56 protein-coding genes and 2 pseudogenes (1 of these 58 only partly in view) are annotated in these 55890 nt (G+C 57.5%); 17 read left to right on the top strand and 41 right to left on the bottom strand.

Going from position 1 to position 55890, the window contains the following annotated elements; all coding sequences use genetic code 11:
- Together GHO42_RS11105 and GHO42_RS11100 are read left to right on the top strand one after the other, a co-directional pair.
- A protein-coding gene (locus GHO42_RS11105; RefSeq protein ID WP_153327799.1) for a LysE family translocator crosses the window boundary here: on the top strand, positions 1-373 show its 3' portion. It extends 266 nt beyond the left edge of the window; the window shows 373 of its 639 coding nt (coding positions 267-639); the start codon falls outside the window, past its left edge; its stop codon occupies positions 371-373.
- Between the two features lie 12 nt (positions 374-385).
- Complete coding sequence (locus tag GHO42_RS11100) at positions 386-898, top strand: GNAT family N-acetyltransferase (RefSeq protein ID WP_133144830.1); 513 nt, start codon at positions 386-388, stop codon at positions 896-898.
- A gap of 52 nt (positions 899-950) precedes the next feature.
- Here the strand turns inward: GHO42_RS11100 and metR are convergent, their stop codons facing one another.
- Positions 951-1868, bottom strand: a complete 918-nt coding sequence (gene metR / locus GHO42_RS11095; RefSeq protein WP_095001423.1) for a transcriptional regulator MetR — start codon at positions 1866-1868, stop codon at positions 951-953.
- 107 nt (positions 1869-1975) lie between these two features.
- On the opposite strand from metR, the gene metE reads away from it, so the two are divergent.
- Complete coding sequence (gene metE / locus GHO42_RS11090) at positions 1976-4288, top strand: 5-methyltetrahydropteroyltriglutamate--homocysteine S-methyltransferase (protein WP_095001422.1); 2313 nt, start codon at positions 1976-1978, stop codon at positions 4286-4288.
- A 42-nt stretch (positions 4289-4330) separates the two neighbouring features.
- On the opposite strand, the gene GHO42_RS11085 is transcribed toward metE, so the two are convergent.
- The 6 genes from GHO42_RS11085 to GHO42_RS11060 are packed head-to-tail and all read right to left on the bottom strand — an operon-like array spanning position 4331 to position 11564.
- Positions 4331-5722: a sigma-54 dependent transcriptional regulator gene (locus tag GHO42_RS11085; RefSeq protein ID WP_095019471.1), complete on the bottom strand. Its 1392-nt coding sequence runs from the start codon at positions 5720-5722 to the stop codon at positions 4331-4333.
- On the bottom strand, positions 5719-7479 hold the full coding sequence (locus GHO42_RS11080) for an ATP-binding protein (RefSeq protein ID WP_095001420.1): 1761 nt from the start codon (positions 7477-7479) through the stop codon (positions 5719-5721). Before GHO42_RS11080 ends, GHO42_RS11085 begins: the two co-directional genes overlap by 4 nt.
- A complete protein-coding gene (locus tag GHO42_RS11075) occupies positions 7479-8603 on the bottom strand; it encodes a GNAT family N-acetyltransferase (protein ID WP_095026430.1) in 1125 nt (374 codons plus the stop codon). Before GHO42_RS11075 ends, GHO42_RS11080 begins: the two co-directional genes overlap by 1 nt.
- Before the next feature lie 15 nt (positions 8604-8618).
- A complete protein-coding gene (locus GHO42_RS11070; RefSeq protein ID WP_095001418.1) occupies positions 8619-9485 on the bottom strand; it encodes a carboxylesterase in 867 nt (288 codons plus the stop codon).
- Positions 9482-10876: an aspartate aminotransferase family protein gene (locus GHO42_RS11065; RefSeq protein WP_095001417.1), complete on the bottom strand. Its 1395-nt coding sequence runs from the start codon at positions 10874-10876 to the stop codon at positions 9482-9484. Before GHO42_RS11065 ends, GHO42_RS11070 begins: the two co-directional genes overlap by 4 nt.
- Positions 10869-11564: an MtnX-like HAD-IB family phosphatase gene (locus tag GHO42_RS11060; RefSeq protein WP_095024195.1), complete on the bottom strand. Its 696-nt coding sequence runs from the start codon at positions 11562-11564 to the stop codon at positions 10869-10871. The genes GHO42_RS11065 and GHO42_RS11060 overlap by 8 nt, the downstream gene beginning before the upstream one ends.
- Positions 11565-11792: 228 nt before the next feature.
- Here GHO42_RS11060 and GHO42_RS11055 point away from each other — a divergent pair, with 228 nt between their 5' ends.
- Positions 11793-12557 (top strand): MipA/OmpV family protein, encoded by a 765-nt coding sequence (locus GHO42_RS11055; RefSeq protein WP_095019468.1) that lies wholly within the window; start codon positions 11793-11795, stop codon positions 12555-12557.
- A 62-nt stretch (positions 12558-12619) separates the two neighbouring features.
- Here GHO42_RS11055 and GHO42_RS11050 read toward each other — a convergent pair whose 3' ends face one another.
- The 14 genes from GHO42_RS11050 to GHO42_RS10985 all read right to left on the bottom strand — a co-directional run bounded on the left by GHO42_RS11050 (position 12620) and on the right by GHO42_RS10985 (position 27016).
- Positions 12620-13039: a transporter gene (locus GHO42_RS11050; RefSeq protein ID WP_095001414.1), complete on the bottom strand. Its 420-nt coding sequence runs from the start codon at positions 13037-13039 to the stop codon at positions 12620-12622.
- Between the two features lie 11 nt (positions 13040-13050).
- Positions 13051-13425 (bottom strand): EamA family transporter, encoded by a 375-nt coding sequence (locus tag GHO42_RS11045; protein WP_095001413.1) that lies wholly within the window; start codon positions 13423-13425, stop codon positions 13051-13053.
- Positions 13416-14342 carry an arginase gene (locus GHO42_RS11040; RefSeq protein ID WP_133144831.1) on the bottom strand — a complete coding sequence of 309 codons (927 nt, stop codon included), beginning with the start codon at positions 14340-14342 and terminating at the stop codon, positions 13416-13418. The genes GHO42_RS11045 and GHO42_RS11040 overlap by 10 nt, the downstream gene beginning before the upstream one ends.
- Positions 14343-14521: 179 nt before the next feature.
- A complete protein-coding gene (locus GHO42_RS11035; RefSeq protein WP_169844883.1) occupies positions 14522-14848 on the bottom strand; it encodes a GlpM family protein in 327 nt (108 codons plus the stop codon).
- Positions 14849-14856: 8 nt separating this feature from the next.
- On the bottom strand, positions 14857-16182 hold the full coding sequence (locus GHO42_RS11030; protein WP_095001411.1) for a sigma-54 dependent transcriptional regulator: 1326 nt from the start codon (positions 16180-16182) through the stop codon (positions 14857-14859).
- Positions 16179-18083: an ATP-binding protein gene (locus GHO42_RS11025; protein WP_095020398.1), complete on the bottom strand. Its 1905-nt coding sequence runs from the start codon at positions 18081-18083 to the stop codon at positions 16179-16181. Before GHO42_RS11025 ends, GHO42_RS11030 begins: the two co-directional genes overlap by 4 nt.
- A gap of 168 nt (positions 18084-18251) precedes the next feature.
- Positions 18252-18986 carry an amino acid ABC transporter ATP-binding protein gene (locus GHO42_RS11020; RefSeq protein ID WP_016779681.1) on the bottom strand — a complete coding sequence of 245 codons (735 nt, stop codon included), beginning with the start codon at positions 18984-18986 and terminating at the stop codon, positions 18252-18254.
- Positions 18983-19657, bottom strand: coding sequence for an amino acid ABC transporter permease (locus tag GHO42_RS11015; RefSeq protein ID WP_019823564.1), 675 nt, complete (start codon positions 19655-19657; stop codon positions 18983-18985). The genes GHO42_RS11020 and GHO42_RS11015 overlap by 4 nt, the downstream gene beginning before the upstream one ends.
- Positions 19657-20403 carry an amino acid ABC transporter permease gene (locus GHO42_RS11010; protein ID WP_016779683.1) on the bottom strand — a complete coding sequence of 249 codons (747 nt, stop codon included), beginning with the start codon at positions 20401-20403 and terminating at the stop codon, positions 19657-19659. Before GHO42_RS11010 ends, GHO42_RS11015 begins: the two co-directional genes overlap by 1 nt.
- 202 nt (positions 20404-20605) lie before the next feature.
- Positions 20606-21535, bottom strand: coding sequence for a glutamate/aspartate ABC transporter substrate-binding protein (locus GHO42_RS11005; protein ID WP_095001409.1), 930 nt, complete (start codon positions 21533-21535; stop codon positions 20606-20608).
- Positions 21536-21864: 329 nt separating this feature from the next.
- Positions 21865-23403, bottom strand: a complete 1539-nt coding sequence (gene glpD, locus GHO42_RS11000; RefSeq protein ID WP_095001408.1) for a glycerol-3-phosphate dehydrogenase — start codon at positions 23401-23403, stop codon at positions 21865-21867.
- Between the two features lie 286 nt (positions 23404-23689).
- The gene (locus GHO42_RS10995) at positions 23690-24445 is read right to left on the bottom strand and encodes a DeoR family transcriptional regulator (RefSeq protein ID WP_019823558.1); all 756 of its coding nucleotides are present in this window, start codon (positions 24443-24445) and stop codon (positions 23690-23692) included.
- Between the two features lie 124 nt (positions 24446-24569).
- Positions 24570-26075: a glycerol kinase GlpK gene (gene glpK / locus GHO42_RS10990; protein WP_095001407.1), complete on the bottom strand. Its 1506-nt coding sequence runs from the start codon at positions 26073-26075 to the stop codon at positions 24570-24572.
- Between the two features lie 89 nt (positions 26076-26164).
- Positions 26165-27016 carry an MIP/aquaporin family protein gene (locus GHO42_RS10985; RefSeq protein WP_095001406.1) on the bottom strand — a complete coding sequence of 284 codons (852 nt, stop codon included), beginning with the start codon at positions 27014-27016 and terminating at the stop codon, positions 26165-26167.
- 370 nt (positions 27017-27386) lie between these two features.
- On the opposite strand from GHO42_RS10985, the gene ybaK reads away from it, so the two are divergent.
- Positions 27387-27857 carry a Cys-tRNA(Pro) deacylase gene (gene ybaK / locus GHO42_RS10980; RefSeq protein ID WP_095001405.1) on the top strand — a complete coding sequence of 157 codons (471 nt, stop codon included), beginning with the start codon at positions 27387-27389 and terminating at the stop codon, positions 27855-27857.
- A gap of 16 nt (positions 27858-27873) precedes the next feature.
- On the opposite strand, the gene GHO42_RS10975 is transcribed toward ybaK, so the two are convergent.
- Together GHO42_RS10975 and argF are read right to left on the bottom strand one after the other, a co-directional pair.
- A complete protein-coding gene (locus tag GHO42_RS10975; protein ID WP_095001404.1) occupies positions 27874-28983 on the bottom strand; it encodes an ABC transporter ATP-binding protein in 1110 nt (369 codons plus the stop codon).
- Entirely contained in the window at positions 28980-29900 is a 921-nt protein-coding gene (argF, locus tag GHO42_RS10970) for an ornithine carbamoyltransferase (protein WP_095001403.1), read from the bottom strand. Before argF ends, GHO42_RS10975 begins: the two co-directional genes overlap by 4 nt.
- Positions 29901-30411: 511 nt before the next feature.
- Between argF and grxD the strand changes: the two genes are divergently transcribed.
- Positions 30412-30753: a Grx4 family monothiol glutaredoxin gene (grxD, locus tag GHO42_RS10965; protein ID WP_016779691.1), complete on the top strand. Its 342-nt coding sequence runs from the start codon at positions 30412-30414 to the stop codon at positions 30751-30753.
- Positions 30754-30844: 91 nt separating this feature from the next.
- Here grxD and bfr read toward each other — a convergent pair whose 3' ends face one another.
- Positions 30845-31315: a bacterioferritin gene (bfr, locus tag GHO42_RS10960; RefSeq protein ID WP_016779692.1), complete on the bottom strand. Its 471-nt coding sequence runs from the start codon at positions 31313-31315 to the stop codon at positions 30845-30847.
- Between the two features lie 198 nt (positions 31316-31513).
- Positions 31514-31732, bottom strand: coding sequence for a bacterioferritin-associated ferredoxin (locus tag GHO42_RS10955; protein WP_016779693.1), 219 nt, complete (start codon positions 31730-31732; stop codon positions 31514-31516).
- Between the two features lie 278 nt (positions 31733-32010).
- Here GHO42_RS10955 and GHO42_RS10950 point away from each other — a divergent pair, with 278 nt between their 5' ends.
- The gene (locus GHO42_RS10950) at positions 32011-32613 is read left to right on the top strand and encodes a peroxiredoxin (protein WP_095001402.1); all 603 of its coding nucleotides are present in this window, start codon (positions 32011-32013) and stop codon (positions 32611-32613) included.
- Between the two features lie 77 nt (positions 32614-32690).
- On the opposite strand, the gene rnt is transcribed toward GHO42_RS10950, so the two are convergent.
- A complete protein-coding gene (rnt, locus tag GHO42_RS10945; RefSeq protein ID WP_016779695.1) occupies positions 32691-33365 on the bottom strand; it encodes a ribonuclease T in 675 nt (224 codons plus the stop codon).
- Positions 33362-34408, bottom strand: coding sequence for a dihydroorotase (gene pyrC / locus GHO42_RS10940; RefSeq protein ID WP_095001401.1), 1047 nt, complete (start codon positions 34406-34408; stop codon positions 33362-33364). Before pyrC ends, rnt begins: the two co-directional genes overlap by 4 nt.
- 155 nt (positions 34409-34563) lie before the next feature.
- Between pyrC and GHO42_RS10935 the strand changes: the two genes are divergently transcribed.
- Positions 34564-35469: an OmpA family protein gene (locus GHO42_RS10935; protein WP_095024200.1), complete on the top strand. Its 906-nt coding sequence runs from the start codon at positions 34564-34566 to the stop codon at positions 35467-35469.
- 127 nt (positions 35470-35596) lie between these two features.
- Positions 35597-36814, top strand: a complete 1218-nt coding sequence (locus GHO42_RS10930; protein ID WP_016779698.1) for an argininosuccinate synthase — start codon at positions 35597-35599, stop codon at positions 36812-36814.
- Here GHO42_RS10930 and GHO42_RS10925 read toward each other — a convergent pair.
- Positions 36733-37662 carry a hypothetical protein gene (locus GHO42_RS10925; RefSeq protein WP_153327793.1) on the bottom strand — a complete coding sequence of 310 codons (930 nt, stop codon included), beginning with the start codon at positions 37660-37662 and terminating at the stop codon, positions 36733-36735. The two genes, GHO42_RS10930 and GHO42_RS10925, sit on opposite strands and share 82 nt — an antisense overlap.
- A 993-nt stretch (positions 37663-38655) precedes the next feature.
- Between GHO42_RS10925 and GHO42_RS10920 the strand changes: the two are divergent.
- Positions 38656-38829, top strand: a pseudogene (locus GHO42_RS10920) (response regulator transcription factor); the annotation flags it as partial.
- A gap of 123 nt (positions 38830-38952) precedes the next feature.
- On the opposite strand, the gene GHO42_RS10915 reads toward GHO42_RS10920, so the two are convergent.
- Entirely contained in the window at positions 38953-39933 is a 981-nt protein-coding gene (locus tag GHO42_RS10915) for an IS5 family transposase (protein WP_153327791.1), read from the bottom strand.
- Positions 39934-39995: 62 nt separating this feature from the next.
- Between GHO42_RS10915 and GHO42_RS10910 the strand changes: the two are divergent.
- Positions 39996-40454 (top strand): annotated as a pseudogene (locus tag GHO42_RS10910) (LuxR C-terminal-related transcriptional regulator); the annotation flags it as partial.
- An 85-nt stretch (positions 40455-40539) separates the two neighbouring features.
- Here the strand turns inward: GHO42_RS10910 and GHO42_RS10905 are convergent.
- The 4 genes from GHO42_RS10905 to metG form a co-directional block, all read right to left on the bottom strand.
- Positions 40540-40722, bottom strand: a complete 183-nt coding sequence (locus GHO42_RS10905; RefSeq protein WP_016779702.1) for a PA3496 family putative envelope integrity protein — start codon at positions 40720-40722, stop codon at positions 40540-40542.
- A 106-nt stretch (positions 40723-40828) separates the two neighbouring features.
- Entirely contained in the window at positions 40829-41467 is a 639-nt protein-coding gene (gene nth, locus GHO42_RS10900; RefSeq protein WP_095002960.1) for an endonuclease III, read from the bottom strand.
- Positions 41468-41525: 58 nt separating this feature from the next.
- Entirely contained in the window at positions 41526-42518 is a 993-nt protein-coding gene (gene rsxB, locus GHO42_RS10895) for an electron transport complex subunit RsxB (protein ID WP_095019462.1), read from the bottom strand.
- 204 nt (positions 42519-42722) lie between these two features.
- Positions 42723-44774: a methionine--tRNA ligase gene (gene metG, locus GHO42_RS10890; RefSeq protein ID WP_133144834.1), complete on the bottom strand. Its 2052-nt coding sequence runs from the start codon at positions 44772-44774 to the stop codon at positions 42723-42725.
- A gap of 181 nt (positions 44775-44955) precedes the next feature.
- Between metG and apbC the strand changes: the two genes are divergently transcribed.
- Positions 44956-46050 (top strand): iron-sulfur cluster carrier protein ApbC, encoded by a 1095-nt coding sequence (gene apbC / locus GHO42_RS10885; RefSeq protein ID WP_095002963.1) that lies wholly within the window; start codon positions 44956-44958, stop codon positions 46048-46050.
- Between the two features lie 198 nt (positions 46051-46248).
- Here the strand turns inward: apbC and GHO42_RS10880 are convergent, their stop codons facing one another.
- Entirely contained in the window at positions 46249-46458 is a 210-nt protein-coding gene (locus GHO42_RS10880; protein ID WP_002554837.1) for a cold-shock protein, read from the bottom strand.
- A gap of 352 nt (positions 46459-46810) precedes the next feature.
- Here GHO42_RS10880 and dcd point away from each other — a divergent pair, with 352 nt between their 5' ends.
- Together dcd and GHO42_RS10870 are read left to right on the top strand one after the other, a co-directional pair.
- The gene (dcd, locus tag GHO42_RS10875) at positions 46811-47377 is read left to right on the top strand and encodes a dCTP deaminase (protein ID WP_016779707.1); all 567 of its coding nucleotides are present in this window, start codon (positions 46811-46813) and stop codon (positions 47375-47377) included.
- A gap of 93 nt (positions 47378-47470) precedes the next feature.
- Positions 47471-47677 carry a hypothetical protein gene (locus GHO42_RS10870; protein WP_095002964.1) on the top strand — a complete coding sequence of 69 codons (207 nt, stop codon included), beginning with the start codon at positions 47471-47473 and terminating at the stop codon, positions 47675-47677.
- Between the two features lie 12 nt (positions 47678-47689).
- Here the strand turns inward: GHO42_RS10870 and GHO42_RS10865 are convergent, their stop codons facing one another.
- From GHO42_RS10865 to GHO42_RS10835, 7 genes are all read right to left on the bottom strand, one after another.
- Positions 47690-48811 carry a succinylglutamate desuccinylase/aspartoacylase family protein gene (locus GHO42_RS10865; RefSeq protein WP_095019460.1) on the bottom strand — a complete coding sequence of 374 codons (1122 nt, stop codon included), beginning with the start codon at positions 48809-48811 and terminating at the stop codon, positions 47690-47692.
- A 165-nt stretch (positions 48812-48976) separates the two neighbouring features.
- Positions 48977-51439 (bottom strand): penicillin acylase family protein, encoded by a 2463-nt coding sequence (locus GHO42_RS10860; protein WP_153327789.1) that lies wholly within the window; start codon positions 51437-51439, stop codon positions 48977-48979.
- 80 nt (positions 51440-51519) lie between these two features.
- On the bottom strand, positions 51520-52161 hold the full coding sequence (locus tag GHO42_RS10855; RefSeq protein WP_095002967.1) for a glutathione binding-like protein: 642 nt from the start codon (positions 52159-52161) through the stop codon (positions 51520-51522).
- A 202-nt stretch (positions 52162-52363) separates the two neighbouring features.
- A complete protein-coding gene (locus tag GHO42_RS10850; protein ID WP_086795965.1) occupies positions 52364-52573 on the bottom strand; it encodes an SEC-C metal-binding domain-containing protein in 210 nt (69 codons plus the stop codon).
- Between the two features lie 7 nt (positions 52574-52580).
- Positions 52581-53066, bottom strand: coding sequence for an LEA type 2 family protein (locus GHO42_RS10845; protein WP_095002968.1), 486 nt, complete (start codon positions 53064-53066; stop codon positions 52581-52583).
- 22 nt (positions 53067-53088) lie between these two features.
- Positions 53089-53565, bottom strand: a complete 477-nt coding sequence (locus GHO42_RS10840; RefSeq protein WP_153327787.1) for a YchJ family protein — start codon at positions 53563-53565, stop codon at positions 53089-53091.
- A gap of 4 nt (positions 53566-53569) precedes the next feature.
- Positions 53570-54067, bottom strand: a complete 498-nt coding sequence (locus GHO42_RS10835; protein ID WP_095019457.1) for a DUF6231 family protein — start codon at positions 54065-54067, stop codon at positions 53570-53572.
- A 157-nt stretch (positions 54068-54224) separates the two neighbouring features.
- Between GHO42_RS10835 and GHO42_RS10830 the strand changes: the two genes are divergently transcribed.
- The 3 genes from GHO42_RS10830 to GHO42_RS10820 all read left to right on the top strand — a co-directional run.
- Positions 54225-54917 carry an OmpA family protein gene (locus GHO42_RS10830; RefSeq protein WP_153327785.1) on the top strand — a complete coding sequence of 231 codons (693 nt, stop codon included), beginning with the start codon at positions 54225-54227 and terminating at the stop codon, positions 54915-54917.
- 126 nt (positions 54918-55043) lie between these two features.
- Positions 55044-55322, top strand: coding sequence for a DUF1145 domain-containing protein (locus GHO42_RS10825; RefSeq protein ID WP_095002972.1), 279 nt, complete (start codon positions 55044-55046; stop codon positions 55320-55322).
- The coding region (locus GHO42_RS10820) for a collagen-like protein (RefSeq protein WP_153384152.1) at positions 55315-55890 on the top strand (576 nt) is incomplete at its 3' end. The genes GHO42_RS10825 and GHO42_RS10820, both read left to right, overlap by 8 nt.

Here is a 55890-nt window from a genome sequence, read left to right as displayed (position 1 = left end):
GCAAGCTGTACGCCCGGGTGCCAGCTCACCGTTCGAAGCCCGGGACCTGGCGCCGGATGCCATGCCGAAGCTACTGACGATGGGCTTTATGACCAGCGTACTCAACCCCAAGGTGGCGGTGTTCTATTTGTCGGTTTTCCCGCAATTCATCAACCCGGAACACGATTCGATGTTCACTCAGAGTATTGTATTGGGCCTGACTCAAATCAGCGTCAGCTTCACGGTTAACCTGCTGATCGCGCTGTTTGCCAGCGGTATTGCCGTGTGGTTTGTACGCAACCCGCTATGGCTGGCCGTGCAGCGCTATGTGATGGGCGGTGTGCTGGCCGCACTGGCGGTGAGGCTGATGCTGGAACAACGTAAAACCGTATGACCTGGACCCGTAATGGCTATAGAACTGCTTGAACCCGCAAACGCCAAGGCTTATCGCAAACTGATGCTTGAGGCTTATGCGCAGCACCCCGAGGCTTTTGTATCCTCCATAACCCAACGTGAGAAGTTACCGCTGAGCTGGTGGGAAGCAAAACTGGACGATGAACTGAGCGCCCTGTTCGGTGCATTTGTCGATTCCCGACTGGTGGGCATTGTCGGCCTGGCATTCGAACCCTGGGAAGATGCCCGGCACAAGACCACGTTGTTTGGTTTGTATGTGTCGCAGGCTTTTCGTGGGCAAGGGCTGGGGGAGCATCTGGTGCAGGCGGTGGTTTCACTGGCTGAGCAAGAGCCCGAAACCAAGGTGATCGAACTGACGGTCAGCGCTAACAGCGATGCTGCACTGGCGTTGTACCAGCGCTGCGGTTTTGCACAGTCGGGGCTGGAAGACTGCGCAATTCGGGTGGGGGAGGCCTATTACGACCGGGTGCATATGCGCCGGTTGGTCAATATAGAAGAGAACTGACCGGGCTCTGGGTGGGAGCGGGCAAGCCCGCTCCCACACTGCCTTGCCGTTGTCAGCGAACCGCACTCACGCCATCCAGCGTCGAAAATGACGTGTCCTTGGCTGTCAGCAAAAAGTCGCGCATATAAGGTGCATCCAGCATGTCGGCGCGAATCGCGGCGTAGAGTGTCGCAAACAGGCCTTTCTCGCCCAGGCGTTTGGCCTTCACATAACCCCGTGAGCTGTATTCATGCAGCGCCCAGTGCGGCATCCCGCAGACTCCCCGGCCGCTGGCTACCAGCTGCATCATCATCACTGTCAGCTCCGAGGTGCGAACCTGCGCAGGTTCTACATCGGCCGGCTCCAGGAAGCGGGTAAAGATGTCGAGGCGATCGCGCTCCACCGGGTAAGTGATCAGAATTTCGCTGCTCAAATCCTCAGGCACGATAAATGGCTTGCTGGCCAATGGATGCTGATTGGCCACTGCTAGCATGGCTTCATAGGTAAATAGCGGCACATAGGTCAGCCCGGCGATTTCCTGCGGGTCGGACGTGACCACCAGATCCAGATCGCCCCGGGCCAGTGCCGGCAAGGGTGCGAAGGCAAAACCGGATGCCAGATCCAGCTCGACCTCGGGCCAGGCATCGCGGAACTGGTCAATGGTCGGCATCAACCACTGGAAGCAGCTGTGGCATTCAATCGCCATATGCAGACGACCGGCCGTTCCGCCAACCAGACGTGCGATATCGCGTTCGGCACCGCGCAGCAGGGGCAGCATGGCATCGGCCAGTTGCAGCAGGCGCAAGCCGCCGCTGGTGAAGCGAACCGGTTTGGTTTTGCGCACAAAGAGGGGCATGCCCATGCGCTCTTCAAGCTCTTTGAACTGGTGGGATAAAGCGGACTGGGTCAGGTGCAGGCGTTCGGCTGCTTCGACCAGACTGTCTGACTCGCGCAACGCGTGCAGGGTTTTGAGGTGACGAATTTCCAGCACAGTGGCTCCATGAGTAACTTTGATGATCAACACGAAAACGTTGAGTTTGTCTCATGTTGTAGCGGGTGTCGATAATAGTGCCATTACTTACACGAAGGAATGTTGTTATGGCCCTGGCACACAATCTTGGTTTCCCCCGCATCGGCGCAGACCGCGAGCTGAAAAAAGCACTCGAAGCCTATTGGAAGGGTGATATTGACCAGGCCGCGCTGAAAGACGTTGGCCGCCAATTGCGTGCCACCCACTGGCAGTTGCAAAAAGACGCAGGCATCGATTTGTTGCCGGTCGGTGACTTTGCCTGGTACGACCAGGTGCTGACCCACTCATTGACGTTCGGCGTGATCCCCCCGCGTTTTTCCAGCACCCTGGACGAGCAGCGCCAGCCAACCCTGGATACCCTGTTTGGCATGGCTCGCGGTGCCAGTCAGAGCTGCTGCGGTGCTGAGCACGGCAAAGGCCAGTATGCCCAGGAACTGACCAAATGGTTCGATACCAACTACCACTATCTGGTACCGGAATTCAGTCAGGACCAGCGCTTTGATCTGAGCTGGAACGAGCTGTTTGAAGAAACGGCAGAAGCACAGGCGCTGGGCCACAAGGTCAAACCCGTGATCATTGGCCCGTTGACCTACTTGTGGCTGGGCAAGGCCAAAGGCAACGAATTCAACAAGCTCGACCTGCTGGAAAACCTGCTGCCGGTTTACGCTCAAATCCTGTCCCGCCTGGCTGAGCAGGGCGTGGAATGGGTACAGATCGACGAGCCGATCCTGTCGCTCGACCTGCCACAGGAATGGAAAAACGCCTTTGAACGCGCGTATCACATTCTTCAATACTCGCCACTCAAGAAGCTGGTTGCCACCTACTTCAGCGGCCTGGAAGACAATCTCGGCCTGGCGGTTGGCCTGCCGGTGGATGGCCTGCACGTGGATCTGGTGCGTGCTCCCGACCAGTTGCATGCCATTCTGGACCGCCTGCCGACTTACAAAGTGTTGTCCCTGGGCCTGGTCAATGGCCGCAACGTGTGGCGCTGCGATCTGGAAAACGCCCTGGCGCAACTGCAGGAAGCCGAAGAGCGTTTTGGCGATAACCTGTGGGTAGCCGGTTCCTGCTCGCTGTTGCACAGCCCCGTGGATCTGGACCGCGAAACCAAACTGGATGCCGAGCTGAAAAGCTGGTTAGCCTTCGCCAAGCAAAAGTGCGCTGAAATTGCAGTGCTGCGTGATGCGCTGAATATCCCGCAAGACCCCAAGGTACAAGAAGCCCTGGCCCAAAGTCGCGCCGTACAACAAAGCCGGGCCAGCTCGCCACGTATTCACAAGGCCGCCGTACAAGCCCGTATTGCAGCGATCACCGACGCCGACAGCCAGCGCCAGTCACCCTTTGCTGCACGGATCGAAGTGCAGCGTGCCCGCTTGAATCTGCCGGCATTCCCGACCACCACCATCGGCTCGTTCCCGCAGACTGCTTCGATTCGTCTGGCGCGTCAGTCTTACAAACAAGGCAAGTTGTCGACCAGCGAATACACCGACGCGATGCACAGCGAAATCCGCAACGCTGTACTGGTCCAGGAACGTTTGGGTCTGGACGTACTGGTACACGGCGAGGCCGAGCGCAATGACATGGTCGAGTATTTCGCCGAGCAACTGGACGGCTATGTGTTCACCCAATACGGCTGGGTACAGAGCTACGGTTCACGTTGCGTAAAACCGGCCATCATCTTCGGCGACCTGAGCCGCCCGCAGGCCATGACCGTTGAGTGGATCAAATACGCTCAGGGCCTGACCGACAAGGTGATGAAAGGCATGCTGACAGGCCCGGTGACCATGCTGATGTGGTCCTTCCCCCGCGAAGACGTATCGCGCAAAGTACAGGCGCAACAACTGGCTCTGGCGATCCGCGATGAAGTGGTGGATCTGGAACAGGCAGGGATCAAAATCGTGCAGATCGACGAAGCCGCGTTCCGTGAAGGTTTGCCGTTGCGCCGTGCACAGTGGCAGGAATACCTGGACTGGGCGGTGGAAGCCTTCCGTCTGTGTGCCTCGGGTGTGGGGGATGAAACCCAGATCCACACCCATATGTGCTACAGCGAGTTCAATGATGTGATCAAGTCGATTGCCGCGATGGACGCGGACGTGATCACCATCGAAACCTCGCGCTCGGACATGGAACTGCTTGATGCATTTGAAGCGTTCGACTATCCGAACGACATCGGCCCGGGTGTGTATGACATCCACTCGCCACGGGTGCCGGAAACGGCTGAGATGATCAAGTTACTGAGCAAGGCAGCGCAGCGTATTCCCGCTGAGCGGCTATGGGTCAACCCCGACTGCGGCCTTAAAACCCGGGCCTGGGCCGAGACTGAAGCGGCACTGATCAACATGGTCGCGGCAGCACGGCAACTACGCTTGCAAGCCGCTTGAGATCAATAGCCCCTCTCCCTCCGGGTGAGGGGCTTTGAGGTGTTACCTGACAATTTTATCGACATGAATATCCAGCTTTTTCAGGCGGTACCAGAAACTGCGCTCGGATATGCCGATTAACTGCGCCGCCGCAGCCTGTACGCCATTGGCCTGTTGCAGGGCACTTAGAATGTAGGCTTTTTCGACTTCGGCCAACGCGGCTTCCAGGTCGGGGGGCACGCTCGGTCCGGGGGCAAGCAAGGCACTGCTCTGGCCGGGTTGGGCACTGAACAGGTAGGGCGGCAGGTCACTGTCCTGGATAGTGCTGCTATTGGCCACAATGGTGGCGCGCTCCACGCAGTTTTGCAGTTCGCGAATATTGCCCGGCCAACTGTACTGGGCCATCGCCTGCAAGGCGCTGGGGCTGAAACCGGTGATGCGTTTGCCTGCGGTAGCACCCAGGTTATGGGCAAAGTGCCGCGCCAGCGAGGCGATGTCTTCAACGCGTTCGCGCAACGCGGGCAGCGGAATCGGGAAGACGTTCAGGCGGTAATACAAGTCTTCGCGAAACTCCTTGTCGGCTACGGCTTGCAGCAGGTTTTTGTTGGTCGCGGCGATGACCCGCACATCCACCTTGCGCTCTCGCGGATCCCCCACGGGCTCGATCACCCGTTCTTGCAGCGCCCGCAGGATTTTTGCCTGCAAGGCCAGGGGCATATCGCCCACTTCATCGAGAAACAGGGTGCCCTTGTCGGCCTGCATAAAGCGCCCGACCCTGTCTGCTACGGCGCCGGTAAACGCGCCTTTGCGGTGGCCGAACATCTCGCTTTCAAGCAGCCCCTCAGGAATCGCCGCACAGTTGACCGCGACAAAGGGTTTGTCGGCGCGGCTGCCGTGTTTGTGGATGGCGCGGGCGACCATCTCTTTGCCGGTACCGCTTTCGCCAGTCAGCAGGATCGTGGCGTTGCTCTCGCGTACCGAGTCGATGGCCTGCAGCACCCGGCGAAAGCTTGGGCTGTCGCCAATCAGGCTGTCGATGTGCTGGTGCTCGTCCAGCTCGGCGCGCATGCGCGCGTTGTCGCGCAAAATGTCGCGAAACTGCAGGGCTTTGCTGACCGTAATATCCAGCTCGTCGATATCAAAGGGCTTGGCGATGTAATCGTAGGCGCCGTTACGTATGGACTGTACGGCGTTTTTTACCGTGCTGTAGGCAGTCATTACAATCACTGGCAGGTTCGGGTAACGCTGTTTGATCTCGGCCAGTAACTGCGGGCCGTCCATGCCGGGCATGCGCCAGTCGCTGATCACCAGGTCGATATCTTCCTGCTCCAGAACTTCAAGTGCCTGCAGGCCGTTGCTGGCAGTGAAGACCTGAATCCGGTTCTGGCTCAGTGCCGAGCTGAGCAAGTCGCAGAGTTTGGGCTCATCGTCGACCACCAGCACGTTATGACTCATGTTTCATCCCCTCCGTGGGCCGGAATGTACAGGTTGAAGGTGGCTCCGACGTCTTTCTCGCTGATGCATTCGATGCGTCCGTCGTGGCTGTCCATGATGGAGAACACTTTGGCCAGGCCCAGCCCCGTGCCTGAGGCTTTGGTCGTCACAAAGGGCGTGAAAATACGCTCAAGCATATCGGGTGCGATTCCTTCTCCGGTATCAGCAATGCCTATTACTGTGTAGTCCTCTTCGCGGGAAATACGTACGGTCAGGCATCCGCCCTCAGGCATGGCGTCGATGGCGTTGATGATCAGGTTCAGGCACGCCTGTTTGAGTTGTCCGGCATCGGCGTACAGGGTCGCACCGGGCGCCTGATCGTCGATGTGGGCATCAATAGTGTGGCTTTCCAGCTCCGGTTTGCAGAAACCCAGAATGTCTTCGACCAGAGGCCGCGCCAGCTGCGGCGCACGCACGGGGGCGCTGGGCTTGGCGAATTCGAGAAACTCGGTGATCAGGTCATTGATGCGGGTCACCTCGCTGACCACGTACTCCAGATGGCGCTTGTCGGTTTCACCCAGATCGGCCCGGCGGTGCAACAGTTGGGTCGCGGTTTTGATAATGCCCAGCGGATTGCGGATTTCGTGGGCCAGGCCCATGGCCACCTCGCCCAGGGCATGCAGGCGGTCGCGGCGACGCAATTGGGCTTCGAGATGATGCAGCTCGCCCAGTCGTGCGGTCATATGGTTGAAGGTGCTGCTCAGCTCGGCCAGTTCGTCGTTGCCCGACACCGCCACGCGTTGGTTGTAGTCCCCGGCAGTGACGGCGCGTACCCCTTCGGAGAGGTCGCGCAACGGCCGGGTAAGGCGTTCGGAAACCAGCCAGCCGACGGTCAGCGACAGTACCGAGCCGACCAGGAAGATCAACGCGAACAGGTTGCTCTGGTTGACCAGCCCCACCAGGCTGCTATGGCGCAGCAGGCCACTGTAGATCACCCCTTGCAGCTCACCGGTGTCGTTGAGGATGGGCCAGTACAAGCCGCTGTAGCGGCTGGTGAATTGTTCGCTGGGCTGACGGGTTTCCCGCAGGGTTTGTTCGATGGCGCCGGGCACCATCAGCTGGCGGTCTTCGAAACGCTGGCTGGAGAATATCTCGGCAAAGCCTGCCGTATTGGACAGGTACAAACGCAAGTCGAGGGAGTGCACGTCGGCCACGCTGGTCAGAAAGCTGCTGTCCATATAGGTAGCCACCAGCAGCTGATAGTTCACTCCATCCTGGCTGGTGGCAAAGGTCGAGACTACGGTGCCGGTTGGCACACCGCCGACATTGATAGTTTGCAGTACAGCGTTGGGGCTCAGGCTGATCTGGTCGACAATGGTGTCGCTGGCGGTACTGAAAATCACTTTGTGGTCGCTGTCACGGATCAGCGCGACCACGTCTATGCCCATGGCTTCGGCGATATCGGCAGTCAGCCGGTCATGGCGGATGGCCTTGCTGGAGGACGGCGGGTGGGCGTGTTGGAGAAGCAGCTTGGCGGCGCGGGCGTTGTCCGCGAGGATTTCGCTGATCTCGTCCTTGACGATTTTGGTCGACTCCTGCAGCCAGACCCGTACGTTACTGTCGAAAATCTGCGACAGGGTGGTCGCTGCCAGTTCGGCAGCAATCATGGTCGGGATCACGCTGACCAGCCAGAACGCCAGCACCAGTTTGCGCTGTACGGTCCAGCGCGACACTTTGAAGGGTTGTGGCTGGCGCGGTGTTTTGGGCGTGGTGGGCATTAGTACTCGCTTATCGCAGCCGCCAGTGCCGGGTCGTGGCGGTCAGGGCGAATGAACAGTTTGACCAGTTTGAGTGCGTTATTGATCAGCCAGTTGCGATGCCGGAAAAACAGCGTATTGCTTTGAAAGGTGCAGCCCAGACGAATCTTGCTCGCGTAGCCGGCCTGACCGCATTCGTACAGGGCAATATTGTGACGTATGCAGTAATCGACATTCACCAGCCAACTCCTGAAGTACAGATTGTAGTCACGGGTGAGCTCAAGGTCGTGACCAAAAAACTTGTCGATCAGACGGTGTTCGTCAATCAACACCAGATTGAACGCCACCAGTTGATCGTCGAGCCAGTACAAAACGCACACTGCCCGGTCGCCGAGTTGTTGGAGGATACCGGTGAAATAGGTCGCTGGTAAGCGCTCCAGTTGCAGATCACTGCGCGCCAGGCTGGCCTCGTACAGGCGCATGATTTCAGGCAAGACGTCGTCAATTGCGTTGCGCCATTCCACCCGTGGGCCAGGCGTACGCAGTTTGCGGCGCATGTCTTTGCGGGTGGACTTGCCCAGCGAGCCAAGGTAGCCGTCCACTGATCCAAAGGGCACGGGCAGCGTCGCACTGGGCAAGCCGGGCATGGCCTGAAAGTCCGCCGCCTTGCAACTGTGCGCCCAGTCAGCGTCATGGCTGGGGACGTCCTTGACGGCAATCAGGCCGATACCCAGGCGGGCCGCATCGGTCTGGGCCAGGGTCAGCAACCGGGCGAGCAGGGCAGGGCGCTGCGCCGCCTGTACATGACTGGCCGTTCCCGCACTGCATTGTTCGGTCACCGGTGAGCCGATGGCGTAAAGCTTTAGCTGCACCAACCCCGGGAGTGCGCGATTGAGTTTTTCGGTAAAGCGTTTGCCGATGCCCTGGACCGTGGTGTCGAGGCGATAGCACGTGGTGAACGCAGTCGCTGCGGCAATCAGGGTGGAACCTTCGAACAGCGTCAGGTAACGCCATGCAAAGCCTTCAATCCCGGCTTTTTCGACGGCCATAATGTAATCCCAATCCTCCAGGGCATCTGGAAAACAGTCATTCCAGGCTTCACGGTCGATTGCCTGAATGGATGAAAAGGCTTGGGCTGTAATCATGGGGCGTCCTTGGGCTCAGGCCTGCTTGAGGTACTCGACAGGGACCGGTGCCGTGCGGCTGTTTTTCTTGATAAAGGCGTCACTCAGTTCGATCACGCGGCGGTATTGCAGGTCGACGGTGATCATGTGATAGCAGTTGTCGAGCAGCACCTTGGTCACCGGCCCGCCCAGATGGCGTTCGACGTAATCGGCGTTCCATCGGCTGGTGATATCGTCTTCAATGGAGTGCAGCACCAGGGCTTTGGTGGTGATCGAAGGCATGCGTTTTTTCACCACGGCATTCATCCGGTGCAGTTCACGCACGGTGATCCCTTCCATCGTCAACAACCCGGCATTGCTGCTTTCGCCGGCTTTCATCTGGCGCTCGACAATGGCCCTCAGGCGCTGGTTTTTAATACCGTAGGGCGGCTTTTCCTCAAAGCTGCACAGGTGCACACCAAAGGGGATCTTCATCAGCAGCGGGGTCATAAAGGCCAGCTTGTTGATGCTCCAGCCGTCATAACGCAAGGTCGTGGAGTACATCAACAGCCCGGCGACCTGGCCCGGGTGTTCGGAGGCCAGGTACATCGACATTACCGCACCCATCGACAGCCCGCCGACGAACACCTGCTGGTGGCGCTGGCGGATCCCGGCAAAGGTCTTGCGCACGCCTTCATACCAGTCCAGCCAGCCGGTGGCCTGCAGGTCGCTGTTGTCACCGCAGTGCCCGGCCAGGGTGGGGACGTACACCGTGCACGTCCCGTCTTTTGCCAGCCCCTGGGCAACCCGACGCAACTCCGTCGGGGTGCCGGTAAGGCCGTGGATCAACAAGACCCCGACCTCACCCGTGCCGAGAACGAAACCGGTGTTGCCTTCGCCCAGATCGATCTCTGCCCCATTCACCGTTTCATGGCCCGAGCCAGCAGGCGATCGAGCAGGGCGATGCCCAGGTCGATTTCGGCGTAGCTGATTTCCAGCGACGGCGCCAGGGTGATAACGTTCTTGTAGTAGCCGCCCACGTCGAGAATCAGACCCAGACGTTTGCCGTCGATTTCGATATCCCCCTTCATGCCTTCCTCAACCATGAAGTCGAGAGTGGCCTTGTCCGGGGTAAAACCGTCCGGGCCGCAGATTTCGCAGCGCAGGGCCAGGCCCAGGCCGTCGACGTCACCGATGATCGGGTAGCGTTTTTGCAGATCTTGCAGGCCGTCGAGGAAGTACTTGCCCTTGGCCATGACCATCGCGCCATAGTCGACTTCGCTGGTCATCTTGAACATTTCCAGGCCCACCGCAGTACCCAGCGGGTTGGAGGCGAAGGTGGAGTGGGTCGAGCCCGGCGGGAATACCTTGGGGTTGATCAGCTCTTCACGGGCCCAGATGCCGCCCAGCGGGTTGAGGCCGTTGGTCAGTGCCTTGCCGAACACGATGACGTCGGGTTTGACGTCGAAGTGTTCGATCGACCACAGCTTGCCAGTGCGCCAAAAGCCCATCTGGATTTCGTCAACCACCATGAGAATGCCGTGCTGATCCAGTACGTGCTTGAGCTCGCTGTAGAAGTTCATCGGCGGGATCACATAGCCGCCGGTGCCCTGGATCGGCTCGACGTAGAACGCGGCGTATTCGCTCTGGCCGACTTTCGGGTCCCACACGCCGTTGTATTCGGTCTCGAAAAGACGGGCGAACTGTTGCACGCAGTGGCTGCCGTACTCTTCCTTGGTCATGCCTTTTGGCCCGCGGAAGTGGTACGGGAACGGGATGAAGTTGGCGCGTTCGCCAAAGTGGCCGTAACGGCGACGGTAGCGGTAGCTCGAGGTGATCGATGAGGCGCCCAGGGTGCGGCCGTGGTAACCGCCCTCGAAGGCGAACATCAGGCTTTTGCCGTTGCTGGCGTTACGCACCACCTTCAGCGAGTCTTCGATGGATTGCGAGCCGCCGACGTTGAAGTGCACACGACCGTCGAGGCCGAACTTGTTTTTGGCGTCGACTGCAATGCGCTCCGACAGCTCGATCTTGCCCTTGTGCAGATACTGGCTGGCGATCTGCGGCAGGGTGTCGATCTGTTGCTTGAGGGCGTTGTTCAGGCGCGGGTTGGAATAACCGAAGTTGACTGCCGAGTACCACATTTGCAGGTCGAGGTAGGCCTGGTCTTCGGTGTCCCACACGTAGGAGCCTTCGCAGCGGCTAAAAATGCGCGGTGGTTCGATGTAGTGAACGGTGTCGCCGTACGAGCAGTACTTGGCTTCTTTTTCCAGAAGAATCTGGTCTTCAGGGGTAGCGATTCGAATATCAGACATGATTGAAGAGTTCCTGCTGTTCACGAGAATAGTGGGGCGCGTTGGCGGCATGGCTCGGCAGTTTGGCGAGCAGGGCCGGGAGTTCGGCAAAGGAGTCAAATCGTGCGTACGGGATACCGTTGCGCTCGCAGTGTTCGGCCAGGCTGTCCCTGGCAAAGACGAAATCGGCGCCAGAGGCCACGCACATGTCGGAGCGGCCATCGCCAATCACCAGCACGCGTTTGCCGTCGGGGGCGGATTTGCACTTGCAGTTGCCCGAAGCGGCACGGCAGGCGTCGCTGGAATAAGGGAAGTCGATGCGCCAACTGTTCTGGTCGACCTGACGCAGGCGGTTGGCCAGGATCGGCAACAGGCTTACGTAGTTACGGGCCAGAATGCGGGCGATGGCTTGTTCGATGCCGTCACTGACGACCTCGATGGAGGCGCCAAGACCGATGACGTGGTCGACGAAGTCGGGGAAGTCAGGGTCAATCTCAACGCTGTCGAAATAGGCCAGCAGCTCGGCAGGCGTGGCTTTGACCAGCGACAGCTGGCGGCTCAGGCATTCACGCGAACCGATGTCACCCTGCAACCATTGGTCTTCGATCGCTTCCCAGCTGGGGTCGGCGAAACGTTGAAGAATGTTGTCGATGACGTCGGTACGGGTAATGGTCCCGTCGAAATCACACACGATATGCCATTGCATCATCTGCATTGTCCTGTCGAAAAGGCGCGCTTTTTGCGCTTGCCAGAGGACATAGCATTGACTGTGCCAACTATTGAAAGCCCCGTGGGCTGGGGCTCTGCGCGAGTTTTTGGGTGGCAGTCGGGCTTGAAGCTACAATTTTTGTAGCTTGCTACAAACAACATGAGTGCTTGCGCAGGCCGCGCTAAAAAGGGATTGATGCGCGCATAGAACCTCTATGGAACCCTCGTGATGAAAACTCCGGTCTGTGCTTTTTTGCTGCTCACTTTGTTGGGCGTCAGCGCGGCTGCCCATGCCGCAGACGGCCCCAGTGGGGAAGTGGGCATGGGGATTGGCTATCAGCCGTATGATCCAAGCGCCAGCCGCTACCAGACAGTGCCATTGCCGTATTTTGATGTGGACTGGGGCGATGTCAGCCTCAATACCGATGACGGCCTGACCTGGAGTGCTTTCAAGGCCGACGGCTGGAGCGCAGGGCCCGTGCTCAACTATGTGTCGGGACGCAATGCCAATGGTTCGCTGCGGGGCCTGCGCGATGTTTCAGACATGGCCATGTTCGGCGGCTTTGTGCAGTACAGCCCGGCTGACTTCTGGCGTGTCTACGCACAGCTCGGGCAGGCGGTGGGTGGTGCAGGCGGTCAAGGCGGGGTGCTGGGTCAGGTCGGGGGCGAGTTGGGTTACCCGCTGGGGCAGGGGATTATCGGCAGCAGCCAGTTGGCGGTGCACTTTGCTGATGGTCGGCAGATGTCGACCTTTTTTGGCGTAAGTGACAGCGAGGCGCAGGCGTCAGGGATTTCCGCGTACAAGGCCAGTGGCGGCCTCCAGAATGTTACCTTGACCCAGAATTTCGAGTTTCCGCTGACCGCGAACTGGTCGCTGGTGACCAGTGCCAGCTGGACACGCCTGCTGAGGGCGGCGGCGGACAGCAGCATCGTACGCGAGCAGGGCAATGTGAATCAGGGCGCGGTGCAGACGGCGGTAAGTTACAAATTCTGAAGCGGCCCTCCCAACCCTCTCCCGGAAAGAGAGGGTTGGGCTAAGGGAAAGCAGGCAGTGACTCAATGTTCCGGTTCACCATCGGCCAGCAGCGCAATCCCGCCGACAATCACCGCCACGCCTGCCCAGTGCAGTGCGCTGATTTGCTCGCCAAGGCCCAGCCAGGAGCCCATCAGCACCCCGACAAATACCAGTGAACTCAAGGGAAACGCCAGCGACAGGCTGCTGCGGCGCAATATCAGCATCCAGACAAAAAACGCGCCGAAATAACAGGCAATGGCCACCCATACTCCCGGGTTGAGCAGCACGGCCTGGAGCCACTGCAGGGTGAAGTCCATCTGTCCCAATTGATCGCCACCGATTTTGGTGGCTATTTGCCCTGCGCTCTCGAGAGCAATCAACAAGGCCCACAGCACAATCGTGCCCAAACGCCCGTGCAGCCAGCCGTTATCCGGGGCTTTTAACCCGTCAGTGTTTGCCATTGCTCAACTCCTCAAGCTGCGGTGATGCAGACCAGCATCACTCCAAGGGTAATAACCAGGGTGCCCATCCAGCGCCGACGGCTGACGTGTTCGCCCAGGAACACCTTGCCGGCGAATACCACACCGCAATACGCCAGCGCAGCGGCCGGGAATAGCAAGCTCAAGGGTGCCCTCGACAGGGCCTCCAGCCAGACGAAGAACTCAATCACGTAAGCGCCGACCCCAGCCCACAGCATCGGTGCACTAAATACCTGACCCCAGAAGGCATTCAGGCGAAAACCACCCTCCAGTTCCGGCAAGCGGTCCAGGCCGATTTTGAAACACAGCTGGCCGATAACATCGAGCACAATGGAAAACGCCACCAGCGCAATTACGATCAAGGACATGGGAACAGCTCCTCGAATAAATGGATCAGCGCTTCATTGGTGGTTGAGTTGCGCAGCAGATCGCTTTCACTCCAGCGCCCAGGTGCTGGCTGGTCCGATCGGGCCTCCCAGCGTTTGAGCACATTGCGGTGCGCAGCCTTGGCAAACTCACCGCAAACATCAATACCCAATACCCGCTTGCTGGTGGCCAGGGCACGAAGGGCGTGAAGCAAGTGGGTCAGGCGCATACCACCCTGATCCCAGTTGGTGGCGGCGTCTTCGCTGGCGAGTACGTCTTTGTCCACGGTTATCCAGATCGCTTCGGTAGGCAGACTGCGGATCAACTCGTCGAGAAAGGTCGGCCAGTCCTGATCGGCGAGGTTGCGCCAGTGCAACAGGTTCTCGTGCTGCTCGTGCCCTGCGCCGTCGCCGATTCGGCCCCAGACCTTGGTGGGAGCATGCTGCCAGGGGAATAGTTGCAAATCGCCACGGCACAGGGCCCCGAGATTTGCGCCCTTGAACTGCGGGTTTTGCAGGTCATCACTGCAGGGGCCGAGGGTGACTATGCGTTTGATGTTCGGCAGCTTCAAGGCGCGGTTGACCCACGAACCGCAATGGCGGCGGGGGGCAAAGCGCACCCAGTCAGGATGGTTGTCGAAGTGGATCAGGGTGATCGGTTCGGGCAAGTCCGCGAGCAAGGCCGGGGTCAGGTGGTGATAGTCGCCGGAGCCTATAAAAAAGATTTCTGGCCGCTGCGTGGAGCGTTTCGGCCGTTGTTGCAGGCGTTCAGCGAAGCGCCGGTAATTGCGTTCGGTGGACCACAGACGCAGTTGCGGCCCCAGTTCCAGCAAGTCCAGGCGTGTGGCACGACCGTCGGTCAGACGTTGCTTAATCGGTGCTTGTGAGGTCAGGCTGTGATCAAGATCGAGAATATTCAAAGTGTGATTTACCCCATGTCATCGCCGCCGATCCAGGCAGGGCGGGCTTTATAGGGTAAATGCAAGGGGCGGGCCAAACGACTTGGCCTGTGGGGGTCGGGGTTGCCAGCGAGGATGTCACTGCTGTTTATCTGGCAAACCGCGTCATTTGTATTGCGAGCAAGCCCGCTCCCATCGTTTCAGTGCAGGCGTACCCAAACGCTGACCAGCACGGTCGCGGCCATTAGCCAGGCTACGGCGGCCAGCGCCAGCGAGGCTTCAAGGCGCATGCGATCGACCAGCACGTACAGGGCAGCGAGGTACACGAAGTAAGGAATGATCGACCACATGCCGAACACAATGGTGGTTTTCAGGTCGTCCACCGAGCGGCCTTTGCCGACGATGTAGTGGGCGATCAGGGCAAAGGTTGGAAACAGCGGCACAAGCCCTGCGATGTAGTAGTTTTTGGTTTTGGCCAGCATGGCCAGAATGATCACCACTCCAGCGCCCAGTGCAGCTTTGAGAATCAGATCCATCAGTGCGCGAGCCCGTATTTTTTGACTTTATCAAAGAGGGTGGTCTTGGCCATGCCCAGTTCCTGGCTGGCCTGGGTCAGGTTGCCGCCGCTGCGTTGCAGGGCATCGTTGAGCAGGTTGCGTTCGAACGCTTCCACCGCCTCGGAAAACCCCAGCCCCTGCGCTGCATTGCTCCCCGGCTTTTTGAACGCCGGAAGGCCCAGGGCAAAACGTTCGGCCACGTTGCGCAGTTCCCGCACATTGCCCGGCCAGTCATGACTCATCAGGCTGGACAGGGTCTGGTTATCCAGCTCCGGGGCCGCACGGTCGAAACGCAATGATGATTGCTGCAGAAAGTATTCAAACAGTTGCAGGATGTCTTCGCGGCGTTCGCGCAAAGGTGGCAGCTCAAGTGTGACCACGTTCAGGCGGTAGTACAGGTCGCTGCGAAACTGGCTGGCCTTGCTCAGTTGGTCGAGGTCGGATTTGGTCGCCGCAATAACCCGGCAGTCCACATCGATGCTCTGGTTGGAGCCCAGGCGCTCCAGAGTGCGCTCCTGCAAAACCCGCAGCAGTTTGATCTGCAGGTTGAGCGGCATGCTTTCCACTTCGTCGAGAAACAGCGTGCCGCCATGGGCGTGTTCGATTTTGCCGATGCGGCGTTTGCCTGCCCCGGTAAAGGCGTTGGCTTCGTGGCCGAAAATTTCGCTTTCAAACAGGTTTTCCGGCAGACCACCGCAGTTGAGGGCGACAAATTGCTGGGGCTGGCGGCGGCTGAAGTCGTGCAGGCAGCGGGCGACCAGCTCCTTGCCGGTACCGGTTTCACCTTCAATCAGCACGTTGGCTGAAGTATCGGCGACGTTGGCTATCAGTTCGCGCAACTGCTGCATGGCCGGCGAGCGGCCGATGATGCGTCCTTCAAGTGAATCACGCTCGGCAAGCTGACGGCGCAGCGACCAGACTTCCCGCGCCAGGCTGCGCTGCTCCAGCGCACGACGGGCCACATCAACCAGGCGTTCGGGGGAGAAGGGTTTCTCCATAAAGTCATAGGCACCGTCACGCATGGCGCCCACGGCCATGGAAATATCGCCATGCCCGGTAATCAATACCACCGGCAGGGTGCGGTCGCGGGCCTTGAGGTGCTTGAGCAGTTCAAGACCATCCATTCCGGGCAGGCGGATATCACTGATGACGATACCCGGGAAGTTGTCGCCTACCAGCGCCAGCGCCTGTTCGGCACTGCTGACGCCTTCGCTGCGAATATCTTCGAGCGCCAGCGCCTGCTGGCAGCCGAGCAGAACATGGGGATCGTCTTCAACAATCAGGACCGTCAGGTCGTTATTCATGGCGTGTCGGCCTTAGCAGGTTGTACCAGCGGCAAAAGAAGGACAAATGCGACACCACCGGTGACCGGGAACTCGACACTGAGGCTACCGCCGGCAGCAGCGGCCAGGCTGGCCGACAGGGTCAGGCCAAGGCCTAGACCCTGTTCGCCGGGTTTGGTGGTGAAGAAAGGTTCAAAGAGATGTTTGCGTGCTTCTGGCTCGATCCCGGGACCGTTATCGCGCACGCACAGACGGTATTTGGCGTCGTTGGGCTCGCCCGTCAGCCACAGTTGCGGTTGTGTCGCCTGACCTTGCATGGCGTCCAGCGCATTGCCGATCAGGTTGACCAGAATTTGCTCAAGTCGGGTTTGATCAATCTTGAGCGCCACCTCCGTGAAGTCTCGATGCAGTTGCACCCCTGATTCTTCCATGCGGCTGGCGAGCAGTTGCAGGGCGGCGTCAACGGCCTTGCCCAGGCAGGCCTGGCCATGATCGTCACCGCGGCGGGCGAAGGAGCGCAGGTTAGCGGTGATGCGGCCCATTCGGTCGACCAGATTGTTGATGGTGCCGAGGTTGTCCGCGGCGACCTTGAGATCACCGCGTTCAAGAAAACGCACGGTATTGCCCGACAGCGTGCGCAAGGCCGCCAGCGGCTGGTTCAGTTCATGGGCGATGCTGGTGGACATCTGCCCGATGGCCGCCAGCTTGCCCGCCTGTACCAGTTCATCCTGGGCGCGGCGCAGGGTGTCTTCGGCCTGGCGCCGCTCGCGTATCTGGCCTTTGAGCCGTTCGTTGCTGGCCCGCAGGTGGGTGGTGCGCTCGGTGATCTTGCGCTCCAGCTGGTTGTTGGCCTCTTGCAGGGCTTCCCGTGCAGCCAGTCGAGTGGCTATCACTTTGCGTCGCTCATTCCAGGCAATCAGCAAAAAGGCCAGCAAGGCAAATGCCACCGCCACCAGCATTCCCTGGTTCGCCGCTTCACGGCGCAGGTCTTGCAATGGCGTGAGCAGGGTGATGTCCCAGGGGGTGTCGTTAAGCCTGCGGGTTTGCGCCAGGTAGCTGACTTCCTGGTGGTCGGTCACCACATCGTTACTGCTGGCGAAGGTGACTTTTTCTACGCCTTCGGCGAGGTTTTCCCGCTCCAGCGGTTCCAGCTCGTTGAGCGGCCACCAGTAGTACTGCAGGCTGCGGGCCAGGCGCTCCTTGGTGTCGGCACTGAGCGGGTGGATGGACTTGAGCCGCCGGGTAGGGTCGCTGGACAGGATGATAATGCCGTTCTCGTCGCTGACGTAGGCTTCGAGGCGGGCGCGTTGCCAGCGCTCCTCAAGGGCTTCGAGGCGGACTTTGATCACGGCCACGCCAATGATCTTGCCCTGCTCTTCCAGGCCGTGGGCGAGGTAGTAGCCGGGTTCACCCGAGGTACTGCCAATGCCGTAGAAGCGTCCGGGCTGGCCGCGTACGGCATCCTGAAAATAGGCGCGAAATGACAGGTCCTCGCCCAGATAACTGTCGGTATCCCGCCAGTTGCTGGTAGCCATCACGCGGCCGGTGGTGTCGAGCACATAGATGGCCCGGCTGCGGCTGCGGCGGTTCAGGCCTTCGAGGTATTGGTTGACGGTGACCCGGTTCTGCACGGAGGGATCGGCGAGCAATCGCGAAACGCTGGACTCCAGCTCCAGCAGGCTGGGCAGGTAAGTGTATTTGCCCAGCTCACTTTCAACGGTACGGGCATGCAGTTCCAGTTGGCGTTCGCCGGTTTCGCTCAGGGTACGAATACCGAAGTGTTCACTGATGCGATAGCCCGCGTAGCCCAGGCCGATCGTCAACAGGATGATCAGCAGAGGCAGCAGGAAATGACGGAGCAGGCGAGGTTTCACGGCAAGTGAGGGCGGAGCACCGCGATAAATAGTGGGGTCGCATTTCATCACAGATGCCTTGGGTCAACCACTGTGCAGTGGTTGACCGTTCACGTAGATCCACTGTGGGAGCGGGCTTGCTCGCGATGGGAGCGGCGCGGTTCATCAGTTAACCAGGATCGCTGCCATCGCGAGCAAGCCCGCTCCCACCCAAGCCGGTGGGAGCTGAACGGGTGTTTAGTGCTGCAGGATCTTGGCGAGGAAGTGCTGGGCACGCTCGGAGCGGGCCGATACATCACCGAAAAACTCTTCTTTCTCACAGTCTTCGACGATTTTGCCCTGATCCATAAAGATCACCCGATTGGCGACCTTGCGGGCAAAACCCATTTCGTGGGTCACGCACATCATGGTCATGCCTTCGTTGGCCAACTGCACCATGACGTCGAGCACTTCGTTGACCATTTCCGGGTCAAGGGCCGAGGTCGGTTCATCAAACAGCATGACGATCGGGTCCATGGCCAGGGCGCGGGCAATCGCCACACGTTGTTGTTGCCCGCCGGAAAGCTGGCCGGGGTGCTTGTGGGCATGGGCCGACAGGCCTACGCGTTCCAGAAGCTCAAGGCCTTTTTTGGTGGCTTCAGCCTTGCTGCGGCCCAATACCTTGACCTGGGCAATGGTCAGGTTTTCGGTGATGGTCATGTGCGGGAACAGTTCGAAGTGCTGGAACACCATGCCAACCCGCGAACGCAGCTTCGGCAGGTTGGTCTTCGGGTCGGCAATGGAGGTGCCGTCAACCACGATGTCGCCTTTCTGGAACGGTTCAAGGGCGTTGACGCACTTGATCAGGGTCGACTTGCCCGAGCCCGACGGGCCACAGACAACGACCACTTCGCCTTTTTTGACTTCAGTACTGCAATCGGTCAGTACCTGGAAGTCCCCGTACCACTTGTTGATGTTCTTGATCGAGATCATACGGCAAACCTTTTTTGCAGACGCTTGACCAGCAGCGAGGCGGAAAAGCTGATGATGAAATACACCAGACCGGCGAAGATCAGGAACTCATTGGAGCGGCCGATGATGTCGCCACTGGAACGCGAGGCATTGAGGAAATCCACCAGGCCAACCGTGTAGACCAGAGAGGTGTCCTGGAACAGGATAATGCTCTGTTGCAGCAGCAGCGGGGTCATTTTACGAAAGGCCTGGGGCAGGATGATCAGGCGCATGGCCTGGCCGTAGCTCATGCCCAGGGCCTTGGCTGCACCCATTTGCCCCTTGGGGATGGCCTGCACGCCTGCTCGCACGATTTCGCAGAAGTAGGCTGCTTCGAACATGACGAAGGCTACCAGGCACGACTCGAACGCCCCGATCGGGGTGTCCTTGCCGGTGATCCAGCGCAGCACGAACGGCACGGCCAGGTAGAACCAGGTAATGACCAGCAGCAGCGGGATGGAACGGAAATAGTTCACGTAAGCGCCGGCCAGGTTGGCCATCCACTTGCTTGACGATAAACGCATCAGGGCCAGCACGGTGCCCAGGGCCACACCACCGACAACGCCCATGACCATCAGCTTGAGGGTCATGATCATGCCGTTCCACAGGCCCGGCAGGGCGGGGACAATCCCGCTGAAATCGAAGAAGTCCATTATTTGCCCCCCAGAGACATGAGACCGGGTACGGCTACTTTTTTCTCGATCAGGCGCATCAACAGCATCAGGCTCATGTTCAGGGTGAAGTAGATCAACGTGGCCAGGGTGAAGGCTTCAAACAGGTTGGCGGAAAACTCGGCCGTCTGTTTGGTTTGTGCCAGCAGTTCCATCAAACCGATCAGCGAGGCCACGGACGAGTTCTTGAACACGTTGAGGAATTCGGAGGTGAGCGGTGGAATGATGATCCGGTAGGCCTGTGGCAGCAGCACGTTCCAGTAGATCTGCGCCATGCTGAAACCCATGGCGCGGGCCGCTGCTTCCTGGCCCCGTGGCAGGGCTTCGATACCGGTACGTACCTGTTCGCAAACACGTGCGGCGGTAAACAGGCCCAGACACACGACAACGCTCAGATAAGCCGAAGTGGTCGGGTTGAGGTCCTGCTTGTACCATTCCTGCAGGTTGGGTGGCAGCAGATCGGGCACCAGGAAGTACCAGATAAACAGCTGCACCAGCAGCGGAACGTTACGGAAGATTTCTACGTATACCGTGGCAATGCCCGCGATAAAGCGGTTCGGCAGGGTGCGCATCACGCCCAGCAGCGAACCCAGGATCAGCGCGACAATCCAGGCGACAACAGCGATAGCGATGGTCCAGCCCAGGCCGGAAATAAACCAGTCGAGATATGTCTCGCTGCCTACGCCGGTGGACTTGAAGAACACGCTCCAGTCCCAATTGTAATTCATGCAGGGTCTCCCCTCAGATGGGTCTATAAACAAGCACTTGCTTCAGGGAATCCGTTCTCACCCGGCAGGGTCGCCGGGCACACTTAGCCCGCTCGATAACCGGCGGGTCGAGTGCTCTCTAATGCAATAAGAAGCTTAGTCCAAAGGTGGTCGACACCCCCGGGCGCAATGGCTTGCGCCCGGGGGGTTCAGCCGGCTGAAATCAGGATTTCTTTTCTTCAGCCGGTTTGTCGTCTGCTGCCTTGTCGGTAGGGGTGGCAATCAACGCTTTGAGCTCATCGCTCATCGGGAACATCAGGTTCAGGCCTTTTGGTGGAATCGGCGACTCGAACCAGGTTTTGTAGGTGTCGTTGATCTTGCCCGACTTGTAGTAGGCAACGATGGCGTCATCCACGGCCTTTTTGAATTCCGGATCGCCTTTACGCAGCATGCAGCCGTAGATTTCGTAAGACTGTGGAGTGCCGGTCACGGCCCAGTCTGTAGGCTTCTTGGCTTTGGCCATTTCACCGGCCAGCAGGGCGTCGTCCATCATGAAAGCAACAGCACGGCCCGACTCCAGCATGTTGAAGGCTTCGCCGTGGTCTTTTGCCGAGATCACGTTCATGCCCATCTGCTTGTCGGCGTTCATCGCTTTGAGGATGCGCTCGGAGGTGGTACCAGCAGTGGTCACGACGTTTTTGCCTTTCAGGTCAGCGAAGTCCTTGTAAGGCGAGTCCTTTTTGGACAGCAGGCGCGTACCGATTTCGAAGATGCCGACCGAGAAGTCGACTTGCTGTTGGCGTTCAACGTTGTTGGTGGTGGAACCACACTCAACGTCAACGGTGCCGTTCTGCACCAGCGGGATACGGGTCTGGGAGGTGACGAGGTTGTACTTGACCTTCAGGTCCGGCATGTCGAGCTGTTTTTTCAGCCCTTCAACGATAGCCAGTTGCACATCATGGGAGTAGCCAACCGGTTTGCCGGAAGCGTCCGCGATGTAGGAGAACGGAATGGAGGAGTCACGATGCCCAAGGGTGATGGTGCCGGATTCTTTGATTTTCTTCAGTGTGCCGGTCAATTCGGCTGCAAAAACTGGAGTGCTAATCAGAGCTGCAGCAATTGCTGCGCCCAAAAGTTGCGGAACGATGCGCATCGATGTTTCCTCGACATTGTTTTTTTTATTGAGCCCGTTTGCAGGCCCTTTTTTACTCAGAACGTCTCAACAGGCTAAACGCTCTGTTTAAGCATTCGGCATAGAGTGTAGAGCATGAGTCGTGCCAGCCCTGGTATTAAAGTCTAACCTGCTGATTTATAACGAATTAAAGTTTTATGTCGGGACTTCGGTGGCATGCAGATGCCCGGAAAGCCGAATCATTGGGGGGGAGTGCGTTCGGAAAACCGAATGAAAGGCAGGCAGTGCGGGGGGGGAGGAGCGAAGGCCCGTGCAAGCGGACTCGCTCCCACGGGCCATCTAAACGCGAATTAAGCGGCCTGAACCTTGCGGTGTTTCAGGCCAAGGGTGGTCATGTACTGGCTCAGGTGGGCCTGTTCCTCGGCCGTGGTGAACAACCCAAGCTTGGTGCGGCGCCACAGGATGTCCTGTGCCTCCAGTGCCCATTCCTGGTTGCACAGGTAATCAACCTCACGGCTGTAAAGGCCGCTGCCGATATGCTCGCCCATGTCGCTCAGGCCTTGTGCACCTTCGAGCAAGCTCCAGGAGCGGTTGCCATAGGTGATTGCCCAGCGCTTGGCAATTGCGGCATCCAGCCAGCTGTATTTGCTGACCAGGGCCTCGCTCAGGGCTTTTGGCGTGGTCATGCCTTCGCCGCCGGGTAATGTCGCGCTGGCGGTCCAGCTCGGCTTGATCTGGGTGAAGTAGGGTGTCAGCTGTGCCATGGCCGATTCGGCCAGCTTGCGATAGGTGGTCAGTTTGCCGCCAAATACCGATAGAAGCGGGGCTTCGCCCGCTGCGCCAGACAATGCCAGGGTGTAGTCGCGGGTCACGGCCGAAGGGTTGTCGGACTCGTCATTGCACAGCGGGCGCACGCCGGAGTAGGTGCGCAGAATGTCGCTGCGGCTCACTTGCTGCTTGAAGTGGGCGTTGACCACATTAAGCAGGTAGTCGGTTTCTTCTTCGGTAATGCTGACCTTGGCCGGATCGCCGGTGTATTCGCGGTCAGTGGTGCCGATGATGGTGAACTGGTCCATGTACGGAATGGTGAACACAATCCGCTGGTCTTCGTTCTGCAGGATGAAGGCATTTGGCGCGTCATACAGCTTGGGCACAATCAGGTGGCTACCCTGGATCAGGCGGATGCCGTAAGGCGAGTCCAGCTTGAGGTCGTCCTTGATGAATTTGGCGACCCAGGGGCCGGCGGCATTGACCAGGGCCTTGCTGCGGATCGAAAACAGGCTGCCATCTGCACGTTCCAGGTTCAACTCCCACAAACCCTTGTTACGGCGCGCGCCGACGCAACGGGTCTGGGTGTGAACATGGGCGCCTTTTTCCCGCGCGGCCATGGCGTTGAGCACTACCAGGCGCGCGTCATCGACCCAGCAATCGGAGTATTCAAAACCTTTGGTGATTTCTGCTTTAAGGGGGCTGTTGGCACCGAACTTGAGGCTGGTTGAACCAGCCAGCTTTTCACGCTTGCCCAAATGGTCATACAGGAACAGGCCGGCACGGATCATCCACGCCGGGCGCAGGTGCGGTCGGTGCGGCAATACGAAACGCATCGGTTTAACGATATGCGGGGCTTTGGCCAGCAGCACTTCGCGTTCGGCCAGCGCTTCGCGCACCAGGCGGAACTCGTAATGTTCGAGGTAGCGCAGGCCACCGTGGATCAGCTTGCTGCTGGCAGAGGACGTGTGGCTGGCCAGATCGTCCTTTTCGCAAAGGAACACCGAGAGGCCGCGCCCGGCTGCATCTGCCGCAATCCCGACACCATTGATTCCACCACCAATAACGGCGACGTCGTAAACCTCAGCGAGGGGAGTGGCAGGCAAGGTGGTCAGGGGCATGGGTTGGCCTCGCGTTCTTTACGCATATTTGAATTCGAACATTAATGTTCATTTGCGAAAATATTAGCGGATAAAGGCGCGCGCAGCCAGCACCCTTCGATTGAAAAAACTCATCGAAGGGCGTCGAAAGGAAGAATTTCGAACATTTTAGTGTAGGGCAATGATTCTGCGGGAGCAGGCATTGCTCGCAATGCAGGCGCTGCGGCTCACCTGTCAGGTTGCGGTGATGCCATCGCGAGCAAGCCCGCCCCACAGCATCTGAATCCGCATCACTATCTGAGTGCGGTTACACCACTTCCAGACGAATTTTGTTCTGGGCCAGCAGTTGCGCCAGCTCCGGCACGGGCGGCTGGTCGGTGACCAGGCAATCGATCAAGGTGATCGGGCCCAAGCGGACCATTGCATTGCGGCCGAACTTGCTGGAGTCCGCTGCCAGGATAGTTTGTCGGGCATTGGCGATAATCGCCTGGGATACGCGTACTTCCTGATAGTCAAAGTCCAGCAAGCTGCCGTCAGAATCGATACCGCTGATACCAACCAAGGCGAAGTCGAACTTGAACTGGTTGATAAAGTCGACGCTGGCCTGACCGACGATGCCACCATCGCGGCGCACATTGCCGCCGGCGATCAGTACTTCGAAGTCGTCTTTTGCGCTCAGGATCGACGCAACATGCAGGTTGTTGGTGATGATTTTCAGGTGATTGTGGTTGAGCAGCGCCCGGGCAATCGACTCGGTGGTGGTGCCGATATTGATGAAAATCGAGGCGTGATCGGGAATCTGGGCGGCAATGGCTTCGCCAATGCGGCGCTTTTCATCGCGCATCTGGTCGGCCCGCATGGCGTAGGCGGTGTTCTCTACACTGGAGTCATAGGCGGCGCCACCGTGGTAGCGGCGCAACAGGTCGGCTTCTGCCAACTGGTTGATGTCACGGCGAATGGTCTGCGGCGTGACGACGAACAACTGAGCCATTTCCTCGATGCTGACATAACCGCGCTCGCGTACGAGTTCGAGGATCTGCTGTTGGCGTGGAGGCAGATTCATGGAGTTTCCTTTGGGCGGCGAAGCAAATTCACCCATGATGCCGCAGGAAAGCGTCGTCTGCTACTCGCAGGTGCCTCAAGCAACTGCGGGCGCCATAGGCGCCCGCAGATGTAATTGCCCGTACTTAGTTGCTTTCTTCGTGAGGTTCCCAGTCGCGGGTACGGCTTACGGCTTTTTTCCAGCCGGCATAGAGCTTCTCTTTGCAGCTTTCGTCCAGTGCAGGTTCGAACTCGCGCTCGATCACCGCCTTGCCGCGCAGTTCATCCAGGCTGCCCCAGAAGCCGCAAGCCAGACCCGCCAGGTAGGCAGCGCCCAAGGCCGTGGTTTCACGCATTTGCGGGCGTTCAACCTGGGTGCCGAGGATGTCTGCCTGAAACTGCATCAGGAAGTTGTTGGCTACGGCACCACCGTCTACACGCAGGGCTTTGAGGCGTTCGCCGGAGTCCTGTTGCATAGCGTCCAGTACGTCCCGTGTCTGGTAGGCAATCGACTCCAGCGCAGCACGAATGATGTGGTCTACGCGTACGCCGCGAGTAAGGCCGAACAGTGCGCCACGGGCATACGGGTCCCAGTAGGGGGCACCGAGGCCGGTGAAGGCAGGCACCAGATACACGCCATTGCTGTCTTTGACTTTATTGGCGAAGTATTCGGTGTCGTGGGCGTCGTTGATGATCTTCAGTTCGTCACGCAGCCATTGCACGGTGGAGCCACCGTTGAACACGGCGCCTTCCAGGGCGTAGGCCACTTCGCCGCGGGGGCCGCAGGCGATGGTGGTCAGCATGCCGTGGGTCGACTTCACGGCGTTGGCGCCGGTGTTCATCAGCAGGAAGCAGCCGGTGCCGTAGGTGTTCTTGGCCTGGCCGGGCTCGACGCACATCTGGCCAAACAGCGCGGCCTGTTGGTCGCCGGCAATGCCGCCGATGGCGATACCGCTTTTGGTGCGGCCGTAGATTTCTGAAGACGACTTCACTTCAGGCAACATTTCGCGCGGGATATCCAGCACCTCCAGCATCTTGGCATCCCACTCCAGAGTGTGGATGTTAAAGAGCATGGTGCGCGAGGCGTTGGTGTAATCGGTAACGTGGGTTTTGCCGCCGGTAAATTTCCAGATCAGCCAGCTGTCGATGGTGCCAAACAGCAGTTCGCCTTTGCGCGCCCGTTCGCGGCTGCCTTCGACGTTGTCGAGGATCCACTTCAGTTTGGTGCCGGAGAAGTACGGGTCGGTCACCAGGCCGGTGGTGTCGCTGATGTATTGCTCGTGACCGTCGCGCTTGAGCTGCTCGCAGATCTCGGTGCTGCGACGGCATTGCCAGACGATGGCGTTGTAGATCGGGCGGCCGCTTTCTTTGTCCCAGACCACCGTGGTTTCGCGCTGGTTGGTAATGCCGATGGCGGCAACCTGGTCATGATGCAGGCCGGCCTGGGCCAGGGCCTCAACCATCACGGCGCTCTGGGTGGCAAAAATCTCCATCGGGTCGTGTTCGACCCAGCCCGGTTGCGGGTAATGCTGTTGGAACTCACGTTGTGCTGTGCACACCACGTTGGCGTCACGATCGAAGATGATCGCTCGCGAACTGGTGGTGCCTTGGTCCAGCGCAATGATGTAGTTCTTATTCTGAGTGTCGGTCATTTGTTAGTGCCTTGCAGAATGAGGGAGGTTGCGGGCGCGAGACAGGTAACGGGCAGTAGGTCTCGTGCGCCCCGTTTCATCAGTCGGTATCAGGATGCCTGGGTCTTTGCAGGCGCAGCGGCTTGGGTAACCGCATCTGCCGGGGCAATGTCAGGCAAGTGCCGGGCAATCATCCCGCGATAAATGGCAGCGCCCAGACAGGCACCTACGATGGGTGCAAAAATGGGAATCAGGAAATACGGGATATCGCGCCCGCCGGTGAACGAGACGTCCCCCCAGCCAGCGAAGAAAGTCATCAGCTTGGGCCCGAAATCACGCGCAGGGTTCATCGCAAAACCGGTCAATGGGCCCATCGAGCTGCCAATGACGGCGATCAGCAAGCCGATCAGCAGGGGGGCCAATGGGCCACGGGGCAAGCCGTTTTTGTCGTCGGTCAGGGCCATGATTACGCCCATAAGGATAGCGGTTATCACAAGCTCGACGAGGAAGGCCTGCAGCGTTGTCAGCGAAGGGTGCGGGTAGGTCGAGAATACCGAGGCCAATTCCAGGCTGGCCTGGCTGCCACGTACCATCTGGTGGGCTTGTTCGTAATCGAAGAACAGGTTGCTGTAGAGCGTGTAAACCAACGCCGCTGCGCAAAAGGCCCCTGCGATCTGGGCGAGGATATAGAAAGGCAGTTTACGTTTTTCAAAATCGGTGAACAGGCACAGCGCAATGCTGACCGCCGGGTTCAGGTGTGCGCCGGAAACGCCGGCCGTCAGATAAATCGCCATGCTGACGCCAATGCCCCAGATGATACTGATTTCCCATAGGCCAAAACTTGCGCCCGCGACCTTGAGAGCCGCAACACAGCCGGTACCGAAGAATATCAAAAGTGCGGTGCCGAGAAACTCGGCCAGGCACTGGCCTGAAAGTGTGGGGTGCTGCGATGCAGTCGACATGTAAAACCTCGTTATTGTTGTTTTTTGACGTCGTCAATCAGGGTGGCAGTGCGCCTGAGCCTGGACCGGGAACTGCGTATTTGTGTTTTACGCTGTCAGGCTGAGTCGTGTGAGTATATTCAGATTCGAAAAAATATAGACAAGAAACACTGCTGTCAAAGGTCGAAAGTGAACGGGTATTCACATTCTGACTTCAGATGAGTGCTTTGGTATTGGTTTTTATGTAAACAAAGACTACGAATTGAGAGGGGTAAAGGTAACTTTTTAGCTACATGCAGGGTCTGTAACCTCGGTTTCAGCGCCTTTTTACGGGGTAATAGCCTAAAATCGGCCATCGTATTTCTTTCTCCTCTGCAAAACTGGAGCTGTCATGACGCCTGCACTGGACCTGCTGAAAAAAGTTCGCGCCGAACATCGGGTACACAGCTATGAACACGACCCCAAGGCGGCATCCTACGGCCTGGAGGCCGCAGAAAAGCTTGGCCTGGAGCCTGCGCAAGTGTTCAAAACGCTGTTGGCCAGCAGTGAAAAGGGCGAGTTGCTAGTTGCCGTCGTACCGGTCGTCGGAAGTCTTGATTTGAAAGCGCTGGCTCAGGCAGCGGGGGTGAAGAAAGTCGAAATGGCGGACCCGGCGGCGGCTCAGCGCTCCACAGGTTATCTGCTTGGCGGGATCAGCCCGTTGGGGCAAAAGAAGCGCCTGCGTACTTTTATTGATAAAAGTGCCGAGGGTTTTTCGACTATTTTTGTCAGCGCCGGACGACGCGGCCTGGAGGTGGAACTGGCGCCTGCGGTGCTGGCAGAGCACACGCAAGCGAAGTTCGCAGAAGTAGGCAGGGCGTAAGCGCTGCCACAGGTTTTTAGTGCGCTGTGCTGAAACGCCTTACACCTGATTCGGATTGCGGGATTTGCGCCGCTATGCTGCCGCTGGTTTGAAACATCACCAGGTGTTCGGCGGCAACGCGAATACCCACTTCAGCGCCAGGCAAGTGGTCGGCATGACTCGGGAAGATCGACTCCAGCTGGCTGCCTGTCGGCAGTTGCAGGCGATAAAGGGTCGATGCGCCGAGGAATGTCTTGCCGATGATCCGCGCCTTCAAATCGCTGTCCGGTGCGTAGACGATATCGTCCGGGCGCAGCAATACATCCACTGCACCGCCCGTTGGCCAGGTATACGCACGGTTGCCACGCAAGACACCCAGCTCGGTTTGTACCGATTCAGGTGTCAGCAACTGGCCGCGAATAAAGTAGCCCTGACCGATAAAGCTCGCCACAAAGGGCGTCTGAGGTTCGTGGTAGAGGTTGTAAGGGGTGTCCCACTGTTCAAGGCGGCCTTCCTTGAACACGCCAACATGATCGCTGACAGCGAAGGCTTCTTCCTGATCGTGTGTCACCAAAATCGCACTTGTACCACGGGCTTTCAGGATATCGCGCACTTCGTGGCTGAGCTTGCGGCGCAGCTCGCCATCCAGGTTGGAGAATGGCTCATCCAGCAACAGCAGTTGCGGCTCGGGTGCCAGGGCGCGGGCCAGGGCAACGCGTTGCTGCTGACCACCTGATAACTCGTGCGCAAAGCGTTTGCCCAGGTTTTTAAGGTTGACCAGCTCAAGCAGCTCTTCGGTCACACGGTCTTTGTTCGGGTGCTTGCGAATGCCGAAGGCAATGTTGTCGGCCACGCTCAGGTGCGGGAACAGGGCGTAGTCCTGAAACACCATACCAATACGACGTTTCTCGGGTGCCAAGGTGAAGCCGGCGCTGGAGATCACTTCGCCTGCCAGCCTGATTTCACCCTGGTGTACCGGTTCGAACCCGGCAATAGCACGCAATGTCGTGGTTTTGCCGCACCCCGAAGAGCCCAGCAAGCAGCCGATATCACCGGCATTGAGATGCAGGTTGAGGTTTTGCACCACGCTCTGGCCCTGATACCCACAGGCCAGATCACGAAGGTTTAGCAATAGCGGCTGACTCATGCGGATTGGTACGCCGGTTGGACAAGGAATTCGAGCAGCGCTTTTTGCGCATGCAGGCGGTTTTCGGCCTGATCCCAGGCCACGGAGCGAGGGTCGTCCAGCAGGTCGACGCTGATCTCTTCGCCGCGATGAGCAGGCAGGCAGTGCATGAACAGCACGTCATCGGCCGCCAGGTCGAGCAGGGCACGGTTGACCTGATACGGGGCAAACAGTTCGAGGCGCTTGGCCGTTTCGTCTTCCTGACCCATTGATGTCCATACGTCGGTGCTCACCAGGTGGGCGCCAATCACGGCATCACGCGGGTCGCGAACGATGGTAACGCGTTCGCCTGCCAGCGCCACGAACTCGGGGTTTGGTTCATAGCCTTGCGGGCAGGCAACACGCAGGTGGAAGTCAAACTGGATAGCCGCTTCTATATAGCTGTTGCACATGTTGTTGCCGTCACCAATCCAGGCCACGGTCTTGCCCTTGATCGATCCGCGATGCTCAAGGAAGGTCTGCATGTCAGCCAGCAGCTGGCATGGGTGCAGGTCGTCCGACAGGCCATTGATAACCGGTACGCGGGAATTGGCCGCAAACTCGGTCAGGGTGCTGTGGGCGAAGGTGCGGATCATGACGGCGTCAAGCATGCGTGACATGACGATGGCGCAGTCGCCTATCGGTTCGCCACGACCCAGTTGGGTATCTCGTGGTGACAGAAAAATGGCCTGGCCACCGAGCTGGATCATGCCAGCTTCAAATGACAGGCGGGTGCGGGTCGATGATTTTTCGAAAATCATGCCCAGTACGCGACCTTTCAAGGGTTCGAACAGAACGCTGCGCTGGCGCAGGTCCTTAAGCTCGATGCCGCGGCGAATCACGCTGACTAGCTCTTCGGGAGTGCAATCCATCAGGGAGAGAAAGTGCCTTGCGCTCATCATTAACTACCTTTTTTTGCAACGATCGCAGATGCTCAAGGCCGGGGTTTTCGGAAAAACGGGCGAGACCTGCGGCGAAAGCCGCACGGGGCGACGAAATAGGGGAAGGCGCGATCTTATAAGGAAATGTCGCGTCTTGCCAATAAGGGTCATATGTATAGAGGTTTGAGCGGGTCTTGCGCTGCATGAGCCACATCAGGCGGTTTGCCTCACCTCAGCTGCCCATTTGTACACTGCCGTGGCGTAGCTTGGCAATTGCGAGGGGGGGCGAGGTCGTCGTATTTGTCATCGCTGGCGAGGAGCGACGGCTGCGATGGCGTTGTCAGCATTCCTGTCATGAGGCGGGGTTTAACTGCTCGCAGCCATCGTTTCTCGGCAGGGACAACAAGCTTTGTGGAGGGAGCAGGGGCATACTATTGTCTGTCGGGGAGACCGAGCGTCGCGCTCGGCTTTCCGTTACAATGCGCCACCGTGCCGACATCTGCGTCGGAAAGTTCAGCCGAGGTGCTCCATGGATATCATCGAAACTATTAAAGACCAGATTGCCAACAACACCATTCTGCTCTACATGAAAGGCTCCCCGAATGCCCCGCAGTGCGGCTTTTCGGCTAAAGCTGCTCAGGCAGTCATGGGGTGTGGCGAGAAGTTCGCTTACGTGGACATCCTCCAGAATCCTGAAATTCGTGCCAATCTGCCAAAGTACGCCAACTGGCCAACTTTCCCGCAATTGTGGGTAGGTGGCGAGCTGGTTGGCGGTAGCGACATCATGGCTGAAATGGCCGCTGATGGTTCTTTGCAGGCTTTGATCAAAGAAGCTGTCGAGAAAGCCGCAGCAAACAAGACTGAAGCGTGATATCAGTCGCGTCGTGACAGTTGTTTTGTCGCACGCATAAAAAAGCCCCGCCTCTGTGATAAACAAGGCGGGGCTTTTTAATGGGTGTTAGTTACTCACCCATTTGCGATTGCAGGTAATTCTCAATACCCACTTTGTCGATCAGGCCCAACTGAGTTTCCAGCCAGTCGATATGTTCTTCTTCCGACTCAAGAATATCTTCGAGCATTTCCCGGCTGCCAAAGTCACCAACTACTTCACAATGGGCAATGGCGGCCTTGAGGTCGGCGTGGCCAGTCTTCTCGATGCGCAGGTCACACTCCAGCATTTCCTTGGTGTGCTCGCCGATATGCAGCTTGCCCAAGTCCTGTACGTTTGGCAGGCCTTCCAGGAACAGGATGCGTTTAATCAGTTTGTCCGCGTGTTTCATCTCGTCGATGGACTCGTGGTACTCATGCGCGCCCAACTTCTCCAGGCCCCAATCCTGATACATGCGTGCATGCAGGAAGTATTGGTTGATTGCGACCAGTTCGTTGCCGAGAATTTTGTTGAGGTGCTGAATAACCGAAATGTCGCCTTTCATGGCTGGGGCCTGCCTTAATTAACTGTATATAGGGCAGAGTTTGATCCGCACCTTGCAGACTGTCAAACCTAAGTATTTGAATAATAAATGAAAATTAATCGGAATAAGAATGTTTGTGTTCCGCGTCTTGGGCCTAAGCACTTGAATTCTGGGCATAAAAAAACCGGACGCTATGTCCGGTTCTTTGGAATTGGTTAATCAGGCGACTGAAAATTCTGCTGGGAAACTCATGACAGCCTGGCTGGCTTGCAGCGAGGAAAGGGTTTCGCGAACCACTTGCTTGGCCAGACAGGCACATTTGCCACATTGGCTGGCAACACCTGTCGCTTCACGCACTTCACGGTAACTGCAGCAACCGTCGTAGATTGCGTCGCGGATTTTTCCATCGGTGACGCCAGTGCAAAGGCAAACGTACATAAATAAGAACCATCGCTGGTTGGGATTCAATGCCAAGGATCTTAATGTTAACGAGAATGATTGTCAAAGTACCTTGAGTCTCAATTGAGGGTCTCAGGCACTGTGCTGACGAACGGTTCTTTTGAGCGCTTTCGGGCGGGTGAAAAAGGGTGCCTGCCAGTTCCGACGAGCGGTGTATGATGACCGGTCTTTTTACCCGGGAGCTGATTGCCTGGCGTCGTTTTCAACGGCTGCCCAATCAGGTTCTGTTTTTCACGCTGCACACCAGGAGATATCCAATGAGCGTACTCGTAGGCAAACAAGCCCCTGACTTCACCGTCGCCGCCGTACTTGGCACTGGCGAAATCGTTGACAGCTTCACGCTGTCCTCCGCCATCAAAGGCAAATATGGCCTGGTGTTCTTCTACCCACTGGACTTCACTTTCGTATGCCCGTCCGAGCTGATCGCACTGGATCACCGTATTCCTGAGTTCCAGGCGCGCAATGTTGAAGTGGTTGCGGTGTCCATTGACTCCCATTTCACCCACAACGCATGGCGCAACACGCCAGTGAACAATGGCGGCATCGGCCAGGTGAAATACACCATGGCTGCCGACATCAATCACGCCATCTGCAAGGCCTACGACGTTGAAACCGAAGGCGGCGTGGCTCTGCGCGGCGCGTTCCTGATCGACGACAAAGGCGTTGTGCGCTCGCAGATCGTCAACGACCTGCCACTGGGCCGCAACATGGACGAGCTGCTGCGTCTGGTTGACGCCCTGCAATTCCACGAAGAGCACGGCGAAGTTTGCCCGGCCAACTGGAAAAAAGGCGACAAGGGCATGACCGCTTCGACTGCAGGTGTTGCGGCTTACCTGACTGAAAATGCTGACCAGCTGTAATCGTCAGTTTCAGGCATAAAAAAACCGGACCCAGTGTCCGGTTTTTTTATGGTGCGCTGTAAGCCTTTACGACAGGATCAGTCGTTGAAGTCTTTCCAGCCGCCCATTTGTTTCCAGCTGTTTACGATGCCACAGAACAACTCGGCGGTTTTCTCGGTGTCGTAACGGGCCGAGTGTGCTTCACGCCCATCAAAGTCGATGTCGGCGGCCTGGCAGGCTTTTGCCAGGACGGTCTGGCCATAGGCCAGGCCAGCAAGGGTCGCGGTGTCAAAGCTCGAGAACGGGTGGAAAGGGTTGCGCTTCATGTCCAGGCGCGCGACAGCGGCGTTGAGGAAGCCCAGGTCGAAGCTGCTGTTATGCCCCACCAGAATGGCGCGTTTGCAGCCATTGGCCTTCAGGGCCTTGCGCACACCGCGGAAGATATCGGTCAGGGCTGTCTCTTCACTGACGGCCATGCGCAGTGGGTGATCGAGCTTGATACCGGTGAATTCCAGTGCAGCGGCTTCGATATTGGCGCCTTCAAACGGCTCGACACGGTGGAAATAGGTGTGTTCGGGGAACACAAAGCCTCTTTCGTCCATGCCGATCGTTACGGCAGCAATTTCCAGCAATGCATCAGTAGCACTGTTGAAACCGCCGGTTTCAACATCGATTACGACCGGCAGATAACCGCGAAAGCGCTCTGCCATCGGGTGGCGTGGACCGCCGCCATGGCCGCCTTCGTGTTCGTCATCATAATGGTCGTCACTCACAGCTGTTCCTCCAGCAGGCGCCAGCGCAGTGTTTCACCGGCGCGCAGCGGAATTACGGTCAGCTCGCCGAAAGGCAGGCTGGTTGGGGCGGTCCACTCCTGGCGAACCAGGGTGATCTGTTCGTTGCTGGCGGGCAAGCCGTAGAAGCGCGGGCCGTTAAGGCTGGCAAAGGCTTCCAGCTTGTCGAGCGCATTGCGCTGTTCGAACGCTTCGGCGTACATCTCGATGGCCGCATAGGCGGTATAACACCCGGCGCAACCGCACGCCGCTTCCTTGGCGTGCTGGGCGTGAGGTGCCGAGTCAGTGCCCAGGAAAAACTTCTCGCTGCCGCTGGTGGCCGCATCCAGCAGGGCTTCCTGATGGGTGTTGCGCTTGAGGATCGGCAGGCAATAAAAGTGCGGGCGAATGCCGCCAACCAGCATGTGATTGCGGTTGTACAGCAGGTGATGAGCGGTAATGGTTGCGCCGACGTTGGCCGAAGCCTCGTTGACGAACTGCACCGCGTCGGCGGTGGTGATGTGCTCAAACACGACTTTCAGCGTCGGGAAACGATCTACGACGCGGCGCATATGCTCGTCGATGAAGATCTTTTCGCGGTCAAAGACGTCTACGCCGGCTCGGGTGACTTCACCGTGGATCAGCAAAGGCATGCCGACTTCGGCCATGACTTCCAGAACCGGGAAGATCGCGTCGATACTGGTTACACCGGAGTCGGAGTTGGTCGTTGCCCCGGCCGGATACAGCTTGGCTGCATGGACGAATCCGCTGGCCTTGGCCGTGCGAATGTCTTCTGGCTGGGTACGATCGGTGAGGTACAGCACCATCAGCGGCTCGAAGCGGCTGCCAGCGGGGCGTGCAGCCAGGATGCGCTGGCGATAGGCGTCGGCCTCGGCGGCATTGCGCACCGGGGGTACCAGGTTGGGCATGATGATGGCGCGGCCAAAAGTGCGCGCTACATCCGCGACAGTGTGAGGCAACACAGCACCATCGCGAAGATGTATATGCCAGTCGTCGGGACGCAGCAGGGTCAGGCGGTCAGACATTGGGGATTCCAGGCGGGTCGAACTGAGGTGAATGCTACCGGAAAAGACTCTGGCAGGCACTCGCTATCAAGTTTTGTGATTGCTGACCGATATCTGATGAGCATGCCGTAAATCTGTGGCCTGTTTTTTTGCCGTACAAGCCTGTGGAGCCTCCCGTGCGCCAGCGTTATTTCATCCTGCTCAGTATGTTTGCCAGCCTGCCAGCCATGGCTCTGACTTTTCAGACGCGGCTGGAGAATATCGAGTGGAAAGTGGAAGGTGACAAATTCGAATGCCGTCTGATTCAGCCGATTACCGATTTTGGTTCGGGTGCTTTTGTAAGGCGTGCAGGAGAACAGGCTGTATTTCGTCTTAATGCCTACAACTCAATGTTGGGCGAGGGCTCTGCCAAGCTGTTGGCCGCCGCTGCGCCCTGGCAACCGGGCCGTGGTGATATTGACCTGGGCTCGGTGCGTATTGGCCGTGGGCAGGTGCTTTTCAACAGTTCCCAGGCGCAGGCCGCCAACTTGTTTCGAGGCTTGATTGAGGGGCGCAGCCCCTTGATAAGGCATTATTCTCGTGAGGGCAATGTCTCGGAAGTACGCCTGCTCCCTGTCAGGTTTCGCCAGGCTTACGGCGACTACGAGGCCTGTACCGCAAAGCTTTTACCGAAAAACTTTGAGCAGGTCAGACAAAGCCAGATCGGTTTCCCTGGCGGGGGGACCGAACTGGACGCGGTGGCCCGGGTCAACTTGCAAGTCATGGTCGAATACTTGAAGGCAGACCCTACAGTCAATCACGTCATCCTCGACGGTTATTCCGATAATCAGGGCAATCGCTTGACCAATCGTGAGCTGTCGCGCCGCCGGGCATTGGCGGTAATGGAGTATTTCAAGCAGAACGGCCTGCAGGAGTCGCAGATCACGGTGCGATTTCATGGTGAGCAATACCCCTTGGCGGCGAATACCAGTCGGGTAAACCGGGCGAAAAATCGCCGGGTAAGCGTCCGCCTGGAACGGCTCCCTGTGCCTGAAAAAGCTGCGCCATCTGTAGGTCCCAGCAATCCAGCGGCTATTTCCTGAAGCAGCGGTCTCGTCGCGTCTTTGATATAAACTGTCGCTTTGTCGTCTTAAGCTGTCGCGCCTCTGTAAATTCATGGCTGTGGGCGGTAGACTGTTCGGCTTTTCGAACAACCCGTGGAGTGATGGCATGGCGGACGTAAACAAGGTCGTTCTGGCTTATTCGGGCGGCCTGGACACTTCGGTGATCCTGAAGTGGCTGCAGGATACTTATAACTGTGAAGTCGTAACCTTTACCGCTGACCTGGGTCAGGGTGAAGAGGTCGAACCTGCACGTGCCAAGGCGCAAGCCATGGGCGTCAAGGAAATCTACATTGATGACCTGCGCGAAGAGTTTGTTCGTGACTTCGTTTTCCCGATGTTCCGCGCCAACACCGTTTACGAAGGCGAGTACCTGCTGGGTACATCCATTGCTCGTCCGCTGATTGCCAAACGCCTGATTGAAATCGCCAATGAAACGGGCGCCGATGCCATTTCCCACGGTGCAACGGGTAAAGGTAATGACCAGGTTCGCTTTGAACTGGGTGCCTATGCCTTGAAGCCAGGGGTGAAGGTTATTGCTCCTTGGCGTGAGTGGGACTTGCTCTCCCGTGAAAAGCTGATGGATTACGCTGAAAAGCATGCAATCCCGATCGAGCGTCACGGCAAGAAAAAATCCCCGTACTCGATGGATGCCAACTTGCTGCATATCTCCTACGAAGGTGGTGTGCTCGAAGATACCTGGACTGAGCACGAAGAAGACATGTGGAAGTGGACCGTCTCTCCGGAGAACGCTCCTGACAAGCCGCAGTACCTGGAACTGACCTACCGTAATGGCGACATCGTTGCGCTGGACGGTGTTGAGATGACACCTGCGACTGTTCTGGCAACGTTGAACCGCATTGGTGGCGAACACGGTATCGGCCGTCTGGATATCGTCGAAAACCGTTATGTTGGCATGAAGTCCCGTGGTTGCTATGAAACCCCGGGCGGCACCATCATGTTGCGTGCTCACCGCGCCATTGAGTCGATTACTCTGGATCGTGAAGTCGCTCACTTGAAAGACGAGTTGATGCCAAAGTACGCCAGCCTGATCTACACCGGCTACTGGTGGAGCCCTGAGCGCATCATGCTGCAACAGATGATTGATGCTTCGCAGGTTCACGTTAACGGTGTTGTTCGCCTCAAGCTGTACAAAGGCAACGTGATTGTTACCGGTCGCAAGTCTGACGAGTCGTTGTTTGATGCCAACATCGCAACCTTTGAAGAGGATGGCGGTGCTTACAATCAGGCCGATGCTGCCGGCTTCATCAAGTTGAATGCATTGCGCATGCGTATTGCTGCAAATAAAGGGCGCAAGTTGTTCTGATACAGCTCGCCTGGTAAAGCCCCAGCCAATTGGCTGGGGCTTTTTTTTGCCTGCAATTCAGGTATTTGTTTGGGGGCGGGGTGAGTTAAGCAGGGTGAATCTGTGTGCGTCGGTGTTGTAGCTGATAATGGTTGTATGGTTGATGGATGACGTATGTTTGAAGTTGTCGATGGCCGTCGAATAGTTTCCTGAGGAATACTGGAGTGCTGGTTGGTAAGCAGTAGCAGTACAGCATGTCTGGGGGGCGTGTTTTTATATTTGCGGGTTGCTTTGTAATAGATATGTAATACCTCTTCGGCAGTGCCTTTATGAGGGGAGAGCAAGTGCAGGTAGTTCAGGTCCGTAAGATAAAGTGTTTTTAACTCTGAGCCCTCTCTCCATGCATGACTCTTGGCAAAGAATGTTGCGTGCGCTCTTTCGGGGGGTGGGAACGGGGGAGGGTCTACGTGGTGGACTCTTTGGCCTTGAAGGAAGATGTTATGGGGTCTGTATAAGCTGTACGGGGAGCCTGAAGGGCAGGCGGGTATAAATAGTTGTGCGGATGTACTTGTGCTTGCAAATGAATTGCCTTGCTTCAGGCAAGGGCCAGTCGGCTGAGAGAACCCTTCCGGAGTATTCTCGGCTTTGGATAAGTCAGCGGGGGTGTAAAGTGTTTTGTTATTGAAGTTTAAGGTCAGGAAAAACAACGTGATCAGAAGTGATGGGAACACAATCAGGAACCATACGTATATTTTTTGATGCTCACTGTCGATATAAGGGAGAGAGACTGCAGCGGACGCTTCCGTCAGCATTGAAAAAACAGCGATAACGGTAAGTGGGTGGTTGATTTTTATGGTGTTTTTTATCATGAAAGTGCCTTTTGGTAAAAGTCGGAATGATAAGGAAGAAGGCGCTTCTTGGCGGTGTATGGCCAGCTTGGAGTATCTGTGCAGGGTCAATGTAAGTCGGGTGATTGGTTCAGCGCTTTCTTCAGGGAGTTGCTAGCGTTTTTTAAAATTAGTCGTGTTTTTTTTAAGGCGCAAATCAATTGCATGAGATTGTGTCGCGCCCGGCTGGCGGAATTTATCGATTTCTTGAATAAGAGGTTTGTTTTTGTAGGGGGGCTGTCGTTATCAGATCGGACCTTGTTAAAGGGCGTTAAGTGTTTTTTGTAAAGGGTGTAAGGTTTTTAGTCAGTGACTGATTTGAATGATAAGTCTGAGAGGGAGTTGTAGGTGGATGAACGTATCTATCGAATATTTATTTTTATCTTGGTTGGGTTTGCCTGGGCGAACGTCTTGCCGTTATTTTAGCGTGATTTAATGCTTTAGGTGTTTTCCTAATGATTTGTAGTCCGATTCTGTAAGCATGAAATTGTAATATTTTCCCTTGGAAAAATAGTAGATTTAATTTGAATGAACATTGAGATTTGTCACTGTGTTTTTTGTGGTTTTTAATGGGGGTGGGGCATTTTATTTGGGCGGCAGGCCATGGGGGTGGGGTATGTAGTTGAGTTGTCAGGCTGTTTGGTCAGATTTTTGAATGTGTTTTATATCTGGTTTTTTGAATGTGTCTTAAGTGGGTACGATTTCGTTATCTGTGTGAAAGTGTTGCAGTTCTATGTTGGGTTTTTATTTTAATTCTCGGCGCTTTCTTGAGTTTCGGTCTTCCCATGTCTGGCAGCTTGTGACGAAAGTGTGTGGGGGGGCGTTTCAATGGGCGATATCTGTAGGGTTGATCTCCAATATTTGTAGGAAATGTCTTTGGTTGTTGATGCTTGAGGGGGTGCTATGCCCAGTTTGTTGCGACTAGGCTATGGTGCTGGTTCTGAAAATTCGAACAGCGATAAATTGGAATGGCCCATGAATAAAGTGCTGATCGTGGATGATCATCCTGTAATTCGTCTTGCTGTGCGTATGCTCATGGAACGACATGGCTACGAGGTTATTGCAGAGACGGATAATGGTGTGGATGCTTTGCAGCTTACGCGTGAATATGCGCCTGATATCGTAATTCTGGATATTGGAATACCTAGGGATGCTCCGATCAACTTGCTGCGCGGCGGCGGCAAGTCGTAATTTGCACGGCACGCAGCGCTATTTGCTCAAAACGACCTGATGCAGTGTTCATCGAGGGCGTTTTTCGCCCGGTTTTCCATGTTAAGCGCGCAACTCGCCCATACCCATCAGTTGTTTTCGAGCCATCCACAGGTTCGACAGGGCGAACAATGTGGTCAACTGAGCCGTGTTTTTCATCAGCCCACGAAAGCGCACTTTCACGTACCCAAATTGGCATTTGATCACCCGAAACGGATGTTCGACCTTGGCCCGTGTCTGGGCTTTGCAGTACTCAATCTTGCGCTTGCCCTTGTAGAGCACGCTGCGTTTATTCAACTTGGAATAGGTGCTGCGGCGCGCCGCGATTTGCCAGATCACTTCACGATTTTCATGCTCTTCACGCTTCTCAACGCCGGTGTATCCGGCGTCTGCATACACTGCATTTTCTTCGCCATGCAACAGCTCGGCGACCTGTGTGACATCGGCGACGTTGGCGGCGGTGCCGTGGACGTGATGAACCAAGCCGGACTCGACATCAGCGCCAATATGGGCCTTCATTCCGAAGAAATACTGGTTACCTTTTTTGGTCTGATGCATCTCGGGGTCGCGCTTTCCCTCTTCGTTTTTAGTCGAACTAGGAGCATGAATAATGGTGGCATCGACGATAGTGCCCTGACGTAGAGACATGCCTTTGTCCTGCAAATAACCATTGATGACCGCGAGGATTGCAGGTGCCAGCTGATGCTTTTCCAGTAAGTGCCGGAAATTCATGATCGTGGTGCCTTCAGGTATCGGGGCGCTCAAGGTCAAACGTGCAAACTGGCGCATGGGCGTGATTTCGTAGAGCGCTTCTTCCATGGTCGGATCGCTCAGGGAAAACCAATTCTGCAACAGATGAATACGCAGCATGGTTTCCAGAGGATAGGGTTTTCTGCCGCCACCGGCCTTGGGGTAGAACGGCTCGATCAGGCCCAGCAGACCCGTCCAGGGCACGACCTGATCCATCTCGGCGAGGAAGCGTTCGCGGCGTGTCTGCTTGCGCTTGCCGGCGTATTCGAAATCGGAAAAGCTCATCTGGCTCATAGGCGGCTCGGATCAGGTGGTCAGGCGTATTTCAGCACATTTGAAAACTTGTTCGGAGATTCCCTAGGCTTCACGGGCTTGAAGTTATAGCGCGGTTGTCCACACCGGCAGTGCCTATCAAGGTGCTGGTGTTGACTTCACAAGCCCCGGGTCACTTTTCCATGCGTTGCATGCAAGCCGGTGCAGCCGGTTATGTATGCAAGCAGCAGGACTTGACTGAACTGTTGAGTGCAATCAAGGCCGTACTGTCTGGCTACAGTTATTTCCCGAATCAAGCCTTGCACTCAGTACGTTCAAGCTTGGGGAATGCCAGTGAGGCAGATATGGTCAATCGCCTTTCTGGGCGAGAAATGATGGTGTTGCAGCAGTTGGCACGTGGAAAGAGTAACAAGGAAATTGCGGATGGCATGTTTTTGAGCAATAAAACGGTGAGCACCTACAAAACGCGCCTTTTATTGAAGCTTAATGCCCGTTCACTTGTAGATTTGATTGAGCTGGCACAGCGCAATGGCCTGGTGTGAAGAGAGGGGCTTGAAGATGTAATACCCCAAGCCCCCTGAGCAAAAGCCTCCACAACAGGAGGCTTTTGATGCCGTATCTCCGGGATTACAGGTCGTATCCATAATCTTCCAGCTCTTTTCTGAGCCGTTTTTCTTCCAGCAGTGCGTCAATGGTGCGGCGTTTGGCCAGATTGGTTTTAGCGACCTCGACAACAGGCTCTACGACTTCGTCCGAATCGACGACTGCGAAATCTTCCTCTACTTCCAGTTCTTCTTTGCCAGTGCTCATTCAATTCACTCCAGGCTAAGACAGCTAATGGCGCCCCTTATAGCGATAATCGCTCGTTGGGTAAAAAAGATTTTCTCAATCGATCAGCCCATAGAACGCCTATCACTCAATCATCAGAGGTTTTTTCCTTGAAATCGCACAGGTCTTCTATGCGACAACTGCCGCACCGAGGCTTGCGCGCCTGGCACACGTAGCGCCCGTGCAGGATAAGCCAGTGATGGGCGTCCAGCAGGTAGGGTTTTGGTACGTACTTCATGAGGTTTTTTTCGACCTCCACCACGTTTTTGCCAGGGGCAATACCGGTTCGGTTGCTGACCCTGAAAATATGGGTGTCTACAGCCATTGTCAGTTGCCGGAAAGCTGTATTGAGCACAACGTTTGCCGTTTTACGACCTACCCCGGGCAGTGCTTCAAGCTCTTCTCGGGTCTGTGGGACCTGGCTGCCATGGCGCTCAATCAATAAACGGCAGGTTTCGATCACGTTCTTGGCCTTGCTGTTATACAGGCCAATGGTCTTGATGTAGTGCGACAGTCCTTCCACTCCCAGAGCGTAGATGGCTTCTGGTGTGTTGGCGACCGGAAACAGTTTGGCCATTGCCTTGTTAACGCTGACGTCAGTGGCCTGTGCAGACAGGATCACGGCGATAAGCAGTTCAAAAGGCGATGAATAGGCCAGTTCGGTTTTAGGTTCAGGGTTGTCTTCGTGAAACCGGCGAAATATTTCAAGGCGCTTTACGGCGTTCATGGTTAAAAACGTTCCTGAAGAGCAGTCCGATAAACGGTGGGGCGCTTATATGGTTTTTTCAAGTCTTGCCCGGATCCAGCGCATTGAGTGCGGATTCTGCCTGAGTGACAGCGTCAGCCAAAAGTGTCAGCTCGGTGCGGGACACCTCTTGGCCCATGGCTTTTTTAAGTTCGGCGCGGCGCATGGCCAGCTGGATTTTTGCCCGTTTGAGTTCGGCAGTATTGGCTATCGGTGCGGGTGTGGCGGCCAGGGGCATTGACTCCAGTTGAGCCAGTGCCTGCTGCGCGGATTCAAACTGCTGTTGCAGAATAACCAGCTGAGATTGCTGCTGTGCGGTTGGCGGATGCCCGAAGGCCTTCAACGATTTGTTCAATTGCGCGCGGGCCATGGCCAGAGTGACCTTGGCTTTTTTAAGTGCGGCGTCATTGAGGCTGCCTGATGCTGCCCCGGGGAAATCCGTTTGCGTGCCGCTGAGAGTTGCTGCAGGCGGGCGCTGGGCACGGGCAAGGCGTTCAGCTTGCCTGTGCAGCTCTTCGTGGCGCAGGCGTTCGTCGCGCGACTCGAAGCGCTTGCGGGCATGCTCGCGTTTCTGGTTACGGGCGTTGAACTGCTCTTCATTCTGAGCGAGGCCGCCGACAATCGGGATGACATTGGCAGGCAGCGGGTGCATTTCGATGCAGTCCACCGGGCATGGCGCAACGCAGAGATCGCAACCGGTGCATTCATCGATAATCACGCTGTGCATCAGTTTGGCGGCGCCAAGAATGGCATCGATCGGGCAGGCCTGAATGCATTTGGTGCAGCCGATGCATTCGGCTTCGCGAATATAGGCCACTTGCGGTGGGGCCTGGCCGCGATCGGTATCCAGTTGCAGTACGGGAACCCTGAGCAAGCTGGCCAGTGCAGCAATGGTTTCGGCACCGCCAGGCGGGCACTTGTTGATTGCCTCGCCTTGAGCAATACCTTGCGCATAGGGTTTGCAGCCAGGATGGCCGCATTTCCCGCATTGAGTTTGCGGCAGTAAAGCATCAATACGTTGAATCAGGCTCATGGTGTGATCAGTCCAGCTACAGCGGGTCGCATCTGGGCGACGCTCAACATGCGCAGAGATAAATAGGGGCGTGACGGTCAAGCGTGGGTGCAAGATCGTTCAGCTCGGTAAAGACGGCTGATTATCCGGCATGACGGGAGGGGCGGCTACTGATGAACACCGTCTGGTGGCCTGCAGGCCACCAGACGGTGCAAAGGGGCAGTGTTACTTGATGCGCTGACCTGGCTTGGCGCCGCTGTCCGGGCTGAGCAGGTAAATTTCTTCACCGCCAGGGCCGGCAGCCATCACCATGCCTTCAGATATGCCAAAGCGCATTTTGCGTGGCTTCAGGTTGGCGATCATCATGGTCAGACGACCTTCAAGCTCGGCCGGGTTCGGGTAGGCGCTCTTGATTCCCGAAAACACGTTGCGTTGCTCGTCGCCAATATCCAGGGTCAGGCGCAGCAGCTTGTCGGCACCTTCAACCGCTTCGGCCTTGAGAATCAGCGCGACGCGCAAGTCCACGGCAGCGAAGGTATCGAACTCGATTTCTGCGGCCAGCGGCTCCTTGACCAGTTCGCCGTTGCCCTGTGGTGCAGCGCTGCCGGTGTCGGTCTGGCTGGCGACCAGGTCTTCTTTCGAAGCATCGGTCATGGCCTGGACCTTGACCGGGTCGATACGGGTCAGCAATGGCTTGAATGCGTTCAATTGGTGGTTGGCCAGCAACACCTGGTGATCGTTCCAGGTCAGGGGGTCGACATTCAGGAATGCCTCTGCATCGGCAGCCAAAACTGGCAGGACCGGCTTGAGGAAGATGATCAGCTGGCGGAAGAGGTTGATGCCCAGTGCGCAGACCGCCTGAACTTCAGCTTGCTTGCCTTCAACTTTGGCCATTGCCCAAGGAGCCTTGTCAGCGATCCAGGCGTTGGCACGGTCGGCCAACGCCATGATTTCACGCATGGCACGGGCGAAGTCACGGACTTCATAGGCCTCGGCAATGCTGGGTGCGGCGGCCAGGAACGCTTCGGTCAGTTCGGGAGCAGCATTGCCCTCGACCATCACACCGGCGTTACCCTTGTGAATAAAGCCTGCACAACGACTGGCGATATTGACCACTTTGCCGACAAGGTCCGAGTTGACCTTCTGTACGAAGTCTTCCAGGTTCAGGTCCAGGTCATCAACCCCGCGACCCAGCTTGGAGGCGTAGTAGTAGCGCAGGTATTCCGGTGCCAGGTGGTCCAGGTAGGTGCGGGCCTTGATAAAGGTGCCGCGGGATTTGGACATCTTCTGGCCGTTGACGGTCAGGTAACCGTGAACGTTGATGGCAGTAGGCTTGCGATAGCCTGCGCCTTCGAGCATGGCTGGCCAGAACAGGGCGTGGAAGTTAACGATGTCCTTGCCGATAAAATGGTACAGCTCGGCGGTGGAGTCCTTGGCCCAGTACGCGTCGAAGTCCAGATCTGGACGGCGGGCGCAGAGGTTCTTGAAACTGGCCATGTAGCCGATTGGTGCGTCCAGCCATACATAGAAGTACTTGCCTGGCGCGTCCGGGATCTCGAAGCCGAAGTACGGCGCATCGCGGGAGATATCCCACTGTTGCAGGCCGGTATCCAGCCATTCGGCGATCTTGTTGGCTACAGCATCCTGCAGGGCGCCGCTGCGGGTCCAGCTTTTGAGCATGGCATCGAAGTCGGGCAGCTTGAAGAAGAAGTGCTCGGAATCCTTGAGCACCGGAGTGGCGCCGGAGATGGCGGACTTGGGATTCTTCAGATCGGTTGGCGCGTAGGTGGCGCCGCATTTTTCGCAGTTGTCGCCGTACTGATCGTCAGTGCCGCATTTAGGGCAGGTGCCCTTGATGAAGCGGTCGGCCAGGAACATTTTCTTTTCCGGGTCGAAGTACTGGGTGATCGAGCGGGTAGCGATATGCCCGGCTTCGCGCAGCTTGATGTAGATCGCACTCGACAGCTCACGGTTTTCTTCGGCGTGGGTCGAGTGGAAGTTGTCGAAATCGACGAGGAACTCGGCAAAGTCGGCGCTGTGTTCAGCCTGGACGTTGGCGATCAGTTGCTCGGGGGTGATGCCTTCTTTCTCGGCGCGCAACATGATGGCCGAGCCGTGGGCATCGTCTGCGCAGACATAAGTGCACTGATTGCCGCGAAGTTTCTGGAAGCGCACCCACATATCAGTCTGGATGTACTCAAGCATATGGCCAAGGTGAATTGAACCATTGGCATAGGGCAGGGCGCTGGTGACTAAGATATTGCGTGGCTCGGACATGGGGCTCGGCTACTTGATGAGACGGTGGTCGGCCACTATAAAGCGCCGGGCAATATATTTCACCCCGTGCTGGCGTATCTGATCGTTTGTGCTGTTTTTGTGCGGTTCAAAAGCCTGCTGCCGGTGGTTTATTACAGGTACGATAGCGGCCTGTTTTACTCAGTCTTTACGGGAGTTGCCCATGAGCGCAGTTAATCGCGCAGCGGTGGAGGCCGTCCTTCGCCAATACACCGACCCTTATCTGAATCAGGATCCGGTCAGTGCCGGATGCATCCGCAACATAGAGGTTCAGGGTGAGCGCGTCAGTGTTCAGCTTGAACTGGGTTATGCCGCCGGTCTGTTCAAGGGTGGCTGGGCGCAGATCCTGCAAACCGCCATCGAAAACATGGATGGCGTGACCTCGGCCAAGGTCGAGATCAACTGCGTGATTGCGGCGCACAAGGCGCAGGCGCAAATCCCGGGCCTGGCCAATGTGAAGAACATTGTGGCCGTGGCTTCCGGCAAGGGCGGTGTCGGCAAGTCCACCACCGCAGCCAACCTGGCACTGGCGCTGGCCCGTGAAGGTGCGCGGGTGGGGATTCTGGACGCGGATATTTATGGTCCGAGCCAGGGCGTGATGTTTGGCATCGCTGAAGGTACGCGGCCGAAGATTCGTGATCAGAAGTGGTTCGTGCCCATCGAAGCCCATGGCGTTGAAGTCATGTCGATGGCCTTTTTGACTGACGACAACACGCCGATGGTGTGGCGCGGTCCGATGGTGTCGGGTGCGTTGCTGCAGCTGGTGACACAAACGGCCTGGAATGACCTTGATTACCTGGTCATTGATATGCCACCGGGTACCGGCGATATCCAGCTGACCCTGGCACAGAAAGTCCCGGTGACCGGGTCGGTGATTGTGACCACGCCGCAGGATCTGGCTTTGCTGGATGCACGCAAGGGTGTCGAGATGTTCCGCAAGGTCAACATTCCGGTGCTGGGTGTCGTGGAGAACATGGCGGTACACATTTGCTCGAACTGTGGTCACGCAGAGCATCTGTTCGGTGAGGGTGGGGGGGAGAAGCTGGCAACGCAATATGGCGTTGAGGTGCTGGCCTCGCTGCCGCTGTCGATGGAAATCCGCGAGCAGGCCGACAATGGCAAGCCAACAGCGGTGGCTGACCCCAACAGCCCGGTTGCCTTGATCTATCAGGAGCTGGCCCGACAGGTGGGTGCGCGTATTGTCCTGCATGAAGCGGCTTCGCAGGCTATGCCGACCATTACGACCACTGACGACTGAATTGCGATGCAATACCTGTAGTCGCTGACGAGGTACGAGGCTGCGATAAGGCCCCCAGGGCCTTCAGAAATTGGGGCCGCTATGCAGCCCATCGCCGCCTCGTGCCTCTTCAGCGACTACAAAATCGTGCCTGGGTTTATTACGGGCATAAAAAAACCCCGCTTTTAAGGGCGGGGTTTTTTACTGGATCAGTACAAGTTAGATAACTTGAACTTCCTCAGCTTGCATGCCTTTCTGACCGCGAGTAGCGATGAAAGAAACCTGTTGGCCTTCTTTCAGGCTTTTGAAGCCGTCGGATTGGATTGCTTTGAAGTGAACAAACAGGTCGTCACCGGATTGTGGAGTGATGAAGCCGAAGCCTTTTTCATCGTTGAACCACTTAACGGTACCAGTTTGGCGATTAGACATGGTGTAACTCCTTGAACAAAGATAACTGCGACGCAGGAAAAGCCCTGGCCGAGACTGAGTGCAAAGAGCAGGAAAAATTCTTGGAGATGGTTGGATCGAAATTCAACATATCGTGTAGAGATTCTCAGTGACACAAGCAACACAGTGGCGCCACCTTAACGCTTTTTTCCGAACGTGCAAAGGGTCTTTGCGAAGGATTATCCAAAAACGTGACTGACGGTTGCCCTCACACCCTGTATTCAGGGGATCTCAAGCTAATTTCGATATTTTTTCCCCAGATTTTTGAACAGGGCCTTGGGGGGCGGTAAGATGCCCAACAGAATTTTCTACCTCGCTATTCAGGACACCCGCCATGAGCATCAAACCAGACAAGTGGATTCGCCGCATGGCGCAAGAGCACGGCATGATCGAACCTTTCGTCGAGCGTCAGGTGCGTGAAGAAGGCGAGAACCGTCTGATCTCCTACGGCGTTTCGAGCTACGGCTATGACGTTCGTTGCGCAAACGAGTTCAAGGTCTTCACCAATATCAACTCGGCGACCGTTGATCCAAAAAATTTCGACGCGGGCAGCTTTGTCGATGTCACCAGCGACGTTTGCATCATCCCGCCCAACTCCTTCGCCCTGGCGCGCACCGTTGAGTACTTCCGTATTCCGCGCAATGTGCTGACCATCTGCCTGGGTAAAAGTACCTACGCGCGTTGCGGCATCATCGTTAACGTGACGCCACTTGAGCCCGAGTGGGAAGGTCATGTGACCCTGGAGTTTTCCAACACCACGACATTGCCGGCCAAGATCTACGCCAATGAAGGCGTGGCACAAATGCTGTTCTTCGAATCTGACGAAGAGTGTGAAGTGTCGTACAAGGACCGTGGCGGCAAGTATCAGGGCCAGCGCGGCGTGACCTTGCCTCGCACCTGACGAACAGAGGGAATTCTTGAGCGCAAATGCACTCTATTGAGTGTATTTCCGGTTACGCATCCAGCGAGCCGGATCATCGCTCAGGAGTGCCTTATGAAGATTGATCCGAGTATCCGCGCCCAACTGGCAAACCTCGAGCCCAATCAGGTCGGGCTGCTGGCCTGGTCTCTGCTGGCCTTTCCACAGCTGCATGCAGGTGGCATCCCCGGCCAGCCTGACCCGGACAGCCCGCAACCGATCGAGCCCGAACCGGGCGTGCCAACGCTGCCTGACGAGCCTCCGCCTGCGCCGGTTGCCTGATCCGGTAGTGGCTCAAGGCGATAGCAGATAACCGCTACGATAGGCTTCGCGGCCTGCCACGTGGGCAATCACCATGCCTGCGGTGGCCATTCGCCGCTGAGAGCGGGCATACAGCAAACCTGCGCTGGCGCAGTAAACCGGTGTGAGCTTGTCGCTGATGGGGTCAATGATCTCGGCAATCAACTGGCCAGCGCACAGATACTCCCCCGGCCTGGCATTGAACACCAGCAGCCCGCCTGCAGGTGTTGCCACGGGCTCTACGCCGGCCAAAGGGGTGGCGGGGTAGAGAAGGGGTGGCAAAGGCACGGATTCTCCGTCAATCGCGCCAAAATCGATCAGATAATCAATCAGCGCCTGGCAGTCGTGCCCTGCATGGCTGTGGTTCACATCTGCCAGGCCGCGTAATTCCAGGGTTACGGAAAAGCTGCCCTGGGGAATCGCATAGCAATGACCGAAACGCTGCTGTAGTTGCCACCACAGCAGGGTGAAGCACTCATCGAACGACAACCCGCCGGAGTCCGTTGCCAGCAGGCTGGCTTGAGCGCCGAGGTGGCGCGCCAGCGGTTCGACCTGCGGCCAGGCTTCAGGCGTGGTGTACAGGTGGGGTACGGCCTCATAGTCGCAGTGCAGGTCCAGCACCATATCGGCATCGCAGGCCAGCGTTTGCAGGGTCAGGCGCTGGGAGTGCAACTGCGTTGTCGGCACTTGCGCTGACAGCAGTTCGCGCAAGCGACGGCGGATTAACTGCAGGTTCTGTGCGGGATCATCGCTGAGCTGGCCTTCAAGCTCATCACCAATCTGCGTGCTCAGGTCCAGGAAGTTACGATTGAAGTTCTGCCCGCTTTGCAGCTCGTAACGCCCCAGCGGGATATCCATCAAGACCTGCTCAAGGCCAGCCGGGTTGGCCACTGGTACCACGACTATCTCAAAGAGCAATCGTCCCGCCGCCTCAAGCTCTGCAAGGCGCTGCTTGAGGTGCCAGGCGACCAGCATCCCGGGCAATTCATCCGCATGCAGTGAGGCCTGGATATAGATCTTGCCTCGGGGCTGGGCAGGCCCGTAATGAAAACTGTGAATAAGCCGTTCAGTGCCCGGGACAGGTGCCAGCAAAGGATGAATTTGATGTCGCTGCATGGAGACGTCCTTGTGAGCCAAGTTCAGATGGCCAGACAGTAGCGCTGTGCCAGTCGCCCCAATCGAAGCATATTATGGGCGACATACAAATGAAAAATTGCACCTTTTACTCAGCATATGCCCTCTCCCGGCTTTGTGCATGAGAGGGCAGGCTGTGGCTCTCGGTTACTTGCCCGGAACCAGGGTCAGACGGGTCTTGCCGTAGGTCTTGTCGAAGTTCTGCGGCTGCATCGGGAAGCTGATGTACTGCCCTTTGAGCCACGGATCGATACCGTCGGTGTAGTGCGGGCTGGCCGGGTTACTCGATTGCCCGGTGCTGTTTTGCGCCATCATCGGTTCGACCTGGCCGAAGTCGATGATCATGCGCATGGCCGGTATCTGCGTCACCTCGAAGTTTGCGCCTGCGAGGTGGTAGGCCGCCGTATTGAGGGTCGTATGATCGCCGCCTGCCATAACGGGGGCGCGAACAGTCTGGCCGTTGGCATTGCGCCATACGTACTGATGCAGCTTGCCCCACTGCCATGCTTTGTGATCGTTGCCCATCAGGCTGTCACCGGTGCTGATCGCCCCGGCCAGGCTGCGGGCCAGAATGGCCGGTTTGTCTTCTTTTTGCGTGGTGCGGCTATCGTCCCAGAAAGGACTGTCTTCGCGGCCCAGCAAGTGATCGGCTACCGCCGGGTAAGACAGGTTGCTGTTGGCCACAAATGCCTGCCAGCTGGCGCTGTTCTCGGGGCCCAGTTCATCCAGGAAGATCTGCCGGGTGCTTTCCTGCAAAAACAGTTCGTACACTGCCGCATCGGCCGAGTTGGCGCCGAGCTTGCCGTCAAATGCCATCAGCCGGCCAAGAGCTTCACGGGCTTTGGCCTGTTCTGGCGCGGGCAATGCCGCGATCGCCTGTTTCAGAGGCTGTGCCATGCCGGGGGCGCTGAACATGGTTTTCAGCTTGGCTGCGAACAGCGTGGTCTGGTCGTACTGCATGGCTATCATGCTGCGGGCGTCCTGTTTGCCACTGCCTGCCAGTTGCGCAAGGCGTTCGCTGCGCTCAGGTGACAGCCACGAGTTGGACAGTTGCATGCCGTAGCCATAGGCGGCCGTACGCTGGTTGGCGGTACCCAGCCAGCCTTGGGTCGGGTCCTGGTCGTAGGGGTGCAGCATCGGGTCGGCGTAACCTTCCCAATCGTAGCGGCCATCCCAGCCCGGCGACGGGAACAGGCCAAGCCCTTCACGGCGGTTGGGGTAGAGCCCGGTCACTTGCCAGCCGATATGGTTGGCGTCGGCATACAGCAGGTTCAGCGCCACAGCGCGGATTTCACGGCTGGCATCCGAGGCTTTTTCGCTGTTCTGGGCACGGGACAGGTCAAAAAATGCGTCGAGGGTTTTGTCGCCCTGCAAGTCCGGGGTTTGCAGGGCAAGGCCCAGGCTACTGTTCAGGGCATTGGGGCTGCCCAGGGTGCTGTTGAGCAAAGGCCCGTGGCGGGTTTCGTAAATTACTTCGCGAATCGGACGCTGACCTTTGACGAAAAAGGTTTCGTTGCGCACCGTCGCCGGTAGCCACTTGCCGTTCGCCATGTAGTACAGGCTGCTGCCCTGGCGTTTGAGCTTCTCCAGGAACACATCCTGGTTGTCGCCCATGGCCATGCTCATACCCCATGCCACCTTGCCGTTGAACCCGGCAAACAGGGTCGGCAAGCCCGCAATGGTTGCCCCGGCAGCCTGGTATTTGGGGGCGCGAATCTGCACGTAGTTCCAGGCCGAAGGCACGCCTATGGGTTGATGGATATCGTTGGCCAGCAGGCTCTTGCCACTGCGGCTGCGCTGCGGGCCAATGGCCCAGTCGCTGGATGCCGTGACACCTGGCAGGCTCAGTTGCTTCACCTGTTCAAGGGCCTGGGACACGCCGCTCAAGCCTTGCAACTGGCTGCCCAGGGCCAGGCCCTTGAGCTTGTCGGCTTCGCTGCTGGGCAGGGCTTCGTTGGGATAGGTTGGCATCAGCCAGGGCAGTTTGTAGGTGCCGACTTTTTGCGTAAGGGCCAGGGCGTTGAGTTCTTCTTGCAGGTTGACCGACATGCCGAAGTTCAACAGGCTGAAAATCAGCGCCGAGTCCTCGGGTTTCCAGTACTCGACCTTGTAGCTGGCCTGCGCCAGATCGGCCGGCAATTTGTCGCGGTAGCGGAACAGGTAGGCGTTGACTCCGCGAGCGTAGACTTCGAAAAACTTTTTAAGTCGCGGTGAGGCGCTTTTATAAAGCTCGTCAGCGTTCTTTTTCAGATTGACGGTGCGCATCAACCGGTCGCTTTGCAGTGCATCAACGCCGTTGAGCTCGGCCAAGCGGCCTTGGGCCAGCAAGCGCAAACGCACCATCTGGCTGATTCGGTCACCGGCATGCACATAACCCAGGGTGAACAGGGCGTCATGGAAGCTGCTGCTTTCGATCAGCGGCATGCCCTGGATGTTGCGGCGTACCGACACGTTCTGTGCAAGGCCCTTGAGCGGTTGCACGCCAGAGGCTGGCACCAGGCTTTCAGTGGCATGGTTGTTTATCTGGCACCCGGCCAGGCCCAGCAGGCTGACCATTGCCGCGGCAACGCCGAACCGGGGTAGTAAAGAAGTAAAGGCTGGCGAGGCCATGGCAAAGCTCCTGCGGGGGTGGTGTCATCGAAAGCCGCTACGTTAGTGAGGCCGATGACACCGTGCAAGCGCTATATGCACTACTTCGGCGGGTTGATTTTATCCACCAGTGCGTAGGCACGTTCTGTAGCCGGGCGCGCCTTGACTCGCTGGAACCAGGCCTTCAGGGCCGGGAAATCATCCAGGTTCTGCCCCTGCCATTCATGGGGCACGATCCACGGGTAAATCGCCATGTCGGCGATGCTGTATTCGTCACCCGCAACAAACTCGCGGCCTTCCAGCTGTTTGTTCAATACGCGATACAAACGGGCCGTCTCTTCGGTGTAGCGTTTGATCGCATACGGGATTTTTTCCGGTGCGAAGCGGTTGAAGTGATGATTTTGCCCGGCCATTGGCCCCAGGCCACCCATTTGCCAGAACAGCCATTGCAGGGCCATTTGCCGGCCGCGCAGGTCCTTGGGTAAAAATTGCCCGGTTTTTTCCGCGAGGTACAGCAGGATCGCGCCGGACTCGAACAAGGACAGTGGCTCGCCACCGTCGGCCGGTGCCTGATCAACAATGGCCGGGATGCGGTTATTCGGGGCTATCTTCAAAAAGTCCGGAGCAAACTGTTCGTTCTTGCCGATATTGATCGGATGAACCTTGTAGGGCAGGCCAGCTTCTTCAAGAAACAATGAGACTTTGTGGCCGTTGGGAGTGGTCCAGTAATAAAGATCGATCATGAAGGGCTCCAGAAGGGAATGTTCACCCAGCACCTGACGACCATCAGAGGCGGTCATCGACTGTGGGCTGTCAGTTTTACCCCCAAAAGCGCGTCGGATGAAAGCAGGTCATGGTTTGTGACGCACTTTTTCATAAAGCAAAAACACAAACGCCGCACAGGACACTGGATCCTGTGCGGCGTTTGCAAAGCGTCCCGAGGGATCAGGCGCCGTGGCACTTCTTGAATTTCTTGCTGCTGCCGCACGGGCAGGGATCGTTGCGGCCAACGTCTTTCAGCTCGTTGCGCACAGGCTCTTGAGGTGCATGGCCGCAATGCGGGCCATGTACATGACCGTGATCGTGGTCATGGGTGTGGCCATGATCATGATCGTGGTTGCAGTCGGGGCCATGAACGTGGGGTTGTTGGGTCATTGCTCAATCACTCTGGAATAAAATCGCCGGGGATTATCTCGCCTTTGCGCGTCAGGTGCACGTCGTAACCGTAGAACAGCCCGGTTTGCAGTGTGCCCTCGAGTCGGTAGGGGATGGGCTGGTCGGGTGTTTCAAGCAAATTGACCAGCGGGCGCACCTGCGGCCAGAGGTTGGTACGCACCGGTATCACGTACATGGCGCTGCTGTTGGGTTGCACGCTGAACCAGTGTTCGTTCTCACCTTCGGTCAGCTTGATGGTGCCCAGATACACGGCATAGCTCAGGCCGCGTACGGTCAGTGTCGAGTCATTGGGGTTGTCGACCCGAAAATGCAGCCTGAAGCGCTGCTCCAGCAGCTTGGCCTGCACCAGTTCGACTTTTTCCAGATGCACGTCCGGGTCCTTGTCGCCTGAGTCGAACCAGGAGGTGCATCCCGATACCATCAGCAGCATGGCCAGGGCGATTGTTTTTATTGTTCGGGCCCGCACGTCCATTGTTTAACCCTCAGAGTCCAGCCTATTGACCGAAAAAACCGGCACAGCATTTTTTGAACTTCAGCCCGCTGGCGCATGGGCAAGCGTCGTTGCGCCCGACCTTGAGCGGTACGGTGGGGTCGATGAAGTACCAGTGCCCGGCGCTTTGCACAAAGGATGAGCGCTCGCGGTGGCTGTGCTCACCATTGGCGTCGTGCCAGCGTGCAGTAAAGGTCACAAAGGCGTGTTCCGGTTGGCCGCCGAACACTTCGCTGCTTTCTACGGTCAAGCCCAGCCAGGTGCTCTGCGCGCTCCAGTCGGCAATGGACTGGCGATCCAGCCCGGTTTGCTGCACAGGCAGGGTGGTGCTGACCAGGTAGTCGACAAGCCCCAATACATAGGCGCTGTAGCGTGAGCGCATCAGGGTTTCGGCGCTCGGGGCCGGGTGGCCGTCATGATAGTGCCCGCAGCAGGCTTCCAGCAGGTTGCCGCTGCCGCAGGGGCAAATGGATGTGCTCATCGGGTTACCACCAATACTTGCCAAAGTTTTCCGGGTTTGCCCAAAACCTGGCGTTTAGCCAGTCGGGTACTTGTTTGTATTCGCGCAAGTCGTAAGTAAAGAGCGTCAGGACTTGCTCGTCACGCTGAAACCTCTCATTGCTTTGTAAAGCAAGGGCGTAAAAGTCGGTTTCTTTCCAATTGCAGGCTGTGAGATCCGCCAGCACGGCAATGCGACTGGCATTGAGGTTGCGAATGCCGCCCAGCAATTGCAGCCCGCTGTTTTTGGGCAGGTGCTCCAGGCAGTCGATCACCAGTGCCAGGTCAAAGCGTTGCGCTGCCAGGTCTTCGGGCAACGGGCCAGGCGCTGCTCGGGCCACCTGCGCGCCGGGGTGCGCAGCCTCGAAGGCGGCCAGTGCCGGGAAACTGCTGGCCCCGACCACGAGCAGGCGTTGTGGCGCATAACGATCCAGCAAGGCCGCCAGCGCTTGCTGGGGTGTACGTGTAGAAATACCGGGCGTCATCGAAGGTCCTCACTTAGAGCGTCCAAGACTAGCCTGCGCAAGTCGCGCGGCCTAGTGGGCTGTTGCCGCTACTGTCACTTTGCTGGCGCATACCCTGAGCGCAGTCTTTACTTTGCCTTGCATCGGCCAAACGCCGACCCTCAGGAGAGACCCTTTTATGAGCATCATAAGAACAGCAGTACCTCTGGTTGTTCTCACCGGCGTATTAACGGGCTGTGCCGGGTTGCAAAAAACTGACTGGCCCACCTGTGCTGCAGTCGGCGGTGTGGGCGGGGCGGCCTTGGGTGCAATAAAAAGCTCGGCCTGGGCGGGGGGTGGTGCCGTATTCGGTGCGGGCATGGCCGCGGCTTACTGTTGGGTACACGGTGACGGCGATGCGGATGGCGACGGTGTTCCGGACAGTCGCGACAAGTGCCCTGATACGCCCCAAGGCGTGAAAGTCGATGCTGCGGGCTGCCCGATTGTGGCCGTGGTGGTGGTTGAAGAAGTGGTGGTCGTCAAGCAAGAGGCTATTGTAGTACGTGATGTGAATTTCGAATTCAACTCTGCCCGGTTGACTGCGGCGGACAAGGAAAAGCTCAATATCATAGCCGCGCGCCTGAAAAAAGACGCCGCCAACGCCCAGTTGAAGGTCACAGGGTATACCGACAGTTTGGGCAATGAGGCCTACAACCTGAAACTGTCCAAGGCACGGGCGCAGTCGGTGGTTGAGTACTTGATCGACAGCGGTGTACCGCGCAGCCAGTTTGTTTCCGTGGAGGGAGCCGGTGAGTCGAACCCTGTGGCCAGCAATCAGACCCCTGAGGGCCGCGCCCAAAACAGACGTACCGAGATTCTGATCATTCGTTAACCCTTGGTATCGCCGCGGTTTTGCCCGGGCCAGTCGAAGTTGCGGCGAATCTTTTTATGACGGTCTATGGCGTCCTGCTTGTACAAGCCGTTAATGTGCGCCAAAGAACATGCTAAAGGCGGATGTATGAGGGTGCTTTGGGGGCTGGGTAAAGCATTGACACTGATAGTTTGGGCCTTGGTGCTGAGTAATCTGTACCAGCCCTTGGTCTACCCGTTCGATGTGCTGATCAACCTTGTTGGCAGCCTGTTGGTGCTGACCCATGTGCTTGAGGTGCTCTTGTTCAAAGGTCGCCTGCAAGGCCGCCGCCATCCCTGGCGTGATCGCCTGTTGATTCTTGTGTTTGGAGTTTTTCACGCACATACCCTTCCTGCCTCCCGCGAACGAGATGCCAGCCATGCGTAAGTTATGTTTGTTGGCTGCCTTGTGCAGCCCTTTTGCTCAGGCCGAGGTCGTCTCGGTCGAGGCCAACTCGATGATGCGCCTGCCCGCTAACGTCAGTGTATTGCGCCTGGAAAAGCTCGATGTTGCTGACTACGGGACGTTATTGATTCCAGCGGGGATCACCCAGGTCGATATCGACCAACTGCAGCTGGGTCGTGAAGCACGCATCACTATCGTTCCTGCCGAGCACGGCATCGCGCTGCGGGTGGCGCGTGCCGAACTGGGCGAGGGCAGCCAGATCAATGCCCGTGGCGCCACCGGTACCTTTGAAAAGCCTGCGCGGCCAGCCCGGGACCTGAGCCTGCGGATTGAGTCACTGCAAGCGCCGCAACTGTCCATTGATGCCCGTGGCGGTACGGGAGCGCCGGGTTTTGCCGGGCTTGATGGCGGTAATGGCGAAGAGCCAGGCTGTACTTGGGGCGCGGCGGGCTCCGGAGCCAATGGCGACAATGGAGGTAACGGGCAACCGGGTGCGGCCGGCGGGCAGGTGCGGGTTGAGCTGCCGCGTGACTACCCGGCCGAACAGGTC

The sequence above is a fragment of the Pseudomonas sp. FSL R10-0056 genome (genome assembly GCF_009600105.1).
In the GTDB taxonomy this organism is placed as follows: Bacteria; Pseudomonadota; Gammaproteobacteria; order Pseudomonadales; family Pseudomonadaceae; genus Aquipseudomonas; species Aquipseudomonas bubulae.
This window is presented reverse-complemented; position numbering and strand designations above follow the sequence as displayed.

Coding starts and splice junctions, on each gene's coding strand:
- GHO42_RS11010 (WP_016779683.1), bottom strand. CDS start 20,403: ATGAATTACAATTGGGACTGGAGCGTGTTCTTCAAGTCCACCGGCGTA.
- GHO42_RS10925 (WP_153327793.1), bottom strand. CDS start 37,662: ATGATAAAAAACACCATAAAAATCAACCACCCACTTACCGTTATCGCT.
- dcd (WP_016779707.1), top strand. CDS start 46,811: ATGAGCATCAAACCAGACAAGTGGATTCGCCGCATGGCGCAAGAGCAC.
- GHO42_RS10955 (WP_016779693.1), bottom strand. CDS start 31,732: ATGTACGTTTGCCTTTGCACTGGCGTCACCGATGGAAAAATCCGCGAC.
- GHO42_RS10905 (WP_016779702.1), bottom strand. CDS start 40,722: ATGAGCACTGGCAAAGAAGAACTGGAAGTAGAGGAAGATTTCGCAGTC.
- bfr (WP_016779692.1), bottom strand. CDS start 31,315: ATGAAAGGCGACATTTCGGTTATTCAGCACCTCAACAAAATTCTCGGC.
- GHO42_RS10835 (WP_095019457.1), bottom strand. CDS start 54,067: ATGACGCCCGGTATTTCTACACGTACACCCCAGCAAGCGCTGGCGGCC.
- apbC (WP_095002963.1), top strand. CDS start 44,956: ATGAGCGCAGTTAATCGCGCAGCGGTGGAGGCCGTCCTTCGCCAATAC.
- GHO42_RS10855 (WP_095002967.1), bottom strand. CDS start 52,161: ATGATCGATCTTTATTACTGGACCACTCCCAACGGCCACAAAGTCTCA.
- GHO42_RS10915 (WP_153327791.1), bottom strand. CDS start 39,933: ATGAGCCAGATGAGCTTTTCCGATTTCGAATACGCCGGCAAGCGCAAG.
- GHO42_RS10870 (WP_095002964.1), top strand. CDS start 47,471: ATGAAGATTGATCCGAGTATCCGCGCCCAACTGGCAAACCTCGAGCCC.
- GHO42_RS10825 (WP_095002972.1), top strand. CDS start 55,044: ATGAGGGTGCTTTGGGGGCTGGGTAAAGCATTGACACTGATAGTTTGG.
- GHO42_RS11030 (WP_095001411.1), bottom strand. CDS start 16,182: ATGAATAACGACCTGACGGTCCTGATTGTTGAAGACGATCCCCATGTT.
- GHO42_RS11055 (WP_095019468.1), top strand. CDS start 11,793: ATGAAAACTCCGGTCTGTGCTTTTTTGCTGCTCACTTTGTTGGGCGTC.
- GHO42_RS10930 (WP_016779698.1), top strand. CDS start 35,597: ATGGCGGACGTAAACAAGGTCGTTCTGGCTTATTCGGGCGGCCTGGAC.
- GHO42_RS11050 (WP_095001414.1), bottom strand. CDS start 13,039: ATGGCAAACACTGACGGGTTAAAAGCCCCGGATAACGGCTGGCTGCAC.
- GHO42_RS11045 (WP_095001413.1), bottom strand. CDS start 13,425: ATGTCCTTGATCGTAATTGCGCTGGTGGCGTTTTCCATTGTGCTCGAT.
- GHO42_RS10950 (WP_095001402.1), top strand. CDS start 32,011: ATGAGCGTACTCGTAGGCAAACAAGCCCCTGACTTCACCGTCGCCGCC.
- GHO42_RS10840 (WP_153327787.1), bottom strand. CDS start 53,565: ATGAGCACATCCATTTGCCCCTGCGGCAGCGGCAACCTGCTGGAAGCC.
- GHO42_RS11005 (WP_095001409.1), bottom strand. CDS start 21,535: ATGCGCATCGTTCCGCAACTTTTGGGCGCAGCAATTGCTGCAGCTCTG.
- GHO42_RS11015 (WP_019823564.1), bottom strand. CDS start 19,657: ATGGACTTCTTCGATTTCAGCGGGATTGTCCCCGCCCTGCCGGGCCTG.
- grxD (WP_016779691.1), top strand. CDS start 30,412: ATGGATATCATCGAAACTATTAAAGACCAGATTGCCAACAACACCATT.
- GHO42_RS10845 (WP_095002968.1), bottom strand. CDS start 53,066: ATGGACGTGCGGGCCCGAACAATAAAAACAATCGCCCTGGCCATGCTG.
- GHO42_RS11075 (WP_095026430.1), bottom strand. CDS start 8,603: ATGATTACAGCCCAAGCCTTTTCATCCATTCAGGCAATCGACCGTGAA.
- GHO42_RS11100 (WP_133144830.1), top strand. CDS start 386: ATGGCTATAGAACTGCTTGAACCCGCAAACGCCAAGGCTTATCGCAAA.
- GHO42_RS10985 (WP_095001406.1), bottom strand. CDS start 27,016: ATGTCGACTGCATCGCAGCACCCCACACTTTCAGGCCAGTGCCTGGCC.
- GHO42_RS10865 (WP_095019460.1), bottom strand. CDS start 48,811: ATGCAGCGACATCAAATTCATCCTTTGCTGGCACCTGTCCCGGGCACT.
- pyrC (WP_095001401.1), bottom strand. CDS start 34,408: ATGTCTGACCGCCTGACCCTGCTGCGTCCCGACGACTGGCATATACAT.
- glpK (WP_095001407.1), bottom strand. CDS start 26,075: ATGACCGACACTCAGAATAAGAACTACATCATTGCGCTGGACCAAGGC.
- GHO42_RS11060 (WP_095024195.1), bottom strand. CDS start 11,564: ATGATGCAATGGCATATCGTGTGTGATTTCGACGGGACCATTACCCGT.
- GHO42_RS10830 (WP_153327785.1), top strand. CDS start 54,225: ATGAGCATCATAAGAACAGCAGTACCTCTGGTTGTTCTCACCGGCGTA.
- GHO42_RS10850 (WP_086795965.1), bottom strand. CDS start 52,573: ATGACCCAACAACCCCACGTTCATGGCCCCGACTGCAACCACGATCAT.
- GHO42_RS11025 (WP_095020398.1), bottom strand. CDS start 18,083: ATGAAATGCGACCCCACTATTTATCGCGGTGCTCCGCCCTCACTTGCC.
- nth (WP_095002960.1), bottom strand. CDS start 41,467: ATGAACGCCGTAAAGCGCCTTGAAATATTTCGCCGGTTTCACGAAGAC.
- GHO42_RS10975 (WP_095001404.1), bottom strand. CDS start 28,983: ATGAGTCAGCCGCTATTGCTAAACCTTCGTGATCTGGCCTGTGGGTAT.
- rsxB (WP_095019462.1), bottom strand. CDS start 42,518: ATGAGCCTGATTCAACGTATTGATGCTTTACTGCCGCAAACTCAATGC.
- metG (WP_133144834.1), bottom strand. CDS start 44,774: ATGTCCGAGCCACGCAATATCTTAGTCACCAGCGCCCTGCCCTATGCC.
- GHO42_RS11085 (WP_095019471.1), bottom strand. CDS start 5,722: ATGAGTCATAACGTGCTGGTGGTCGACGATGAGCCCAAACTCTGCGAC.
- GHO42_RS11080 (WP_095001420.1), bottom strand. CDS start 7,479: ATGCCCACCACGCCCAAAACACCGCGCCAGCCACAACCCTTCAAAGTG.
- metE (WP_095001422.1), top strand. CDS start 1,976: ATGGCCCTGGCACACAATCTTGGTTTCCCCCGCATCGGCGCAGACCGC.
- GHO42_RS10860 (WP_153327789.1), bottom strand. CDS start 51,439: ATGGCCTCGCCAGCCTTTACTTCTTTACTACCCCGGTTCGGCGTTGCC.
- glpD (WP_095001408.1), bottom strand. CDS start 23,403: ATGCCCCTGACCACCTTGCCTGCCACTCCCCTCGCTGAGGTTTACGAC.
- argF (WP_095001403.1), bottom strand. CDS start 29,900: ATGAGCGCAAGGCACTTTCTCTCCCTGATGGATTGCACTCCCGAAGAG.
- GHO42_RS11020 (WP_016779681.1), bottom strand. CDS start 18,986: ATGATCTCGATCAAGAACATCAACAAGTGGTACGGGGACTTCCAGGTA.
- ybaK (WP_095001405.1), top strand. CDS start 27,387: ATGACGCCTGCACTGGACCTGCTGAAAAAAGTTCGCGCCGAACATCGG.
- GHO42_RS10995 (WP_019823558.1), bottom strand. CDS start 24,445: ATGAATCTGCCTCCACGCCAACAGCAGATCCTCGAACTCGTACGCGAG.
- GHO42_RS11065 (WP_095001417.1), bottom strand. CDS start 10,876: ATGTCTGATATTCGAATCGCTACCCCTGAAGACCAGATTCTTCTGGAA.
- GHO42_RS10880 (WP_002554837.1), bottom strand. CDS start 46,458: ATGTCTAATCGCCAAACTGGTACCGTTAAGTGGTTCAACGATGAAAAA.